We start from the raw sequence: 57,671 nt of genomic DNA, 5'->3' as shown, positions 1-57,671 counted from the left end.
ACTATTTTGGTAAAAGAAATGATCGAATACTTTACTACGACTGCTCTAACTTCTACTTCGAAATTGAGCAAGAAGATGGTAATAAAAAGTATGGCAAAAGCAAGGAACAGCGGCCTAACCCAATCGTTCAGATGGGACTTTTCATTGATGGAGACGGTATTCCTCTTGCATTTTCAATTTTTGGCGGGAATCAGAATGAGCAAAAATCATTAAAGCCTTTAGAATCAAAAATCCTTCAGCAGTTCGGTCATGATAAGTTTATTTACTGTAGCGATGCCGGCCTTGGTTCAACCGATAATCGCAAATTTAACCACCTAGGAGAACGAGCGTTTATCGTCACCCAGTCAATAAAAAAACTTGATGCAGAAAACAAAAAACTCGCACTGAGTAAAGATGGTTTTAAAAGGCTTGCGGATAATAAAAAGGTTTCTGCTGCAGAAATTGAAAGTACTGATTCTGATGAGTTGTACTACAAAGAAATCCCTTATATCAGCGGAAATATCGATCAGCTACTCATAATCACCTATTCGCCCAAATATGCAGCTTATCAAAAGGCAATCAGAGAAGCTCAGGTACAACGTGCCGAGGCTATGATCAACAAAGGAAAGCTAAAAAAGAATCGTAAAAACCCTAATGATCCAGCCCGTTTTATATGGAAGGATGCATGTACTGAAGATGGCGAAGTTGCCGATATCCATTACTATCTTGACGAGACAAAGGTTGCCGAAGAAGCTGGATATGACGGTCTTTACGCTGTCTGTACAGATCTTATAGACGATGATGTTAAGGATATTTTGAAAGTAAGCGAGGGACGATGGCAGATCGAGGAATGCTTCAGAATCATGAAAACAGATTTCGCTGCAAGACCTGTCTATATCAGAAGAGATGACAGAATAGAAGCCCACTTCCTGATATGTTTCCTGTCATTACTTGTTTATCGTTTATTGGAAAAGCAACTTGAAAACAAATACACCTGTGAAGAAATCTTGGATAAATTGAAATCAATGAAATTTGCAGACATTAAAGGACAAGGATACATGCCAACTTACATTCGTGATAAACTTACTGATGCCCTTCATAAAGTATGCGGTTTTAGAACCGATTACGAATTCATTACTAAAGCTGATATGAGAACTATAGAAAAACAAAGCAAGCAAAGGTAATATTACTATATATCAAGAATCACAAAAATAAACGCCAAGAGCCTGATGTATTAAGGCTTTTGGCGTCTTTAGTTGGTATTAAAACTGTCAAAGACAGGATTATAATATGGGCAAAAGTATGACAGTTAGAACTATTAAGTTTAAGTATTGACTTTGAAGTGACTAGGAGTTATATTCGATGCTGTCTTTGATTATCTTAAATAAGCGATTCGCTTAGTGGCACAAGAAGTATTCTTGCCATGAGATTTCAATTGTTGTTAAGAACAGGATGATTTAATAATTCGCTTTACAAGTGAAGGGTGACCTGGTACAGAACTGTATTATCTTATGTATTTACACGCAGGTAATGAATGGCTACAAATATGCGTTATTCAATAACGGATAGCTGCAAAAAAATATAACGCATTCAGCACTTGCTGAAGAAATTGCGTGTAGCTACATAGGTAGGAATACGGAAATAATAACGCATTAGCTTGTATAAGAAAACTTTGCGTGTTACTTAGACAAGAGGGTTATTTTTTTAATCACGCAAGCTGGATAAAAAGAGCCATAGGAGTGATGAGATTACACATATCATAAAAAATTCGTAACGCAGAATTGAGAGAGCATTTTGGCCGTGTAGATTTTGAGGAGTATGCAATTAAGAATTTTCCCAAGTTATATGATTATGAAAAGAGCGACATTATAGCAGGAAAGAACCTCATTTATACGATGGAAACGGAAAGACAGCCGCTTGATTTAAAACTAGTAAATGAAAAGATTGAAATGTATCTTATGTGATAAACTATTATATGTACACTAATACTCGTATAGAGGTTAATTGTACAAACCTGATAAAAGATAATTGATATAAAAAACCAAGCTATTTGCGTATACGAGAAATAGATAGCGCGTATAAGTTGTGAAATGGGGGATTTTATGAATATCTGTTTGCTTAACGACTCTTTTCCACCTGTAATAGATGGCGTGGCCAATGTGGTCATGAACTACGGAAGCATTTTGACAAATGAACTTGAGTCAAATGTTGTGGTTGGTACGCCCAAATATCCTGAAGCAAATTATGATGGATATCCTTATAAAGTGGTGGCATATCCAAGTTTTGATACTACAGATTTTGTAAAGGGATACCGCACAGGATATCCGCTTTCCATCAGGGAAATAGCTCAGATGGCGGAGACTAAGCCTGATATAATCCATACTCATTGTCCTGCGGCATCTGCTATAATGGCCAGAATTCTCAGAAGAGAAACCGGAGCCCCGGTGATTTTCACCTATCACACCAAGTTCGATGTGGATATTGCAAGGGCTGTAGGAGAGGGAATTCTCAAAAAAGAAGCCATTAAAGCCATGGTAAGCAACATTGAGGCTTGCGATGATGTGTGGGTGGTATCTGAAGGCGCCGGAGAAAACCTTCGTTCCCTTGGCTATCAGGGCGAATACAGGGTTATGCCTAACGGCGTAGATTTCCCTCGCGGAAGAGCTTCAGATGGTATGGTAAAAGAACTTAATACGTCCTACGATATTCCTGAGGGAATACCACTATTTCTCTTTGTTGGACGTCTAATGAAATATAAGGGACTACCGATTATTGTTGATGCCATGAACCTTCTCTCCAAGAAGGGGATAGATTACCGTATGGTCTTCGTGGGAGGTGGCGCAGATGCTGAGGAAATGCAGAATCTGGTGAAGTCCTATGGAATATCGATGGATGTATATGATGATAAAGGTGGATTAGCCCATACTGATGCTATGTTCGGGATCACAGGAAAAGTCATATTTACCGGCCCGATCCATGACAGGGAAAAGCTTCGCGCCTGGAATACCAGGGCAGATTTGTTCCTGTTCCCATCAACCTATGATACCAATGGCATCGTAGTCAGAGAGGCAGCAGCCTGCGGACTTGCCAGCGTTCTTATAAAGGATTCCTGCGCCGCAGAGGGGATCACTCATGGAAGAAACGGCTACATGATAGAAGAAAACCCACAGTCCATGGCCGCTCTTCTTGAGCAGATTTCTGGAGATATTCCGCATCTTCATCAGGTCGGACAGAATGCCATGGATGAAATCTATATTTCCTGGGACCAGGCAGTTAGAATAGCCTATGACAGATATAAAGAAATTAACGAAATGGCCAAATCCGGAGAACTTGGAATCCGCAAGCACCAGAGCTTTGAGTATCTCATGAATTCAGCAGCCACAGTTCTCAACGGAACACAGAGAGTATTTGTGGATATGCCAAGGGAATTCCGAGAGGGAATGCTCGAGAACTACCAGGAATTCAGGGATGATCTAAAGGCTAATTATCAGAATTGGAAAAATGGAGTTAAGGACAACTACCAGGAATTCAAAGATAACATTGAAGATTTTCGAAACGATATTCAGGATGGAGTAGAAAACCTTAAGAACGATATAAATGAAGGAATCGACAAGATTAAGGATACATTCTCTGAAGATTATTCAGATGAGAAGTATGATGATAATTGATTGTGCTACGAGAATAGTAGCAATAGTGCTATCGAATAATAACAAATGATCGGAGATTGTTGTTATGGAAGATGATAGAAGTTCAGAAATAGATCTGAACACTGACAATATACAGAGAGTAAACTTACGCGACTGGTATAAGCCCATGAGCTTCTACCAGATATGGGTAAGAAGCTTTGCAGACGGAAACGGAGATGGAATCGGAGACCTATACGGAGTCTACGACAAGCTGGAATATGTCAAATCCATTGGGGTGGATGGAATCTGGTTTTCGCCCATATACCCGTCACCAAACGCTGACTACGGTTATGATATTTCCGATTACAGGGACATTCATCCGGATTTCGGAGATCTGGACCAGTTTAAAAAAGTCCTGAAAAGAGCTCATGCTCTCGGCCTTAAAGTCATAATGGACCTTGTGGTAAACCACACCTCTGATGAACATCCATGGTTTGTTGAGAGCTGCAAGGGAAAGGATAATCCCTACAGCGATTATTACATCTGGCGGGATGAGCCTAACAACTGGGATAGTCTCTTTGAAGGCAAGGCTTGGGAGTACAACAAGGAAAGAGGTCAGTACTACCTTCATATATTCGCCAAGAAGCAGCCTGATCTTAACATGGACAATCCAAAGGTAAGGCAGGAAGTAAAAGATATCATGCGTTTTTGGCTTGATATGGGAGTTGATGGATTCAGAGAAGATGTCATAAACTTCATTTCCAAAAAAGAAGGACTTCCCAATGGACTTCCTTTTTTACCGGCGGTTAATGGTATGCCTTATTACAAGGATGGCCCACATATTCACGAGTACCTGGCGGAGTTTCGCAAGGTTTGTGATGATTATGACTGTTTCCAGCTTGGGGAAGGACCCATGACCACGGTAAAGTCAGCAATGAAGTATCTGACAGGGCCTACCAAGTCTCTGGATATGATGTTTTCTTTTGACCATATGATGGCAGACTGCCTGTACACAGAGTATGTTCACAGGCCATTTTCGCTGATCAAACTCAAAAAAGCTTTTACCAAGTGGCAGTATGCTCTGGCAGGAAAAGGATGGAATGCACTTTACCTTGAAAACCACGACCATCCCCGCATCATCAGTAGGTACGGAAGCGAGCATTTCTGGCGTGAAAGCGGCACAATGCTGGCTGCAAGTTACATCTTTCAGCAGGGAACGCCATTTATTTATCAAGGCCAGGAGATAGGCATGACCAACATCAAACTCATGTCCATTGACCAGTATGTGGATGTTTCATCAATTACCAATTACCACACTTACCATCTCAAGGAGGATCCGGAAAGGCGCCTGCATCGAATACACCTGTCAAGCCGAGACTCTGCCAGAACGCCTATGCAGTGGGATGACACAGAGAATGCCGGATTTTCTAGGTCAACGCCCTGGTTTTATGTTAACCCCAACTATCACAGGGTTAATGTAAAAAAAGAAGATGCAGATGAGAACAGTATTTTGAACTTCTACAGAAAATGCCTTTCCCTTCGTAAGAACTCAAAAACTCTTATATACGGCGATTATACAGAGCATTTTCCTAAGGATAAAAACATATTCATGTATGAGCGAAGCCTTGACTCAGAGAGCTATTTGGTTATATGCTCATTTTCCAGGCTCCCGGTTAAGGCACATAAGCCTGCTAAATTTGCAGGAAAGCGGGGAGAGCTGGTGTTGTGCAACTATCCTGATGAACCTGTATCCTACGGCGGAGTATTTGATCACGTAGAGCAGGAACTTAGTGAGATTGAACTCAAGAAGGGGTATTTTAGGCCATATGAGTGCCGAGTCTATCGGTATTATACCTGAGATTATTAGTTAGAAATTAAGTAACACCAAAGAATAGTAGTAGGCAATAAGAGGAGAAAAGTTATGAAAAAGAAGTTATGGAAGGCTGCCGGTAAATCAGTGGCAGTAGTAATTGCGATGAGCATGATGGCGTCTATGTCCCTTTCTGGCTGTGGACTTTCAGGCCGCTTGGGTGGAAGCGAAGACTCTACTCAGACAGAACAAAATGCTGCGGACAGTAGCAGCACAGATGTTGTTCAGCAGACAGATGCAGACAAAAGTCAGGGAGCCGGAGATGTAAATGGCACCTACGAGTTTAGCACTCCAATGGCAATCGTTACCCACAACGTAACCTGTAAGGTTGACGACAAAGAGTGTGCAACTGGTAAATACCCTGAGATTATTCTTTCAGAGGATACTAAGTCTAAGTATCCCAAGCTTGAAGCAAGAGTAAACGAGATAAATGAAAAATGGAGTGCAAGCGTCCTTGAGACTGTTCCGGAGTTCGCCTATTGGGCATCAACAGACGAATACTACGAGGGTGCAGTTTTCTGCAGCGAGTTAGAGGTTTACGTTAACCGATTTGATGATAGAATTCTAAGTCTTATTGTAAGTACTTATGATGACGGTGGTGGAGCTCATCCAAGTCATTACAACTATTCAATCAATATCGATCCTGTAACCGGAGAGGACCTTAAGCTTTCAAGTGTGCTTGAAAACGAGACTCTTTTACCACCTGCCATAAGGCTGCAGCTTGAAAAGAACTATCCGGGTGTGTTGGAAGAAGTGGACAGCTTTTATTTCCAGTATGAAGGAGATGATCCTGATCAGTTCAAGCAGAAACTTATAGATGATTCTTACACATGGAATGTAGATGAAAAGGGCCTTTACATTGTCTTTTCACCATATGAGATTGCATCATATGCAACAGGTTATTTGGAAGTAATTTTAACCTATGAGGAATATCCGGATCTAATTCAGAAGGTTTATCAATTGGATGCTGCTCCGGAAAAAGACAAGCTTTATACCGCATTTGAGGAAGAAGCATTTGAGGTTGAACCGGCTGATGTTTCAGAGGATGACTATACAGGAGAGGACTATGGTGAGACTAATTTCGTCGCAATCAGCAATCCATCCTGGAAAAAATATGTATCAGACAGTGCCAGCCCGGCATCAAGCAAGCACGTATCTCTTACCAAGACTTTGGAAGATAAGACAGACTGGCTTGATACAGAGGTTTGGGCTAACAAAAATGGATTTTCACTTAAATCTCTTCCATACGGAGATGAGAACTATTGCTACGATGGTGACTGGGCAAAAGAATTTGACTATATGTACAACGAGCTGAAGGTATATAATGCAGCTCACGACACCCTAGTGTACGACTTTGGATTTGAGGAACTGTGCATGGGCCCTGATCAGGAGAATCAGGAGTATTCTTCCGGCAGCAGTTATATAAACTGGGCCAAGATCGAGGGAGATGTTCTCTATGTTTCCATTATGTATGCGGGATATGCGTCAGAAAATCCATGGTCCGGCTACATGGCAGCAATTGATCTTAGTACAAAAGAACTGCTGTGGAAGAGCGAACCACAGGTAAGTAACGCAAGCAACTTTGTTATTGTAGATGACACTTTAATCTGTGGCTACGGATTTACAGCAGAGCCTGATTATATTTACCTTCTGGACAAATATACAGGAGATAAGGTTGAACAGATCAAGGTCAACTCAGCGCCATACCAGTTCGAGGTTCAGGGTGACAAGCTATACGTTGCAACATACAATACAGCCTATGAGTTTGATATAACAAGATAAGAAATACAACCAATAAAAAGGGGTACCACCAATCAGGCGGTACCCCTTATCTTTTATATACACATTTCTATTATGGCTTTTTATTTGAAGAAGCTCATATCCTGATTGAGCTTTTCTGCAATATCTTTAAGATTGTTTGCAGATCCAGCAAGAGTAGTAACGGTAGCGGACAACTCCTGCATTGATGCGCCGGTCTCTTCACTGGATGCAGCATTCTCTTCTGAAATGGCTGAAAGAGCACTCATTGTATCGACAACAGCATTCTTGGAACTTTCGCAGGTATTGGCACCTCTTGAAATTCTCTGAACGCCGCCTACTGTTGATGCAATATCTTCCAGCATACTGTTTACACTCGTGAGAGTCTCACCAAGAGCTGACTGCTGAGTGATATTGCTGTCTTTGATTGCCTCAGCTGCGTTAACTGCTGCCTTAGACTGATCAAGAAGGATATCCATTTCTTTTCTGATATCATCAGCCATGTTCTTGGAATCTTCGGCAAGCTTACCAATCTCTTCAGCAACAACGGAGAAGCCTTTTCCTGCTTCACCAGCTCTTGCAGCCTCAATGCTGGCATTAAGTGACAAGAGGTTAGTCTGAGTAGCGATAGAAGCAATACCTTCAACCTTATCGTTGATATTTGAAACTGCAGTCTGAGTTGCAGAAATTGTAGTAGAGATTTCATCAATCTTACCGGTCATTTCATTGCTGGACTGCTGCAGATTAGAAAGTGATGCAGAGGATGCTTCGGAAGCTTCCTGCATTCTTCCTGCCAGGCCCTCCAGGTCATTGGTTGAAGACTGAACGTCTACAACAGCATCGCCAATGAAACCAACATTTTCAGAGGCACTCTGAATCTCGTCGGCCTGCTGTGTGGCACCGGAAGCAATCTCCTGAACCGCATTGGATACGTCTTCAGCAGTCTGTGAAATCTGATTGGCCATGTCAGAAAGCTCATTAGAAGAACTCTCAACGTTACCTGCAGATTCTTTTATGCTGGAAACGATTTCATCCAGCTTACCGATTACAGAGTTGGTGTTTCCGACCATGGTTCCGAATTCATCTTTTCTATCTGTAAATTTATCAATCTTGGCAAAACGTCCATCAGCCAGCTGAGCAAGAGATTCATTAACAGCTTTAACAGGATCTGTGAAGCTGTTTGCCATAAGAAGTGAAATAACACAGGCAATGATCAGCATTACAACACCAATAATGATTGTAAGCATTGCTGAATTCTTGGCAGCTGCCATGGCCTTGTTGTAATCAGTGGAAACAACCATTGTATACCCGGTCTTGGGATCCTTGTACCAGGACATGATAAGTTTTGATTCAAAAGAATTAGCGTCAATTACAGTTCCCTCATCAGAAAGGGTGTAAGGCGCGCCAGTAAGGTCGTAGACATCGTCAACTCCAAGTTCCATCTTGGCATGGGCTGCCATGACGTTATCTCTGTCCGTAACGAAGGCATCTTCGGTTTCTGAAGCAAGGAAATCATGAAGGGTCTGAAGGTTGTAGTTTCTCTGAACTTCACCAAGGACATTACCGGCATCATCTTTGATAGGCGCGGCCATGGTAATCTGGCGCAGTCCTGAAGAAGCACTGACAATAATATTGGAAATGAAAACATTACCCTTCATTGCTTCTTTGAAGTATTCTCTTTCATGTACATCTACGCATTTACCGGTGGATCTTACAACCTGCATACCCGTAGTGTCAGCGATAGCTGTAGAGTTACCGTCGTTTAAGATAGCATCCCCGGCTGCAAGCATATCAACCATTACCTGATCTTCGATACCTGCTGTACCCTGCATGTAAACTACAGTTGTAGGATTTGAGGCGATTGACTGGATAATTGTAAGGTTCTTATCAATGATATCTACATAATCTGCTGCAAGATATCTTGCCTGCCACTCAAGCGCTGTCTTAGCATCTTCAAGAGCCTTATTCGTAGATGAGATATAGCTGATGATCTGAGATACTACGAGTGGTACTGCTACTAGAAGCAGCATAACAGCAATAAGTCTTGTCTTAATGCTGTTCATTGGGGAGATTTCTCCCTTTTTCCTTGCAACTTTTGTTTCTTTAGCCATAATAAAACCTCCATATTCGATAATAGAAACTACCGTTTTAATTATCTAACATGGAGGTAAAATATTACAGTGTAATATTCTTAATTTACTATTAAAAACTTATGAAATAACGATAACGCAAACAGCTTAACCGCGCGGCTTGGAGGCTGTAAACACATTATTGAAACAAGCGTTAACTAAATTACGACACTAGGTGCAGCATGTTGGTTGCTATGTTGAAATAAACCAGCAGTGACAGTGCATCTACGATGGTTGTGATAAATGGACTGGCCATAACAGCGGGGTCAAAGCCAACCTTACTTGCCAGCATAGGAAGGCAGCAGCCAACCAGCTTGGCTATAAGAACAACAATCAGTAGTGTCAGGCAAATAACTGCAGCTACAGGAAGTGCCAGCTTGTCGAATAACAGGAGCTTGGCAAAGTTAGCAACTGACAGCGTAAGTCCGCACAGTACCGCAACTCGGATTTCTTTCCAGATGATCTTAAGAAGATCCGAAAACTCTATTTCTTTTAACGAAAGAGCACGAATAATTGAAACGCTGGCCTGTCCTCCCGCATTACCGCCTGTATCCATCAGCATTGGAATGTATGCGGTCAGAACAACATATGCTGAAAGGGCATCCTCAAAACCTGTGATGATAGCACCTGTGAAGGTTGCGCTTATCATGAGGAATAACAGCCAGGGTATTCTGTTCTTGTAGGTCTCAAAAATACCAACCTTTGGATAAGGCTTGTCGGATGGCATGATAGCAGCCATCTTCTCGATATCCTCGGTAGCCTCTTCTTCCATGATGTCCACTACGTCATCGATGGTTATGATACCAACCATACGGGTTTCGGCATCAACAACAGGCATAGCGGTGAAGCCGTATTTCTGGAACATTCTTGCAGCTTCTTCCTGGTCAGTCAGGGTGCCAATGCTGATGACATTGGTATTCATGATATCGCCGATGATCTCATCAGGCTTCATGATAAGAAGGTACCTGAGGGCTACAGTACCAACCAGAATTTTCTGTCTGGTAACAACGTAGCAAATGTTGATTGTCTCTGAATCAACACCCTTTTTTCGGATACGCTCAATAGCATCTGCCACAGTCATATCCTCTCTGAGGTCTACGTACTCCACAGTCATGATACTTCCTGCGGAATCCTCAGGATACTGAAGCAAATGGTTAATATCAGCCCTTGTCTCTGGGCTTGCATTGGCCAAAATACGCTTAACTACGTTTGCAGGCATTTCCTCCAAAAGGTCAGTAGCGTCGTCGGCCATCAGATTGTCAATAATGTTGGAAGCTTCTCTGTCGGACAGAGACTTGATGATGTACTGCTGGACATCCAATTCCAGATCTGCAAATACATCTGCAGCCATATCTTTGGGCAGGATTCTGAACATCTTAAGAGAATCCTCGTCCTCCATCTCACTCATCGCAGTAGCGATATCTGTTGTGTTCATATCTGAGATGGTCTGGCGAAGCAGGGTGTATTTCCTGGATTCAAGAAGTTCCTGCAGTATCTCAGCGGTGGTCTTCTCTTCTTCTTGTAATTCCATGATAATAATCTCCTTGTATTGAATTGGTGGTTTTAGGCATGGTACTTCGACCAGGAGCAGAATCGCTACTGCATATATGAGAATCTGACTTCATTAAAACCACCATCCTTTCTTTCGGAGATTTATTCATCCTGGAATTTGCGCAGATGAATACGAATTAAACCGCATATTTATAGAATTTGGTAAAAGAAATACCGGAAACTATTTCCTATGCAATATTACTGTAACATATAATTTCAAGAGATGGTATCAAAATTGTGTGGACATTTTATGTTTTTTTTACAGACGTAATTATGACCTTCACTGTATAATTTGTTTGGTAAAATTGTAGAATTCAGTTTTAGTGGTATCATAAAAGCTAATTGTGCATACGATGATAAATTCACGTACAGAGAGGTTTTAATCATGGAAAAATGGGCAAGAATCAAATACACACCAAACCTTCCTTTGGGAGCAGACGGAGAAAGAGTAACTGCAAGTCAGAAGCACATTGACCTTTCCTGTCAGGCAGCCTGTGAGGGAATGGTACTTCTTAAGAATTATAGAAACGTTCTTCCTATCAGGAAGGGCACCAGGGTAGCTCTTTTCGGAAAGGGAACCTTTGACTATGTTAAGGGAGGCGGCGGAAGCGGCGATGTAACCGTGCCTTATGTCAGAAACCTGTACCAGGGACTTTCTGAGTTTTCAGCAGATGTTTCTATTTATGATAAATCAGCAAAATTCTATGAGCAGTACGTTCAGGATCAGTATAGACAGGGAGTGGTTCCCGGCATGGTAAAAGAGCCGGCTCTTCCTGATGACATTCTGTCTGACGCTGCGGCGTATACAGATACAGCAATTATTTCTATCAGCAGATTCTCTGGTGAGGGCTGGGATAGAAAGGTGGCAGGAGTAGACAGAGAAATTAAATGTGAGGCAAAAGAGCTGGTGGAGCAGGGAAACAAGCTCTTTGATCACGGCGATTTCTATCTGACAAATGCTGAAAAGAAAATGGTTAAACAGGTAAAAGAAAACTTTGCCAACGTTATTGTAGTAATGAATGTAGGCGGAGTTGTGGATACCACCTGGTTTAAGGATGATGAAGCTATATCATCAGTCCTCATGGCTTGGCAGGGCGGAATAGAAGGCGGACTGGCAGCAGCCAGAATCCTTCTTGGAAAAGAAAACCCATCAGGAAAGCTCTCAGATACCTTCGCAGCAAAGCTTGAGGACTACCCTTCAACAGAGGGATTCCATGAAGATGATGAATACGTTGATTATACAGAGGATATCTACGTTGGCTACAGATATTTTGAGACTATTCCGGGGGCAGCAAAGAAGGTTAACTATCCATTTGGATTTGGTCTGTCCTATACCACATTTTTGCTTGAGGACTACAAGGCTGAGGAATTTACTGTTGGGGATGCTACTGATATTGCCGATGCAATTGTAGTTAGTGCAACAGTCACAAATATCGGTAAGATGCCAGGAAAAGAAGTAGTGCAGCTATACTACAGTGCGCCTCAGGGAAAACTGGGAAAGCCTTCCAAAGTCCTGGGCGGCTATTCTAAGACACGCCTTCTTCAGCCGGGAGAGAGCCAGAAGGTCACCATAGCTCTTTATATGGATGATATGGCTTCCTACGATGATCTTGGCAAGGTGAAAAAAGCTGCATGGATACTGGAAAAGGGTGAGTATAAATTCTACCTTGGAACCTCAGTTAGAGATGTAAAAGAGCTTGAGTACACCTATAAGCTATCCAAGAATACAGTTGTAGAGCAGGTTACAAATAAGCTTGTTCCAACATCTCTGAAAAAGAGAATGCTTGCAGACGGCACATACGAGGAGCTTCCTCAGAGTAAGTCTGTTGATACCTATGCAACCATCTTCCCAAGGAAAAAGAACTGGAAGGAAACTATAGAACATGATGTTTTAAAGACTCCATTGGTACGACCTCAGGATAGATTCCAGCTCTTTTTACCACCCAAGGAAGATGATCCTAAGATGTTCATAGAGGTTGCGCAGTGTAAGGTCTCTCTCGAAGATTTTATTAAGCAGCTTAGCAATGAGCAGCTTGCAAACCTTCTGGGAGGACAGCCTAACGTAGGTATGGCAAATACCTTTGGCTACGGAAATCTTCCTGAAGTCGGTGTTCCATCAGCCCAGACCTGTGATGGTCCTGCGGGTGTTAGAATTGCTCCGGAAGTTGGAGTAGTTACTACTGCATTCCCATGTTCAACACTTCTTGCATGTACTTGGAATGAGGATATCTGTTATGAAGTAGGCGTTGCAGGTGGAGAAGAGGCCAAGGAATGCAACTTTGGTGCATGGCTTACTCCTGCGGTAAACATACACAGAAGCCCTCTTTGCGGCAGAAACTTTGAGTATTATTCTGAGGACCCATTCCTTGCAGGTAAACAGGCAGCTGCTATGGTTCGCGGTATCCAGAGTAACAATATTATCGCAACTCCCAAACACTTTGCCCTTAACAACAAGGAATCCAACAGAAAGGCTAGTGATTCAAGGGCTTCAGAGCGTGCAATCAGAGAGATTTACTTAAAAGCTTTTGAAATCATAGTTAAAGAGGCAGAGCCTTGGAGCATCATGTCTTCTTACAACGTGGTTAACGGACAGAGAGCATCAGAGTCCCATGACCTTCTTACCGGAATTCTTAGAGACGAGTGGGGCTTTGACGGAGTTGTTGTCAGCGACTGGTGGGGCTTTGGTGAGCACTACAAGGAAGTTCTTGCCGGAAATGATATAAAGATGGGATGCGGCTATACAGAGCAGCTTCTTGCAGCCATCGACAAGAAGGCTCTTAAGAGAAAAGATCTGGAGACAAGTGCTGAAAGAGTACTAAAAATGCTGCTTAAGCTGGATTGATGAAGCGAAAGCCGCATGATGTCTGATAGGATAAACGTTTAAGTCATAAAAAAGTAATTTAATGTTCATAAAAATGCAACAAATTAGGCCTCTTTTGACGTATAATATATATATAAAGCTGTCGATATATTCTTTGTAGTGGATGATGGCTTTGGAGGTGTCGCTTATGAGTAAAAAGGCTATTGTTGGTATTTTTATGTCCATAATGATGCTGGGACTGGTTGGATGCGCCACAACAGGAGTTGGGGCTAACTCAGTCGGAGGGGATTCAGGTGATCTTAAGCCTGTAATTTACCTGTATCCTTTGGAGGATAATACCGAGATATCAGTAAGCCTTGATTACAATGGCAATCTGGTTGATCTGATTCCTGAGTTCAATGCAGATAAGACCTGGAATGTGACCGCCAATAGAGATGGCAAGATTACCTTTGAAGGTAAGACTTATGATTATCTTTTCTGGGAAGGGGATCCCAACTATTCCTATGACTTTTATTCAGGCTTTTGTGTAAAGGGCGAGGACACCAAGGACTTCCTCGATGAGAAACTTACAACTTTGGGACTTAATGCTTCTGAGAGAGCGGAGTTCATAGAGTTCTGGCTTCCTATGATGGAAAAGAATCCTTATAACCTCGTTAGCTTCCAGGGTGCTACATATACTAATAATGCAAAGCTTACAGTAACCCCGGCACCTGATACAACGATACGAGTATTTATGGCTTGGTATCCTACAGAGAAGTATATCAAGATCAATCCACAATACCTTGAGACACCGTCCAGAGGTGGATTTACAGTAGTTGAGTGGGGTGGCAACAAGGTAAAATAAAATTCAACTTGCAACTAGAATAATGATGCATTAAAATGTTTTGCGTGATATTAGACACTTCGCTAATATCACGCAATTCTTTTTGTTTGTTTTTTATTTTTTATAAAGAAATGGAGTAAATATCATGATGCAATCACGTACACATAACTGTGGTGAGCTGCGCATGGCAAACGTTGGCGAGAGTGTTACTCTTGTAGGCTGGCTTGAGAACATGCGTGAAGTTGGTGCAGGACTTGGATTCGTTGTCCTTCGTGACTTCTATGGCACAACACAGATTGTCCTTGAAACTGAGGAGATGGTCAAGGAAGCTAAGACCATCAATAAAGAGTCTACAATATCTGTTAAGGGTGTTGTAAGAGAGCGTAGTTCCAAGAACCCCAAGCAGGAGACAGGTGATATCGAGGTAGTGCCTGAGTCTATCACAGTTCTTGGCCGTTGCCGTTACAACGAGCTTCCATTTGAGATCAATCACTCAAGAGAAGCTGATGAGACAGCACGTCTTAAGTATCGTTATCTTGATCTTCGTAACCCTGAGGTTAAGAAGAATATTATTCTTAGATGCAATGTAATCGCTGCACTTCGTCAGGCTATGACAGAGCATGGATTTATGGAGATCACAACTCCTATCCTTACAGCTTCATCACCTGAGGGAGCTAGAGACTACCTTGTTCCTGCAAGAAAGCATCCTGGTAAGTTCTATGCACTTCCACAGGCTCCTCAGCAGTTCAAGCAGCTTCTTATGACAGCAGGATTTGACCGTTACTTCCAGATCGCTCCTTGCTTCCGTGATGAGGATGCAAGAGGAGACAGAAGCCCGGGAGAATTCTATCAGCTTGATATGGAGATGGCTTTCGCTACTCAGGAAGATGTATTTGCAGTATGTGAGGACGTTCTTCCTCCAGTATTTGAGAAATTCGGTACATATGATATTGCTTCAAAGGCTCCATTTACAAGAATTCCATATCTTGAGGCTATGGAGAAATATGGCTCAGATAAGCCAGACCTTAGAATTGACCTTACAGTAACTGATGTTACAGAAGCACTTAAGGATTGCGGCTTTGGACCATTTGCTACTAAGGCTGAGGATGGAACAGATACAAATGTTAGAATTAAGGCTGTTGTTGTTTCTGACTTCAAGGAGAGCCGTAAGTTCATCGACAAGACTATCGGTGATGTAGAGGTTCAGTCAGGTAACAAGGCTTATTGGTTCAGAATGGATGAGAACGGAGAACTCGTTGGAGGTATTTCCAAGTTTGTAGCTCCTATTAAGGATGCTGTTGTATCAGCTCTTTCACTTAAGGCAGGAGACCTTGTTGTTCTTTCAGCCGGTAAGCTTTCAGCTGCTCAGAAGACTGCAGGTGTTATTGTTAAGACCTTTGGTGCTGCTGTTCCTGGACATATGGATAAAGAGAGATATGAATTCTGCTGGATCGTTGACTTCCCTATGTATGAGATCGGTGAGGAGTCTGGAGAGCTTGAATTCTGTCATAACCCATTCTCAATGCCAAGCGGTGGTCTTGAGACACTTCTTAAGGCAGAGAGAGGCGAGATCGATCCTCTTTCAATCACAGCAGATCAGTACGATCTTGTTGTAAACGGTATCGAGCTTTCATCAGGTGCTGTACGAAACCATGACCCTGAGATTATGATCAAGGCCTTTGAGATGGTAAGACTTGGTGAGGACGATGTTAAGGCTAAGTTCCCTGCTATGTACAATGCATTCTGCTATGGCGCACCGCCACACGCAGGAATTGCTCCCGGTGTAGACCGTATGGTTATGCTTCTTGCTGGTGAGGATTCAATCCGTGAGATTATTCCTTTCCCTATGAACAAGAATGCGCAGGACATCATGATGGGTGCTCCTGGATATGTTACAGACAAGCAGCTTGAGGAACTTCACATCAAGACTACTGCTGTAGAAGAATAATAACCGAAATTTTGATAAAAGTTTTATTAATAATTGAGCCCTGTGCTGCAAAAACTAGTGTTTATGCGGCACAGGGCTTTTTTGTATATTAAAATGAAAATACCGCGAATTGTCTAACATTGGTTGAGAAAATGGCATAAAAAGTGTATTATTATGTTGTTATACTGTTTTGTTATGCGCAATTATTATGCCCAGTCGAAATAATCAGTACATTCAAGGGCTAATTTATTCGGTATAGCGTTAACGGCTTAAGAAAATGTGACAAGGAAGGAGCGTAACGTAGCCATATGCAAATGAGAGAAATATCCAAGTTATTAGGGCAGTTTGCTATGGTTGGACAGCTGGGATTGTCGCTGCTGATGCCGTTATTGTTATGTTTGCTTGCATGCTATCTTCTATGCACCAAACTGTCTGTTGGTGTGTGGGTTTATATACCGGGGTTTATTTTGGGGCTCGGTGGTTCTATGACGACCGCATATAAGGTCTATCTGTCAGTTGTTCACAGGGAAGAGAAAAAGAAAAAAGATCGGGATCCGGGAGAGGTGTATTTTAACAAACACATCTGATTACTTTTATTGTTGGGAGATTGACTTGATGTTTAAACTACAGGACGCAGTAAAAAAGGAAACTCGTAATATCGCTATAGGGACAGGCATCGGTGTCCTGATCATGTTCGCGATATTTTTTGTATTGCACATGGTGCTTCCGAAGGATTTACCCTTCGGCTATAGTGTGCCATTTGATTACAAAGTGATTTTAGCTGGAATTATCGGCTTTTTTGTGGCTGTCGGGAATTTTTTCTGGATGGCAATTACAGTACAGAAAGTTACATCCATTGAAGATGAGCAGCGAGCAAGACAGGAGATGGGCGTAAGCCTTCGCTATCGCACACTTATGCAGCTTCTTTGGGTGATACTTGCTATAGTAGTTCCAGTTTTTAATCTGGTGGCGGGCATTGTTCCGCTGTTTATACCTAGCATTACCATAAAACTACGCGGGATTATGTCTGCGGGGAAAGGAGGTTGAAGGCGAAAGCATGAATAGTAGTTTCGAAGTTGATTATGCGCAGATATACAAAACCTTCCATACTGGCATACCGGTTTTGGGCGACTTCAAATTGACAGAGACGCTTATAGTAAGCTGGTTTGTCATGGCTATCATCACAGGTTTATGTATATTCCTGACGAGGGACCTAAAGGTCGAGAACATTTCGAAAAGACAGGCTTTTGCGGAGATGCTTGTTGAGACGGGCAATAATTTTGTTCGTAACAACACAGGAGGCAACAAGTTTGATAAGCTGATACCTTTTGTTTCAGCACTTTTTGCTACCAGCGTGGTATCAAACCTGATAAGCCTTATAGGACTGCGAAGTCCAACAGCAGACCTATCAACAGAAGCGGCCTGGGCAGTAGTTGTTTTCATAATGATCACTGCCACCAAGATTAAGACCAACGGATTTGGCGGATATTTGAAAGGATTCACAACACCAATTGCTGTTATGACCCCGTTTAATATTCTGTCCGAGTTGGCGACTCCGGTAAGTATGGCTTGCCGTCATTTCGGAAATATTCTTTCCGGTGTAGTTATTGACGGACTTATTTACTGGGCTTTAGGACTTGCATCAGCAGCAATATTCGGACTGATTCCCGGAGCGGTTGGAAATTTCCTTTCCAAGATTCCGATTCTGGGCATAGGTATTCCGGCAGTAACCGGTGTTTACTTTGACTGGTTCTCAGGCTGTATGCAGGCATTTATCTTCTGTATGCTGACGGTAATGTATATCGCCAACGCGGCAGAGGAAGGGTGATAGAAGGATTGTGGGAATGAAATGGAACAATCCGATAGCACGAAAAATTAAAACTAAATAAATAAAAAACATAATTAAATCATTTAGGAGGCTAAATAATATGGGTGATTTTCAGATGCTAGCAAAAGGTATTGCACTTGCAGGATGTGGTATTGGTGCAGGATGTGCACTTATCGCAGGTATTGGTCCTGGTATTGGTGAAGGAACTGCTGTTTCTAAGGCACTTGAAGCTATCGGACGTCAGCCTGAGTGTAAGGGCGATGTTACAGGTACCATGCTTCTTGGTTGTGCGGTTGCAGAGACAACCGGTATTTACGGTTTCGTTACAGGTCTGCTTCTTATCTTCGTTGCACCTGGTATGTTTATGGGATACCTTCAGTAAACATTTTCCAATAGAAAAAAGGAGAGACCATTATGGATATACAGGCCCTATTGCTGATCACTGCGGACGCTAAAGAGACGCAGGAATTAGTTACATTGGTGCCCTGGACGTTTATCATTCAGATAATCAACCTGTTCATTCAGGTATTTCTGATCAAGAAATTCCTCTTTAAGCCTATCAACGATATCCTTGAAAAGAGAAGAAATCTTGCAGATAAAACGATCCGAGAGGCAAGAGAGGCCCAGGATAAAGCCGATTCTCTCAAAGAACAGTATGAGAGCTCTCTTACAAATGCACATGCTGAAGCAGCTTCAATAGTTTCTGAAGCACAGAAAGAAGCTCAGGTGAAAGCCGACACAATTGTGCAGGAGGCAGAACAGCAGGCTGCTGGAATCAAAGCCAGAGCTGCTGCTGATATTGAACAGGAGAAGAAGAAGGCTATCAACGAGGCCAAAGATGAAATCGGTGGTCTTGCAATGGATATTGCAGGAAAGGTTGTTGAAAAAGAAATCAACGAGGCCGATCACAAAAAGCTTATCGAAGATTTTATTAACAAAGTTGGAGCTTAAGTAAGGAGAATAAATCATGAGTAGTGCTGGAGATCTTTATGGGCAGAGCCTATATGATCTGGCAGCGGAAGAGAACCTTACGGATGAAATACTGGGCGAAATGGAGGCAGTAAAAGAGATTTTCAAAGAAAATCCCGATTACGTGACACTCCTGTCGGAACCTTCAGTCCCTAAGAAAGAGAGGTTGCAACTTGTTGATGAAGCATTCGATGGAAGCTTGCAGCCGTACCTGATGAACTTTATCAAGATTCTCATTGAGAAAGGTCTTCTACGAGAGTTTTCTGCATGTCAGAAGCGCTTTAGAAGAAGCTATAACGAGGCACACGGAATCGCAGATGCACTTGTTACAACAGCTGTAGCGCTCAGCGATGAGCAGCTTTCTAACCTTAAAGAGAAACTGGAAAAGATCAGTGGTAAGAAGATTCTTTTGAAACAGAAGACAGATCCCGGCGTCCTGGGCGGCGTTAGAGTTGATCTGGAGGGACAGCTCTTTGACGGAACAGTCAAAGGAAGGTTATCCGAGCTTCGCAGACGCGTCGATGAGACGGTTATATAAAATACATCGGAGGATGATATGGAACTAAAACCAGAAAAAATATCCGAGGTCATTCGAAGCCAGATAAAGAACTATCAGAATGCAATTATCCAGAACGAGACCGGAACAGTTCTTACCGTTGGTGATGGTATTGCCAGAGTTAGCGGACTTTTGAACTGTATGTCCGGAGAGCTTTTGGAGTTTGAGAATGGTACATTCGGAATGGCTCAAAACCTCGAGGAAACAGTAGTATCCGCGGTATTGTTCGGAGAAGATGTTGGTATCAGCGAAGGACAGACCGTTAAGCGTACAGGAAGAGTTGTATCTGTTCCTGTAGGAGAGCAGATGATTGGACGTGTTGTAAACGCCATTGGACAGCCAATTGACGGACAGGGACCAATCGAAGCTTCAGAATATAGACCGGTTGAATCGCCGGCTCCCGGTATCATTGCAAGACAGCCGGTTAAAGAACCACTTCAGACAGGTATCAAGGCTATCGATTCCATGATCCCTATCGGAAGAGGACAGCGTGAGCTTATTATCGGTGATAGACAGACCGGTAAGACCACAATCGCTGTGGACACAATCCTTAACCAGAAGGGTAAAGATGTTATCTGTATCTACGTTGCTATCGGACAGAAACGTTCAACAGTTACATCCCTTGTTGAGGATCTTAAGAAGGGCGGAGCTATGGACTACACAATCGTTGTAGCAGCTACAGCTTCAGAGCCTTCACCACTTCAGTACATTTCTCCATACACAGGCTGTGCTATGGGTGAGTACTTTATGTTAAAGGGTAAACACGTACTTTGTATCTACGACGACCTATCAAAGCACGCTGTAGCATACAGAGCACTTTCACTTCTTATCAGAAGACCACCGGGACGTGAAGCTTATCCCGGAGACGTTTTCTACCTGCACTCAAGACTCCTTGAGAGAGCAGCTAAGCTCTCAGATGAGAACGGAGGAGGTTCACTTACAGCCCTTCCTATCATCGAGACACAGGCCGGTGACGTATCAGCCTACATCCCTACAAACGTTATCTCTATCACAGACGGACAGATATTCCTTGAGACAGAGCTTTTCCACTCGGGAATTATGCCTGCGGTTAACCCGGGTATTTCCGTATCTCGAGTTGGTGGTAACGCTCAGATCAAGGCTATGAAGAAGGTTGCCGGAACGCTTAAGCTTGTTTATTCACAGTACCGTGAGCTGCAGAGCTTTGCTCAGTTCGGTTCAGACCTTGACGAAGACACAAAGTCTCGTCTTGCACAGGGTGAAAGAATCGTGGAAGTACTTAAGCAGAACAAGAATATGCCTGTTCCTGTAGAAAAACAGGTAGCAATTCTTTATGCGGTAGTAAATAACATCCTTATGAAAATCGAAGCCAGCGACGTTGCTGAATATGAAGCAGGTCTTTATGACTTCCTTGATCAGAATCCTTCCGGAATTGCAGCTATGCGCGATATTCGTGAGACTGGCAAGCTTGAAAAAGAGACTGAGGATAAGTTAAAGGCAGCACTAGACGCTTACACTGATAAATTTGTTAAGAGCAGATAAGGAGGATAAATAATGGCTGGATCAATGAAAGCTGTTAAACTCCGAATCAAGAGCGTCCAGAGCACTATGCAGATTACGAAGGCTATGCAGCTGGTTGCAGCTAGTAAGCTTCGTAAAGCCAAGGAAAGGGCTGATGAATCTAAGCCTTACCTTAAGACGATGCTGGAGACACTTACAGATATAGCCAATGGAAACACTGATTTCCAGTCTATCTTCACCAAGAGCGGAGATAATGATAAGAAATGGCTGTATGTTGTAATCGCCGGAGACAGAGGTCTTGCGGGAGGTTATAACTCGAACCTGTTTAAGTTTGTCGAGGCAGAGCTTAAGGACAAGGAGGATGTGACAGTTCTTCCCATCGGTAAAAAATCTGTGGAGTTCTTTAAACACAGAAATATTCCTATTTTTACTGAGGAATATGCCGAGGTTGCCAAGATAACTATCTCAGACTGTTTCCAGATAGCAAAAATTATCTGCGGATCATACGGCGGTGATGGATTTGGACATGTTTTCCTGTGTTACACAAACTTCGTGTCCATGTTGTCACAGGTTCCAACAGCGACATCCCTTCTTCCACTTTCAGATCTTTCAACAGAGAAAAAAGAAAGTGATGGAAAGCCAAAGGATCTTATCCTGTATGAACCAAACAGTGAGACAGTGTTCGATGCTATTGTTCCGGAATATCTGGCGGGAATTCTTTATACCAGTATCAATATTTCTTATGCCAGTGAGCTTGCTGCCCGTAGAACAGCTATGGAAGCAGCCACAGACAACGCAGAGGAAATGATTGAGACCTTAAGTCTGTACTATAACAGAGCTCGTCAGGCAAGCATTACGCAGGAAATCACAGAGATTGTTGCGGGTGCTGAAAGCTGATCACTATTATACCTATAAAGGAGTTTAACAATGAGTGAAAATCATGTTGGAAAGGTAATACAGGTTACAGGCCCTGTACTTGACATCCGATTTAAAGAGGGTGAGCTTCCTGATCTTCACAATGCCATAGAGATTATGATCGAAGACCGTAAACTTATTGCTGAGGTTGCTCAGCAGGTCGGCGATGATGTTGTTCGTTGCGTAGCTATGAGTTCAACAGATGGTCTTGTCAGAGGTGTTGATGCAATTGATACCGGAAGCCCAATCACTGTGCCGGTTGGAGAACAGTGCCTGGGAAGAATTTTCAACCTGCTTGGTGAACCTGTAGATAATGAGCCTGCCCCAGAGGGAGTAGAGAGATGGCCAATCCATCGTCCGGCTCCTGCTTACGAGGACCAGGTCCCTGCTACAGAAATTTTTGAAACCGGAATTAAGGTCGTTGACCTTATCTGCCCTTACGCTAAGGGTGGTAAGATCGGTTTGTTCGGCGGTGCCGGCGTAGGTAAGACCGTACTTATCATGGAGCTTATCAACAACGTTGCTAAGGCTCATGGCGGACTTTCAGTATTCACCGGTGTTGGTGAGCGTACTCGTGAAGGTAATGACCTTTACGGAGAAATGAAGGAATCAGGAGTTATCAATAAGACCGCACTTGTTTACGGTCAGATGAACGAGCCACCGGGAGCCAGAATGAGAGTTGGTCTTTCCGGACTTACAATGGCTGAGTATTTCCGTGATGTTAAGAATCAGGACGTGCTTCTGTTCATTGATAACATTTTCCGTTTTACACAGGCTGGTTCAGAGGTTTCAGCCCTCCTTGGACGTATGCCTTCAGCCGTAGGTTATCAGCCTACACTGGCTACAGAGATGGGTGCTCTTCAGGAGCGTATCACATCTACCAAGAAGGGATCTATCACATCAGTTCAGGCCGTATACGTACCTGCTGATGACCTTACAGACCCTGCTCCTGCTACAACTTTCACACATCTGGATGCTACCACCGTTCTTTCCAGAGATATCGCTTCAAAGGGTATTTATCCTGCTGTTGATCCTCTTGATTCAACAAGCCGTATCCTTTCACCTGATATCGTAGGAAAAGAGCATTATGAAGTAGCCAAGGGTGTTCAGCAGGTGCTTCAGAGATATCGTGAACTTCAGGATATCATCGCTATCATGGGTATGGACGAACTTTCAGAAGAGGATAAGCTTACCGTTTACAGAGCCCGAAAGGTTCAGAACTTCCTGTCACAGAGCTTCTCAGTAGCTGAGCAGTTCACAGGACTTCCTGGTAAATACGTTCCTCTTAAAGAGACTATCCGTGGCTTCAAGATGATTCTTGACGGCGAATGCGATGATCTTCCGGAGTCAGCATTCCTTCTTGTTGGAACCATTGATGAAGTATTTGAGAAGGCTAAGAAACAGTGATGACGCCTTGTATTCATGGATGATACAAGAGAAATGAGGAAAAAATATGGCCAGTACATATCATTTACAGGTTGTATCCTTAGATGGTCTTGAATACGAGGGCGAAGTTCAAAAGATACTGCTGCGTACGATAGAGGGTGATGTTGAGATACTCGCTCGCCACACCAACTACTGTACCGCCATTGGAATGGGAACCGCCAAGGTTACCATGGAGGATGGCAAGGAGAGAAAAGCAGCCTGTATCGGAGGAATGCTTTCTGTAATGAATGGCGAAGTCAGAGTTCTTCCAACCACTTGGGAGTGGAGTGAGGACATTGATGTTGCCAGAGCTAAGGCAGCCAAGGAAAGAGCTGAAGAAAGGCTCAAAGATAAACTTCTGGATAATGAAGCCAGAGTTCGTGCCGAAGCTAAGCTTTACAGAGCACTTGTAAGACTTGGATCTTCAGGTCATGGTCAGGATCATCTGGACTAAGATATGAAAAAAGAGATAACGCTGGCTCCGGGTAACCAGAGTCAGCGTTTACTTAAGTAGAGCAGCGGCTTTTCGCTGATTATATCGGAGGGAAGACTGTTGAAACAAGGATTAGACATAAAAAAAGGCAGCAATAAATGGCGCATCGTGTTGGTAGTAGTCGGTGTGGTATTTAATGTGCTGCTTTTTTTTATTTCTAATCGCTTTGGACTTCCGTTCTTTTTGGATACCATAGGAACAATAGTAGCAGCAGGGATTGGAGGTCTGTTTCCCGGAATTTTAACTGCAGTTTTGTCAAATACTTTATGCGCGGTAATAGATACTAATTCACTATACTTCATGTTTGTAAATGTGTTGGTAGCTATTTACGCATCCTGGTATGGGATGAACTACTCTTTTAAGAGAATAGATAAAGCTGTCATTTTTGCAGTTACATCAGGCTTGGCATCAGGATTATTGGGGGCCATCATACAGAATATTCTGTTTGGCGCTGGCCAAAATGAGATAGTATCAGAGCTCTCAACTCCTCTTCAGGATTCATTTAAGCTTTCACCTACCGTAGCTTTTTTCGTTGGAAACATACTAATAAACTTATTGGACAAGACTATAACAACAATCATCGCTTTCCTGGTCATAGTTTTTACGCCGGAAAATGAGATAGTAGTGGTAAGAAATTCCGGATGGAAGCAAAAGCCTTTGTCCGGAGACGAGCTAAGGCGAATCAGAAGTTGGGTTAAGGATGTTAAATTATCTGCAAGAACCAGGATGACGGTCACATTGGTAAGTGCCTCTTTGATTCTTGTGTTCATTATGGGATGGATAGGAGTAAGTCTTTATTTCGAGAATGAAAAAAATGCAAGGGTGGAAAATGCATGGAATGCTCTGGAGTTTACCGCAACCATGATGGATCCCTCCCAAATCAGTAATTTTATCAAGGATGGTGGAGATTCTCAGGAGTATTTAATGGTTGGATCATTGCTCTCAACCATAAAAGAGAATGCTTATGGAGTAAGCCGCCTTTATGTGATTATTCCGGAAAATAATGGATTAAGATATGTCTTTGATTTTTCCTCAGATGAAGATGAAGTGACCTATGAGGCCGGGCAATTAGTGCCATATGAGGAAATACATGCTTTTGATGCTGATTTATTTGACGGAGAATTGGCATATCAAGAGATCAGAGGCCTTGGAAACTGGAAGATGTCTTTGTTCTATCCGCTAAAAAATTCCATTGGAAGTACTGTGTGCTATCTCGCTGCAGATGTTTCGCTGGCTTATATGGCAGATTATATGAGGATTTTTGTGTTCAAGGTAGCGATTATCCTGGCAGGATTTTTTGTACTGATTGTGGCATATGCTCTTTGGACGACAGACGTTTTCAGTACTTACCCAATAAGCAGTATGGCTGAGATTCTGGATAGATTCAGTAAAGGAAGCGATTCTCAGGAACAGATGGATGAAAATGTCAGAGAGATAAGAGCGCTTGATATCCACACCGGAGATGAAACGGAAATGCTTTATCAAAGCATTTGCAGCTTGATCTTAAGTCAGGCGGAACAGATGAGAAGTATCAGAAGGCTTTCGGAGTCCACAGCCAAGATGCAGGATGGTCTTATTATGACCATGGCGGATATGGTTGAGAACAGAGACCTTGATATGGGTGCTCATATCCAAAGGACCACGGCGTACGTCAGGATTGTGGCTGAAAGTCTCAAGAAAAAAGGATATTATCCGGAAAAACTTACTCCTAAGTTTATGTCTGATATTGTCAGATCAGCACCACTTTATGACGTGGGTAAGATAAAAGTGCCGGATGAAATTCTGAAAAAGCCCGGAGAACTGACAAAAGAGGAATTCGAGATAATAAAGACTCATGTAACAGAGGGTAAGAAGATTCTGGAAAATGCCATAAGTACATCTAATGGTGATAACTACCTTAAGGAAGCAAGAAACATGGCAGCTTATCACCACGAGAGGTGGGATGGAACAGGCTATCCAGAGGGACTTCATGGTGAGGTAATACCATTATCTGCAAGAATTATGGCAATTGCGGATGTATTTGATGACATTACCTCTGACAGAGTATACAGAAAAGCAATGTCCTTGGACAAAGCACTTGAAGTAATGAATGGATTTTCCGGAACAGTATTTGATCCTAAATGCCTTGAAGCATTCATGGATGCCCTTCCGGAAATAAAAGTAATCATGATGAAATATGGTGATCAAAACGTTTAAATGTGGTAAAAGGGTAAAAACTAAATATCTGACCATATTTACAGCGATAGTTCTTTTGATTATGGCTCTTGTTCCTGTGCTCAAAGCTAATGCTTCGGAGCCAAGTAATCTTTTGCCTTATGAGCAGGTAAAAAGAATTGGCGGCGGCTATGCTGTGACCAACCAGATGGATGGGGCAGGATATGCAGCCTATGTTTATGATGCCACAAATGGCCTTCCTACATCGGATGCCATGTACATTCTTGGAGCAAGCGATGGTTATGTTTGGCTTGGAGGCTATAGCGGTGTTATAAAGTATGACGGTTCAACCTTTGAGAGACTTAGCACTGACAACGGTCTTACCAGTGCCAGAGCTATTTTCGAAGACAGCCAAAAGAGAATCTGGGTCGGAACAAATGATAATGGCGTTGTAGTTATAGATGGAGCAAGCAGGAGACAGTATACGATTTTTGACGGGCTTCCATCTTCTTCAATAAGGCATTTTGCTGAGGATTATAGTGGAAACATTATTATCGGAACTACAGCAGGACTTTGCTATGTCGGCGAAGATATGATGCTTCATGAAATGAATGACCCCAGGCTTAGAAATGAAAGAGTTTTAAAGCTTAGTATCGGACTTGATGGAATTATTTACGGACAAACAGGTAATGGTAAGGTCTTTTCAATAGTAAACTGCAAAGTAGCTAAGGTTTATACCAGCAGAGAGCTTGGCATGGCTAAGATCACCACCATTCTGGCAGATCCGCATAATTCCCAAAAAGTATATATAAGTACAGAAAGAGGATACATATATCACGGAATATTCGGAGACAAAGCCATACGTATGGATGCCCTGTCGTCCAAATCTTTGGGTACAGTGCATTGGATTTCCTATGATTGCGACAGAATATGGGTATCTTCCACTTCTAAATGCGGATATATCGATAAAGAAGGAAAACTAGTTCTGCTGGAAGGACTGCCAATTGACAGTTCAATCGAGATGCAGACTGCAGATTATCAGGGGAATATGTGGATTGCGTCTTCTACACAGGGCGTAATGAAGCTGGTTACAGACGACTTTGTTGATATGACAAGGTCAGATGGGCTTCCTGAGGTAGTTACAAACGCCACCTGCCACCACAATGGTATGTTATATGTTGGAACAGACAGTGGCCTTTATGTATTGAGCGATAACGGACAGCTGATAAATAATAACCTTACAAGATATCTTGAGAATACCAGAATACGCTGTATGATCGAAGACTCCAGAGGGGATTTGTGGGTAGCCACCTATACGAACGGAAAGGGACTTATAAGGCTATCTGCTGCAGGAAGTTTGACAACTTATACTACGGAAAATGGTCTTAAGGATGATTCCATACGATGCATTACTGAGGCAAAGGATGGTTCTATTATTGTGGGCTCCAACGGCGGTGTGACCATAATCAGAAACGGAAGTATAGCAAAGACATATGGCATTGATTCCGGTATGAAGAACTCCGTAGTACTTACCGTGGCTGAAGACGAAAACGGCGAAATCTATGCAGGTACAGATGGAGGCGGCCTCTATGTCTTTGATAAGCTTACCATGAAGAGGCTTGGTCTCGAGGATGGCCTTTCAAGTGAAGTAATAATGAGACTTAAGAAGGATGATGAGAGAAATCTTTTATGGATCATCACTTCAAACTCCATAGGCTATATCAAGGATGGAGTAATTAAAAATATAGAATCCTTCCCGTTTAACAATAACTATGACATTTACTATGGGGACAATGACAGACTGTGGATCCTTTCATCCTATGGAATATACAGGGTCAAGGCCCAGGAAATGCTTGAGGATGATGTTAAGAACTATAAGTTGTACACCATTTCCAATGGTATGCCTTACGCCGTTACTTCTGCTTCCTTTGGATATCAGAAAGATGACGGAAACCTTTATATTCCGGGAAGAAAAGGCGTAATCAGGGTAAATATAAATAAGATTAATGATAGAAGCGAGAAATTAAAGATTGGTGTTCAGTCAGTATACTGTGACGATGAACTGATCACGCCTAATTCCCAGGGAACCTACATTTTGCCGGCATCGGATGGTCGAATAAGGATAACGCCTTCGGTAATGGACTATACAATGCTGAATCCTATGGTTAGGGTATTCCTTGAGGGAAAAGAAAATGTGGGAATGTCGGCTCAAAAGAGCAATCTTTCCACGTTGGAGTATACCTCACTTGATTATGGCAACTACATTCTTCATATACAGGTCTTAAATGACAAAGAAGCTGTGGCCCAGGAAGAGAGATTCCTGATTGTAAAAAAGCCTCATTTCTTTGAGCTGTTTGCGGTTAAGCTTCTGATGATATTTATGGTTGCCTTTTTGGCAGGCTTTATCGTATGGAGAGTTTTAAAGGCTACGGTTGTATCCAAACAGTACGAAGAAATCAGAAAGGCCAAGGAAGAAGCTGAGAAGGCTAACACAGCTAAATCCAGGTTCCTTGCCAATATGTCCCATGAGATCAGAACTCCTATCAATACAATTATGGGTATGGATGAGATGATCTTAAGAGAAGATGCAAGAGATGTGCCTAAGCCTTATTTCCTTTCTATGATGAACTATGCTCTGGATATCAGGAATGCTACAGAGTCACTGCTAGGCCTTATCAATGACCTTCTTGATATGTCCAAGATTGAGTCCGGCAAGATGCATCTTGTTGAGCAGGAATATGATGTTCAGGATCAGCTTCGGTCCATAGTATCTATGATCCGTTCAAGAAGTACAGAAAAAGAGCTGATTTTTGAAGTTGTGATTGATGAAATCCTTCCATCACGAATGTATGGGGATTGTAGTAAAATCAAGCAGATTGTGCTGAATCTTTTGACAAATGCTGTTAAATATACGGAGAGTGGTGGATTTGCTCTTACAGTATCAATGGAAGCCAGAACAGATGATATCTGTGATCTGAGGTTTTCGGTAAAAGATACAGGTATTGGTGTTAAAGAGGAGGATATGGAGAAACTCTTTACCGCCTATGAGAGACTCGATGAGGAAAAGAACAGCGCTATCCAGGGAACCGGACTGGGACTTGATATTTCCAGAAGATTTGCGGAGCTGATGGGTGGTAAGCTTTGGTGCGAAAGTGTTTACGGCGAAGGCTCGGAATTCATTCTTACTGTGAAACAGAGAATTGTAGATTCAACCCCTATCGGAGTATTTATTGAGCATGATACTTCTGCAAACGGTCCGTATGTACCTAAGTTTATTGCGCCTGATGCAGATGTCCTTGTTGTTGACGATACGCCTATGAACCTTAGTGTTATCAAGGGACTTCTCAAGGCTACCAAGATATTCGTAACTACTGCCGACAGTGGAGAAGAAGCGATTGAAAAGATAAAAGAGACAGATTTCAACGTAGTTCTTCTTGATCACATGATGCCGGGAATGGATGGTATTGAGACACTGGAAAAAATTCGTGAGACTCATCCTGATCTGCCGGTTTACGCGCTTACTGCAAATGCTTCAGTGGGAGAAGAATTCTATACTTCTAAGGGCTTTAACGGTTATCTGTCCAAGCCTGTAGACAGCCAGGCTCTGGAAAGTACAATCTTAAAGCACCTGCCGCCTGAAATCGTAATGCAAAGAGAAGACGAGGAGGCAGAAGAGGAACTTAAGGAACTTCCGGAGAACATGCTTTGGATCAGAGATGTAGAGGGCTTATCTGTGGATGATGGAATAACTAATTCCGGAGGTATCTCTAACTACATGTTCTCAATAAGGTTGTTCCTGGATACCATTGATGACAACATCGAAGTCATTGAAAAAGCCTATGAGACAGATGATATTAGGCTATATACCATTAAGGTACATGCCCTTAAGAGCTCTGCAAGAATAGTCGGAGCACTGGAGCTTTCCAAAATGGCTGCAAGTCTTGAGGAAGCAGGCAAGAATGGAAATAAGGAATTAATTGATAAGAATACCAAAGCTCTCTTGACTGATTACAGAGCCTTTAAAGCTAAGCTAAAGAAAATGGATCAGGAATTCGAATCTGAGACTGAAGATGACGGAAAGGAAATGATTTCCGAAGATGATCTTAAGGATGCTTACAGTGCACTTAAGGATGTTATCTCTCAGATGGATTATGATGCTGTGGAAATGATTCTTGAACAGATCAAGAAATTTAGACTTCCTCCTGAGGATGCCAAGAAAATGGATAAGCTTGGTAAACTCCTTAAAACCTTTGATTGGGATGCAATGGAAGCGCTGTTTGAATAAGCTGCCGGAGTGTATTTATGTTTGATCTTATCAGAACTTACCAACTAAATATTATGTTATGTCTAAGCTCTGTCAGCATGGCGATGGCACTTCTGCTGCTCATTACCAAATTTTTGTCAAAGAAGCGTAAATGGGCATTGATCAACATGGAGCTTATAGCAACTTTTCTTTTGGCCTTTGACAGAGCGGCTTATATATACAGCGGTGTTGGAGGCCCAAAAGGCTATATTATGGTAAGAGTCAGTAATTTCATAGTGTTTTTCCTGACTTCTGGCATAGTAATGGGCTTTAATATCTATCTTGCTGATCTTCTAACCAACGAAGGGCAATTGGCGGCTGTGCCAAGGAGACTTCAGATTGTAGGGGCTATTGCGGCTTTGGGAATGGTTCTTTCTGTAGTAGCTGCGTTTACTGGACTGTATTATAGCTTTGATGCCAACAATATATATCACAGGGGACCATATTTCTGGATTAGTTATGTAGCTCCTATTGTAGGACCAATCCTGCAGTTTACGGTTATATGGCAATACAAGAAAAAGTTTAGCCGTATCATCTTTACTGCCTTGTGGTTATATCTGGTGGTTCCTATTGTCTGCGCACTTATTCAGTTTGTGGCCTATGGAATATCTATTGTGAATATGGCCATGGTTCTTGTTTCTATCTTCCTTTATGTCTTTGCCTACCTTGATGTTAATGAGCAGGCACTTAAGGCTCATGAGATTGAAATGGAGCGTTTGCAGGAAGACAAGAAGAGTATGAGGAGGCTTTTTGATCAGACAGCCACTGCCTTTGTTGCTGCCATGGAAAAAAAGGACGCTTTCTCCCAGGGACATTCTGCCAAAGCAGCAGAGATGGCCGGAAGAATAGCCAAGGCCATGGGAAAGACTCAGGATGAAATTGATGAGATATATTTTGCGGCACTTCTTCATAATGTAGGAATCATGGGGGTTCCGGATGGACTTGTTGAAAACTTTGACAAGCTGTCACCGGAGCAGTTTGAAGTTTTCAAACAGACCCCTAATATTAGTGCGGATATTTTGTCAAATATCACTGAATATCCAATCCTCACAGTGGCGGCTAAATATTGCAATGAAAACTATGATGGTACAGGTTTCCCTGAGGGACTTAAAGAAAAAGAAATTCCTGAGGTTGCAAGAATCATGGCTGTAGTAGACAGGTATGATGCCATGACCACCAAGACCAAGTATAGTGAGCCCTTACCGGAGCCTATGGTAAGAGAGGAATTTATTCAGGAATCCGGAAACAGACTGGATCCTGAGCTTACAAATATCATGCTGGATATACTTGATGCGGATTCAAGAGAAGAAGCAGTCAAGAATTCACGGCCGGGAGCAGATGTTGAAAAAGAACTAGTATGCGGTAAATACAGGGATAAGATTTCTGTGGGAGTTCTTTTGGATGAAATGTCCACCAACATCAGCTTTATGTGTGAGCCTCAAAAGAAAAAAGAGGGAGACTACAGCGGGCCTTCTATTATCGTATTTGATTCCTATGACAGGCGTATTCATGATAATTACAAATCTATAGATGCATACAAGTATATGGAATATGCCGAAGTATGGTTTGATGGGCACAGTGTTTCCACAGATGCCAGAAACATGGAAGTGAAAACAGAAACTGTTGAGGATAATTCTGAGTGGCCTGAGGGTAAATATATTATCATTGCTACTAAATATGAGGACCACGTTAAGATCAATATGACAGATGGAAAGAAGGATATGGATGTGATAATTGCGCTTCCTGACAGCTCCAAGTATGCATCCATAGCTCTGACCGGAGAGAATTGTCATATTACGGATATCACGGTTGAAAAAAATGAAGAAGAGACCAAAGAGGGCGACATAAAGAGGATTGCAGAAGTGGTAAGTTATATCGAACGCATGGAATCCGATGTGCCTAACGTACAGATAGACAGACACCGTTCAGCTTATGCGGATGGTATGGAGATTACGGGAGATATGAAACTTTCATTCCATACTATGAGTCTGCCTGCATCCAATCTGGTGTGGCACTGCCCATATATAGTTTTGTATTACTCCGAGGATGGAAAGGTTGGAGGACCGGGCTACAGGGAATATGCCCTGATCAGGATAAACGGAGAGATAGATAAAACCGATCTCTATGCTAGAAACAGCTTCTCAATGAAAAGAGAGAGTTCATTCCCCGGATGGAATGAGTGGAAGGCTATCAATAAAGAGGGAATGGAGTGCGAAGTACTCTTTTCGGTTAAGGGAAATACAATTACAACAAAGACAACAAATATGGGCGTTGCTATACAAAACAGCACCGTAATTACCGATGGCGGTGATAAGGTGTACGCAGCAATAACCGGTGACATGGTGGCGATAACGGATATCAGGATTAAGTAAGGGGTGAAAGAGAGGAGAAGGCGATGGAGTTATCAAGTGAAGAGAAAAAAGTATTGTCGGGAATTACATTTCACTCTGAAGAAGTGGAAAAAGGTGAGCTCTGCGATGAGGATAAGGAGCTTTTAAGCGAACTTAGGGCGGTGAAGGCTTATCTTACAGATAAGTATAAGGATTACAACTTTGAGGTTACCGGCTGTGAGCCCAAGGCAGGAACCGCAAGAGATTACAATGAGTGGTATTACAAGGCAGAAGGAGTGGATAGAGCTTCAGCCTTTATTGCCATGGTTTGGGATAAAGATGGCGCGTTTGATATCCGTGATGATTTTTATGGGGAAACAATTAAGGAAGGTGCATCAGATGCGGTAAAAAAACTTCTTGGTTACGGAGGCTTTCCTGTTGCAGAAGTAAACGTAAGCTTTTGGGAGTATTTCGGAAAAGAGCTGGGACAGGATTTGGACCCTGCGTTGGTTCTTAGAGGAGATGTTCATGCAGGGAATGACATAAAGATCTTTCTTGATGGATCTAGGCTTCCCTCGGGTTCTTATGAAAATGAGATAGGAAAACTTGAGACGAGCCTTAAGGAGGCAGGAATAAAAGGAGACGTGTATGTTGTGGTTCTAAAGAATGCAGAAGGGGATCCGGTAATGGACAGGCTGTATTCTGACAGTTTTGAGCTTTCATAAGCGCGGGGGTGACATATTATGAGCAGTAGTCTTTCGCTTGAGGAAATCGTTCTTATAAACAATCTGTTATACTGCGAAAATCTAGGTGGCCCCAAAGGGACCTTTCTTTCGCCTGTCCAGGAATCCAAGACAATCGGTGATTATGTTAATGGCGTTTTGAGAAAAGCTGCTGAGATCATCGATGATAAAGAGTATAGCTCGGGAGTTACAGGAGCTGAGTATAAAGAAATACTCTGGTCAATTAAACCCAACGAACACTTAAGAAATATCATTATCAGACAGATCCACTATGAAAGTGAGGGGGCAGGTGGCGGAAGAAGTGCGTATCTTTTTGATCCTTCTTCAAATGAGGCTATTATAGCTTTTAAGGGAACCCAGTCTGATGCCGAGTGGATAGACAATGTTTCCGGCTTATATCAGGTTCCGACGGAATTCCAGAACAATGCCCTTAACTGGTTTCAGTCTCTGGACTTCACAGGGTGCGAAACCATCACTGTAACCGGTCATTCCAAGGGCGGCAACAAATCCAAGTTTATAACCATCATGGATGATAGAGTCGATAACTGTTTCTCCTTTGACGGGCAGGGCTTTTCAGATGAATTCATAAAAAGATATGTTGCCAGGATCATCAAGAATAAAGGAAAAATAACCAATATCATTGCAGAAAGTGATTTTGTAAACATTCTTCTTAATGATGTGGGAGCCAGACAGTTCTATCTTGGAACTAATTACGGAAGACTGGGATTTGCAGAAAACCACTGTGCCAACGCGGTTCTTTTCTTTGATAGTATGGGGGCTATGACCTTATGGAGGTCCAAGGGCCAGGATAAAAAGATGATGGATCTTGATATTATGCTTAACAGCTTTATCAGGACATATAAGATGGATGTCAGAGAAAAAGTAGCAAACATGCTGGGAAATATCATTGTTTGTGCTAAATCAGGAGATACAGACAGGATAGCGGATACCTTTATCGATGAAAGATATATGGATAGTGCGGCAGATCTTTTGGCATATATCTTAAGATATAAGACTGAAAAACCGCAGATGATAGCAAATGTCAGAGAAATTCTTAAGCAAAACGGTTTTAATACCAATATGCTTGGAGTTATAGATTTTGTCACAAATCACGATCTTATTATTGAGCTTATTGGTAAGAATAAGAAAGCCATGATAGCGATACTAAAAAAGAAGCATGTCAAAGAGTCGTTAGTTAGTTTTCTGGAAAAGCACATCGGTCTGTTTGATTTCATAGTTCTGGTGGCTCAGAAAATGAGAAAGATAGATCCGCTTAAGTATAGTGGTGCTGATCTTGAAGCTGATGATGCGGAAAAAGATATGGAAATAAAAGGCAGGCACGGGATTTCCAGGCGGAAACTGTCCCTTATAGTGGCAGGGGCTGTGCTGGCAATTGTCATTTTGATTGTTTTGATTTTGGTGATTCTGTAGGGAGATATCAATAATCAAGAAGTAAAAAGCAAGATACGAAATGAAAACGGGGGAGAATACTTGTAAGATATATCCTGTAATCAAATCGATAATACAAGATGGTATTCGATTTGTAATATCAGACAAGTAAATGGAATTATATAAGCGAACAATATATAGGAGGTAGGTATGCTTTATATCGGTGTAGATTTGGGGACATCATCCGTTAAGCTGGTTTTGATGGATGAGACAGGCAAGATTCATGGAACAGTTTCAAGGGAGTATCCTTTATACTTTCCACAGCCGGGATGGTCTGAGCAGAAACCTGAGGATTGGTACTCACAGGCAATCGAGGGACTTAAGGAGCTTCTTAAGGATGCTGACAAGTCACAGGTTGCAGGTATCAGCTTTGGTGGACAGATGCATGGTCTTGTAATTCTTGATGAGAATGATGAGGTAATAAGACCTGCAATTTTATGGAACGACGGAAGAACACAGAAACAGGTTGACTACCTTAACGGTGAGATTGGTAAGGAGACTCTTTCCAAGTACACTGCAAACATCGCATTTGCCGGATTCACAGCTCCTAAGATTCTTTGGGTTAAGGAGAATGAGCCTGAGAACTTCAAGAGAATCAAGAAGATAATGCTTCCTAAGGATTATCTTGCATATAAGCTTTCAGGAAGCTTCTGCACAGATTACTCTGATGCATCAGGAATGCTTCTGTTAGATGTTCAGAATCGTAAGTGGTCCAAAGAGATGTGTGACATCTGCGGAATCACAGAGGATATGCTTCCACAGCTCTTCGAGAGTTTTGAGAAGGTTGGAACACTTAAGGCTGAGCTTGCAAAAGAGCTCGGACTTAACGAGAACGTAGTTATCGCAGCAGGAGCCGGAGACAACGCAGCAGCTGCAGTTGGAACAGGTACAGTTGGCAATAACAGATGTAACATCTCTCTTGGAACAAGTGGAACAATCTTTATGTCAGCTGACAGCTTTGCAGTAGACAGCAACAATGCACTTCATTCATTTGATCATGCTGACGGACATTTCCATCTTATGGGATGCATGCTCAGCGCAGCAAGCTGTAACAAGTGGTGGATGGATGAAATCCTTAAGACCAAGGATTATGCAGATGAGCAGAAGGGCATTGAGAAGCTTGGTGAGAACCACGTATTCTTCCTTCCTTACCTTATGGGTGAGAGATCTCCTTGGAACAATCCTAATGCCCGAGCTACATTTACAGGCATCACAATGGATACAACAAGAGAGGATATGACTCAGGCAGTTCTTGAGGGTGTTGCTTTTGCCACAAGAGATATGTATGAGGTAGCTAAGTCAATTGGAGTTGCTCCTAAGCGCACAATGATCTGCGGTGGTGGTGCTAAGAGCCCTCTTTGGAGAAAGATGATTGCCAACATTCTTAATGTTGAGGTTGATGTGCCTGTTTGTGAGGAAGGCCCTGGAATGGGTGGAGCAATGCTGGCTATGGTTGCCTGCGGAGCATACAAGAGTGTTGAGGATGCTGCAGCAGCTATAGTTAAGGTTGATAAGACAGAGAAGCCTGATCCTGAGCTTGTAGCTAAGTATGAAGCTCGTTATCAGCAGTTCAAGACAATATATCCTGCACTTGCTGATACCTTTGATAAGATCATCTGATAAAAATACTACGGCGCCTGCGAAAGCGGGCGCTGTTTTGGGAAATGAGGAAAGAGGATGTCAGGACTTAGATTACCGCGTTTATTGTCCGATGGAGTTGTGCTCCAGAGGAGAAAGGCGATACATATATGGGGATGGGATGAAGCCGGATCTCAGATTACAGCTTCTCTTGTAGAGGATAATGCAGAAACTGCCAGCAAGGAGAATGTGCTGAGCCTTGGCAGTATTAGCTGCAATAAGGAAGGGCGATTTGATCTTTACCTTCCTGCCAGAGAGAGCGGCGGCCCATATAAGCTTGTAGTATCTGATGATAGTGGAGAGAGTATTACCGTAAATGATGTTATGATAGGACTGGTGTGGTTTTGTTCAGGTCAGTCCAATATGGAGCTTCCCGTTATCAGAGTTAAGGATAAATATCCGGAATTATTGGAAATAGAAGATAACAGCAATATCAGAACCTTCAAGATAACAGAGGATAGCAGCTTCGAAGGCCCTCTTGAGGAGCTTCGCACAGGTAGCTGGACATCTGTTAATAAGGATTCAATCATAAGCTTTTCGGCAACAGGTTATTTTTTTGCCAAACATCTTCAGATGCTCACAGGTCAGACAGTAGGATTTATCAATGCCAGCCTTGGCGGATCAAGAATATCCTCCTGGATGAGCAGACAGATGTTGGAGGGCTACGATGAGCTTTTAGCAGAGGCTGATAAATATTCAGATGCAGATTTTAGAAAACAGGTCATGGAAACCAATATGGTTAACGGCGACACCTGGAGAAGAAATCTGTATGAGTCAGATCTTGGATTTAAAGAGCACTGGGAAAGTTATCAAGTTGATAAGGGATGGGATGAATTCCAGATTCCCGGCTTCTTTAAAGGCACTGTTTTAGATGGCTTTATAGGTAGTGTGTGGTTTAGGAGAAAGTTTGACCTGCCGAGGGAACTTGCAGGGGAAAAGGCCCGTCTTTTCCTGGGCACAATTGTTGATAATGACGTTGTGTTTATAAACGGTCAGAGAGTCGGAGATACACCATACCAGTATCCTCCACGCAAATATGATATTCCGGAAGGCCTCACCAGAGAAAAAGACAATACCATTGTTATAAGAGTGTGTGTTGAGACCGGACTTGGAAGATTTACTCCAGGCAAGGATTACAAGATATTTAATGAGGAAACATCAGTAAGGCTTGACGGAACCTGGGAGTACCGCGTTGGAGCAAGCTGTGATATGATTCCTCCAACAGATTTCATTAACTGGAAGTCAACAGGTCTTTATAATGCCATGACTTATCCATGTCATAACTTCCCGATTGACGGTGTTTGCTGGTATCAGGGAGAATCCAATGTGGAGGACGGTTATGACTATAATGCCCTCACAAAGAGACAGGTAGAGGGATACAGAAAAGCCTGGAACGAAGAAAATCTTCCGTTTATCGGAGTATCTCTTCCAAACTTTACGATTGACTGTCCTGTAGATGATGACTGGGGAAGATTCAGGCTTACCCAGGCTGGACTTTTGAACCTTCCTGCCACTGGACTTGCCATAACAATGGGACTTGGAGAAGACAATGATCTTCATCCTGTCACCAAGGAACCTATAGGAGCAAGGCTTGCACTGTGTGCAGCACATCTTAAATACTGTTATAATGGGGAGTACATGGGACCGGAAGTAACAAGTGTTAAGAGAGTTGTGGATCAGGCTGGTCAAAAAGCTTTTGAAGTAAAGCTATCCCATGCAAAGGGACTGTGCGTTGTCGATGCAGGTAAGGGTACAGAAATTACAGATATTTATGTTAAGAGTAAGAAAGATAAGGTAGCTACAAAAGTGATAATTGATAATGACAACGGGGGATTACTAGTTTACGTAGAGGACGATAAGGCCTATGAGGAGGCCAAAGAAATAATGTGGTGTGTAGATAATACTTACACCGGGGGACTTATTTCAAATGAAACCGGAATTCCGATGGGACCATTTTTAGAGGTCATAGACGGGACCAAGGAAAGCAAAGAAGAGGGCAAACAGTCAGCCTGAATCGATTTCTGTTATTTGACAGTAGAAGGGACTTGAATGAAAAGACTTTTTGTAGATGGATGGAAATTTTGGGAATCTGGATACGGAGTTGGTTTTGAGGAAGCAAAGAGTAATGTCGCGAATTTTAAAGATGTGATTATTCCTCATGACTATATGATCACTGATACCGAAAATCTTTACAGGGACAGCATCGGATGGTATATGAGAAGCTTTGAGTGCTCTGATGCTGACCTTAATAAAGAGCTGTTTATCATTTTTGACGGTATCTATATGGACAGCGTTGTCTATATTAATGGCAGACAGGCTGGTGAATGGAAGTATGGATATTCACAGTTCATATTGAGAATAAGTGAATTTGTAAAGGCAGGTACCAATGAGATAGTGGTTGCTGCAAGATGCAAATTCCCCAATACCAGATGGTATTCCGGAGCAGGAATATATAGAAATGTCTGGATCTGCGATTCTGAGAAAACTTATATTCCTGAGAATGGAGTATATGTTCACTCAGACAAACTTGAAGATGGTTCCGGTTACAAATTGAGTATAAGTACAGAAATTTGCGGCCCGGATAAAGCTAACACCAAGGTCTCTTATAGGCTTTATGATTCTTGTGGCAAGGAGATTTCACTTGAGGGTGATATTGCCAGAGATGTAAAAGAATGGGATGTAACTTCCACTAACCTTTATAAACTGCAAGTAAATCTCTTCTTGGATAAAGATATGGATGGAGAACCTATTCAGACTGAAGAAATTAGTGTGGGCTTTAGGAATGTGAAGATGGATCCTGACAAGGGATTTTTCCTTAATGGCAGAAACATGAAGCTTAACGGAGTGTGTCTGCACCATGATCTGGGAGCTCTAGGCTCGGCCTTTAATAAGTCTGCTATGAGAAGAAGGCTCATTCAGCTCAAAGAGATGGGAGTCAATGCCATCAGAATGACTCACAATATGTATGATCCCCAGGTGCTGGAGCTTGCTGATGAGATGGGATTTCTCCTTATATCAGAGGCTTTTGACATGTGGGAAGGTGCCAAGACAGAGTTTGACTATGCAAGATTTTTCCCAAAGTGGCATGAGAAGGATGTGGCAAGCTGGGTTAGAAGAGATCGAAATCATCCTTCGGTAATCATGTGGAGCATAGGTAATGAAATCTATGACACACATGCAAGTGAAAGAGGTCAGGAAGTAACAAGAGATTTAAAGAGTCTTGTTGAGCAACACGATCCTCATAAGAACGCAAGAGCGACAATTGGCTCTAACTATATGCCATGGGAAATGGCCCAGAAGTGCGCAGACATCCTAAAGGTTGCCGGATACAACTACGCTGAGAATTATTACGAGAAGCATCATAAAGAGCATCCCGACTGGATCATTTATGGAAGTGAGACATATTCCATTGTTCAGAGCAGAGGCGTTTATCATTTTCCTCTTTCTGTGCCTACTCTTTCAGATTCGGATGAGCAGTGTTCATCTCTGGGAAACAGTACAACAAGCTGGGGCGCTGATAGTATTGAGAATTGTATCTGCAAGGACAGAGATATGGAGTTCTCCATGGGCCAATTTATTTGGACGGGCTATGATTATATTGGAGAACCAACTCCCTATCAGACCAAGAACTCATACTTTGGACTAATTGATACAGCCGGATTTTATAAGGATGCATTCTATGCCTGGAAGTCTGCGTGGGTGAGTGTGGAACAAGACCCATTTGTTCACGTTTTCCCTTACTGGGATTTCAATGAGGGACAGACAATAGATATAAGGGTTTGCAGCAATGCTCCGGTGGTTGAGCTGTTTGTAAACGGAAAGAGTCTTGGTAAGCAAAACCTTACTCATGCACCTCATAGCGGTAATAAGATTTTCGCCGACTATCAGGTAGCATATGAAAAGGGAGAAATAACCGCAGTCGCTTATGGTGATAGTGGTAAAGAAATTGCCAGAGAGACCCATAAATCCTTTGGGGATACTGACAAGTTTGTCATTAGCATAGATCATCGATTGGATGAGTATACCGATGACCGAGATAATCTTGTGTTTGCCGAGATTAGTGCTATTGATAAGTATGGAAATCCTGTTGAAAATGCTTCCGACTACGTAAATGTACATGTGTCAGGCGGAACACTCATGGGACTGGATAATGGCGACAGTACAGACTATGACAGCTATCAGTCGGATTGCAGAAAGCTGTTTAACGGTAAGCTTCTTGTTATCGTACAGCCTGAGGGGAATCCGTCAGAAGTAATAATTGATGTTACTAAGGCAGATTTTGTTCCTGTCAGGAAGGTTGAGCTTGTAGTATCTGAAGGCAGCAGGTCTTTAAACTCCGACAAGAAGTCGGCAGTTGTTACAGCCAGAATTTACCCGGAGGATGCAACAGATAAGACCCTTGTGTTCAAGGCTCTTAACAAAAACGGAACTCCGACCAATGTGGCTAAACTGGAAGCAAATGGAAATACCTGCGTTGTTACGGGGATTGGAGATGGTTCTTTTACCTTAAGATGCGAAGCCTACAATGGAAGAGATGTTGCTGCAGTCATGTCTTGTATTGATTTTGAAATATCAGGACTTGGAGCTGCATTCCTTGATCCCTACGGATTTATTCCTGGAAGTCTTTATACTTCCTACATCGGAGTTGTTGGTAACGGTAATGAACATGGTGTTGCTTCTGCCAGAGGAGAAGAGACGGTTATTACCTATGGCGGAATTGATTTTGGAATAGAGGGCTCAGATGAAATCACAGTACCTATATTTACGCTTAATGATGATGCCTATGATATCGAGATTTGGAAAGGAATTCCTGGTGAGGATGGTGCAAGACTCCTCAAACGTGCAGTATACCAAAAGAAATCCATTTGGAATGTATATCAGGAAGCTACTTGGAAATTAAGCGAGAGGCTGACGGGGGTTCAGACCATAAGCCTTAAGGTTTTCCAGAAGTTCCATATAAAAGGTTTCTCTTTTACCAGACAGCTTCGTGCCTTTACTGATCTGAGAGCCTTGGATGCAGATTCAATTTATGGCGATACCTTCACCAAAGCGGTGGACGCTGTAGAAGGCATCGGAAATAATGTCACTTTGGAATTTGATAGAATAGATTTTGGAGAAAAGGGAGCGGGTAGCGTATCTATCTGTGGAAGAACCAGAAATGCCGCCAACACTGTGCATCTTCGTATGGTAAAAGTTTCAGAGAATGAAAATGGTCAGGAATCTGATACAGGAGAAATACAGAACCTTGATGCAGTTGGAACAGAGATAAAAGAAATACTGGAATTCCCACAGTCTTCAGAATATAAAGAAGTCACTTTCGAGATAGAAAGAAGGAAAGGCAAATGGGATATTACCTTTGTGTTCCTACCGGGAAGTGACTTTGATTTCAAATATTTCAGATTTGACTAATTATTTAGCTTTATCAGGGCTGGAGTCAGCTCCGGTCCTGTAGAGCTTACGATATTCAGTAGGTGAGCATTTGTTGATGTCCTTGAATACGCGATTAAAGGTGGACAAACTAAAGAAACCTGATTGAAGCGCAATATCCATAACAGACAGATCGGTATCACCTAAAAGCTCCTGAGCCATCAGAACGCGGCGCTTTGTAATGTACTGGTAGCAGGAGATTCCCATATAAGACTTAAAAAGTCTTTCGAAATGGAATTTGGAAAAACCTGCAAGATCAGCTAGCTGCTCAACAGTAAGATCGTCGGATCTGTGAGAGTCGATATAGTTGGTGACTTCTACCAGCTTATCAATGTTCTTGCGTGGTGAATCTGAGGTATCCCTTCCGGGAACTGCATTATTAAGATGCATGCTGCCGATTTGGGCAAGGATCAGGGACACCAGAGAATATACTGAAATCTGAAGGAACTCATCCTGCTGACCGTAGAGTCTGTCAATCTCCCAGAAGTAGTTCTGGAGGCGGGCAACTTCCACCGGATAAAGATTCTGGCTGATATGAGTATAGGGCGGAAGAGTCTTGATAAGCGGAACCAGGGAAGATACCTGTGAATAGGTGGCAAGATCAAATAAAAGAATAAGCTTCTCGCCGCCGGGAGCATTTGAAATATACTCATGAAGAGTACCGGGAGCAATCATCATGATATCGCCAGGCATACAATTCACAACAGCGGATGAGTCGTTATGGAACTTAACCTTAAGGGACCCTGACAGCACCAAAATAAGCTCCACTTCATTGTGCCAGTGGAGAGGGTAATTGGCCAGGTCGTTATGATAGAGAAGAACGCCTTTTAAGGTATCATAAAAGATGTGTTCTCTTGATTGTGCATTAATATCGTGAATCATCTCGTGCTCCAAAAAACATTGCGTAATAATGTGTAAATATATTAGCATAGCCGTAAGGTTTTTGCGAGAATATAAATTTAGCAGAATTTTTTATAAAAGAGAGGGTAATTTATGTCAGAGAAGGGATGGTCACAGTTGTGGCTTGATTATGCTTCAAAGGCCGGTAAGGATTCAGTAAACGGAATTCGAATGGGGAATGTAAATGTTGATATAAAGGATTTCGATGTTGATAACCGCGTTATTGAAAGTGCTGTTAAAGAGCTGAACAGAGCATTTTGCGGTGATAACGATAAAGTTAAGGTTACACTTGTAAGGAACAAAGAAGTGGCCAAAGAGGGCTATAGAATCGGAAATATTATCGGAGGAAGTAATGAAAACGTTGCAAAATCCGATGCGCCGGAATATGTTATAGAGGCATCTGATGAGAATGGCGCTCTTTATGGTGTTTTCCATCTCATAAGAGAAAAGCTTATGGGAAAAGAGTACCCGAATATCTGTGCAGACTGTGCTCCTTCCAATCCGCTTAGAATGATGAATCACTGGGATAATATGGATGGCAGTATTGAGAGAGGCTATTCAGGAAGATCATTTTTCTTTGTGGGCGACGAGATAGTAGTTAATGAGAGAACAGTGGATTATGCAAGATTCATGGCAAGTGTAGGAATCAACGGCGTTGTTATTAACAACGTTAATGTTAAGTGGGCAGCAACTGACCTTATTACCACCAGATTTTTTGACAAGGTAAAAGAGCTTTCTGATATATTTGGGGACTATGGAATAAAGCTCTATCTTTCTCTTAACTTTGCATCACCTATAGAATTGGGAGGACTTCCTATCTGCGATCCTCTTGATAAGGATGTTATTAATTGGTGGAAAGATAAGATAAAAGAAGTGTATGACCATCTTCCTGACCTTGGAGGATTCCTTGTAAAGGCAGACTCTGAGGGAAGACCGGGACCATTTACCTATGGAAGAACTCAGGCAGACGGTGCAAATATGCTTGGGGATATAATTGCTCAGTACGGCGGAATTATTATCTGGAGATGCTTTGTTTACAACTGTACTCAGGACTGGCGTGATACCAAGACAGACAGAGCAAGAGCCGGATATGACTATTTCAAGGGCCTGGATGGAGAGTATCATGACAACGTAATTCTTCAGATCAAGAACGGTCCCATGGATTTCCAGATCAGAGAGCCTATTTCTCCCCTTCTTGGAGGTCTCACCAAGACTAACCAGATGCTGGAGGTTCAGATTGCCCAGGAATACACCGGACATCAGATTGATGTTTGCTACCTGATTCCTATGTTTAAGGAGATACTTGGATTCAAGACTTATTGCAGGGATGACCTTGATACAGTTGCCGATGTTATAAGCGGAAGAACCATGGGCAATAAGTATGCCGGAATGGCGGCAGTTATTAATACAGGAAATGATTATAACTGGACAGGTAACGATCTGGCAGCAGCTAATCTTTACGGATTTGGAAGACTTGCATTTAATACAGAACTTAGCTCAGAAGAAATAGCAAGGGAGTGGGTAAGACTTACCTTTGACCTTGAGCAGGACCTTGAGGATAAACTTGTGGATATGCTTCTTAGATCAAGAGAGATTTATGAGAAGTACACCAGTCCTCTTGGAATTGGCTGGATGGTAACTCCTTCTGATCACTATGGCCCAAGTGTAGATGGATATGAGTATTCAAGATGGGGAACTTACCACAGAGCAGATCACCTTGGACTTGGTGTAGACAGAACTGACAAGGGTACAGGATATGCTCAGCAGTATTATTCACCAAATGCTGAAATGTACAATGATCCCAAGACCTGTCCTGAAAACCTGCTTCTCTTTTTCCATCACATTCCGTACACATGGAAGCTTGCAAGCGGACAGAGCCTTATTCAGTACATCTACGACAGTCACTTTGAAGGATGCGCAGAAGCTGAGGAGCTTGCAGAGACTTGGAAAGAATTTGAAGGAAAAGTTTCTGACAGAACATATGCATGCGTTTCCGAACGCTTTGGTCGTCAGGTATACAATGCAAGGGAGTGGCGCGATCAGGTTAACTCATATTTCTATCGCAAGAGCGGTATTTCCGATGAAAAAGGACGTACAATATACTGATTAAGTTTCGTACGATTTTGTGGTATACTTTAAGTGAGACCATTAACAGCTTAATAGCCATTTCAATGACATCAAGTACATGGGTGAATCATGGTGGCGGAAATGGAGTTCTATGACACCATTACCTAATTTACAGGAGCTGGAAAAAGTTGTTGAGTTAAATGCTCTTGAATATGCCAAGAGCAATGGGGTTCCAATTGAGTATTGCCTTGCAAATCGTACTGTGGAGATGTGGTGCCAGGTATGGCCTGATTCGTCTGCAGGTACAGCCCATGAAGAGGCGGACAAAGGATTTCCGGGGCTTACAGAAGGTTATGTGACCATGTTTACATACAAATTCCTTGATTCCAGGAATCAGGATGTATATGAGTTGTACAGCTGTACCTATGGAACAAATCCTTCCGATGGCTTCCTTGCAATGAAGGAAGAAATGGATGAGCATTTCTATGAAGATTGGAAGAACCATAATGTGATTGCATTGTGGGAAGTAATAGCTAAATATCAATAATATTAAAGACCAGGGTTACCTGGTCTTTTTGTTTGAACTATTTTCTTGTTCATCATCCCTGTGGCACAGCTGAAACTGTTTTGGTGACATGCCAATCTGCTTTGAAAAGCGTCTTGAGAAGCTTGAGTAGTTGTTGTAGCCCACCATAAAGCAGACATCGTAGGGTGAATGGTTCTGGAGAAGAAGTCTTTGTGCCAGAACTATTTTTTTTGCATTGATGTAGTGCTTGAGTGAATCTCCCGTAGCTTCACTGAAAACCCGGCTAAGGTGGTCGCTGCTATAATGAAGATCATTTGCCATGCTGTTAATTGTGATATCTTCGTCTATATTGTCGTCTATATACTCAAATATCCTGGATACAACCTGCGGAACAAGACTGTTCTTTTTCTGAGCGGCACTGCCTCCGGAGTATTCAAGGGCTTTGAGCATGAATTCAACAAGGAGAGCCTTGGCAAGAGCAGCGTGCCCAAAGGTAGTGCTGTCCATGCATTCGTGGAGACGCTCTGCCATGTCGATAAAATCAGGAAGAGCTTCTTCAGGAATTACCAGATGATTCATGTTTGGAGATTCTTCACTTCTGAAAAGTGAAGAAAAGTCTGTTTCCTCATCCCCCAGTTCTCTAAGATATTCAAACTGTATGTTTATAACAATTCGCTCATAGCTGCTTATATCTTCAAGATCCAGACCGTGGAACACAAGCGGACTTGTAAAAAACATGTCTCCTCGTTTCATTTTGTAAATATCAGGTTCGATCATGATATTTACATCCCCTCTGAGGAAAAGAACTATTTCATAGCCATCATGGTTGTGAACGGTTTTGATGTCAGTAGGCGTTACCCTGGCTGTTTTGTGCTCGCAGATATATTCCCTGTCTATAAGACTATAGGGACAATTCAGATCTTTTTTCATACATCTCTCCACAATGTGCAAAATTTATAAAGAAAATTTCGAGAATGCATATCTTATTGTGCAACATTATATCGGAAAATGCAAAAAAATTCTATCTTTTTGTGTATTTAGATAGAAATCCTATACTTTATAGTGTTTTGTATAGGAGAGATTAATATTCTGACGTTTGGGGGACGTAAAGTGGCGAAGGTAAGCTTTGATAACAGAATAATGTTTACTTATGAAGCCAAGTCTTTTCCAGGTGTTAACAAAGTAGCTGAGCTGGTCAGAGAGGATGTGTATCTGGTAACCGGCTTTAGAGCAGGAGAATATGCAAGGGGCAGCAAGTGCAAGAACCTTATAATATTCGGAACTGCGGATAGAAGCGACTATTTAGAAGAACTTGATAAAAGAGGTCTTATCAGACTAGGCGATATCAGAGGAAAGTGGGAGACCTACAGCTTTCAGGTTGTTGATAATCCTTTTGAAGGCGTCGACCATGCTCTGGTTATAGCAGGTAGTGACAAGAGGGGCACAATTTACGGCCTGTTCCATCTGTCGGAGGTTCTTGGAGTTTCTCCTTTTGTTAACTGGAATCATTGCTTTCCTCATAAAAGGAAAAATGTTGTCCTTACAGATGAAGTAAATGTGGTGTCAAAAGAGCCTTCTGTTAAATACAGAGGATTCTTTATAAATGATGAATGGCCTGCCTTCGGAAACTGGGCCACAGAGCACTTTGGAGGAATAAATGCCAAGTGCTATGAGAAAATTTTTGAATTGCTTTTGAGGCTAAAGGGAAACTACCTGTGGCCAGCCATGTGGAGATCCAATTTCAGCATGGATGGACCAGGGCTTGAAAGCGCGAGGCTTGCGGATGAGTATGGTGTTGTTATGAGTACATCCCACCACGAGCCCTGCATGAGAAGTGGAGAGGAATACAGTCTTCTTCGAGGTAAGGATTCCATTTATGGCGATGATTGGAGCTTTTTATCCAACAGAGATGGTATTACAAGATTCTGGCGAGACGGACTTGTAAGGAATAAGCCCTTTGAAAATGTGATAACCCTAGGAATGAGAGGGGAGAGAGATTCCAGATTATTAGGAAATGAGGTAGGTCTTAAAGAAAATATAGATTTACTTAGGGATGTTCTTAAAACACAGAATTCTCTGATAAAAGAGATTATAGATAAGGACATCGAAAAGGTTCCGAGACAGATGGTTCTTTTCACGGAAGTCGAGGAATTCTTTTACGGAGATGACAATACAAAAGGTCTCATGGGAGATCCGGAGCTGGACGGCGTTACGCTGATGCTAAGTGATAACAACTGTGGTTATACCAGAACTCTTCCCAGTGAAAAAATGAGAGACCACAAGGGCGGCTTCGGCATGTACTACCACATGGATATGCATGGAGGGCCCTACTCCTATCAGTGGATCGGAGGAGCCTATCTTCCGAGAGTCTGGGAACAGATGACCACAGCCTACGAATACGGCGTAAGGCAGATATGGGTTGTAAATGTCGGAGATGTAGGAACTCAGGAGCTGGGATTATCATTTTTCCTGGATCTCGCCTACGATATTGACAGATGGGGCGGAATGGAATGCTCTGTTACACAGGATTATGTGGATATGTGGGCGGAGAGACAGTTTGGCGGAATGTTCCCCCTTTCGGGGCGCAACAAAGCCAAGAAGATTATCTGGGATTATACAGAGCTTCTTGAAAAAAGACGTCATGAAATAATGAATGCCAATGTTTATCATCCGCTGCATTTTGGAGAAGCCGACAGGATTTTGGAGGTTTCTGAGGAAATTCTTAAGGAAGCCTTGGGACTTAGAAAGCGAATAGAGGAAAAAGATTTATCGGCCTTTATATCTCTTTTGTATTATCCCGCCTGCGGCACGGCAAATCTCATGAAGATGTGGATATTGGCGGGAAGAAATGAGCTTTACGCAAGGCAAAACCGCATAGAAGCCAATGAACTTGCCAAAGCTGTTGATGAATGTGTTGTAGAAGATGAAAGACTCATTGATGAGTATGAAGCTGTAGATAACGGCTATTACAAAGGTTTCGGAAGATCAGAACACATAGGTTTTGTGAATTGGAATGATGAAGATAACAAGTATCCGGTTAGGCATCTTGTGTATGGTGCCAATGAACCGAGAATGCTTGTAGCCAGAAAAGATGATGAGCATTATATGACAGGTCTTTTTTGGTGTGACAGGCCTCAGACCTGGTGTGAATGCTTAAGGCCGGATGTGAATGTTATTGAGTTCGATCTTATAAACGGAAGTGATAAGCCCTATAAGTTCAGAATAGAAACTGATTGTAAGTGGCTTAGCTTCAGTAAAGCGGAAGGTGAGGTCAAGGTCAGTGAGAGGATAAGTCTTATTGCAGATAAAGCTCTTTTGACCGGAAAGGCTGTCGGAAAGTTCTCTGTAGAGTGCATCGGATACAGCAAAGCAGAGATTACGGTAGAAGCAGCGCCTTATGCAAAGATATGTTCCCAGGGAACTTTCGTTGAAAGCGATGGCTATGTCTGCATGGAAGCAGAGCACTTTGCAAAAGTAGTTGATGAGGCTGATTCCGGATTTAAGGTGCTTAAACCCTATGGCAGAAGCGGAAGTGCCATTAAGGTATTTCCTGTGATCAAGGATTTTTATAGGACAGAAAAAAGACCCTATGTTGAGTATCATTTTTACGCCGGTGAGGATGGCGAGTACTACATAAGCTTTATGCTTGCGCCAACAACGCCGGTTACCTTTAGGACAGAGCAATACCTTGGATATTCAGTTAATGAAGAGGATATTCAGATTATTAACACCGTTAGAAGGCCTGAGATACCATTCTTCCAGAGCCCGCAGTGGGAGCAGGAAGCAAAGGATAGTGTTAAAAAGGTTGAGGATAAGGTGCTCTGCAAAAAGGGCGTAAATATACTTAAGTTCTACGGGATGAGCCCAGGGATAATTTTGGAAAGAGTAATACTTGTAAGGAGCGGAGTTAGACTTCCCCAGTCCTACTTAGGACCAGTGGAGAGCTACCTGCAGGAAGATTAGTTTAGGAGGAAAAGATGGCTAAGAATTCGGGGAAAAAGTCAAAGGGCAGCTTTGGCGTTTACATGAAAAGATATTGGCAGTTGTATGCCATGTTGTTTCTGCCTTTGACCTACTTACTTATCTTTAAGTATGCACCAATGATCTATGTACAGATCGCATTTAAAAAGTACAGTCTGGTAAAGAGCGTGTGGGAGCTCCCACTTGCCAAGAACCATGGCTTTGAGTATTTCATTCAGGCATTTAAGAATAATGACTTTAAGTATGCACTGAGGAATACATTGACACTAAATCTCTTGGATCTTGTCTTTGGATTCCCTGCACCGATTATTTTCGCACTTATTCTTAATGAACTTTGCTTTGTACGTTTCAAGAAGGTTGTTCAGACCATAGCTTATATGCCACATTTCCTTTCATGGGTCATCATTTACAGCTTGGCACTTCAGCTTCTTGCTCCAAACGATGGTCTGGTAAATATGGTAATCAAGGACCTGGGCGCAGAGGCAATACCATTTTTGAATGACGAAGCTCATTGGATTGGAAGCTATATTGGCTTTGGTATCTGGCAGAACTTTGGATGGGGATCAATCATCTACCTGGCAGCCATAGCAGGTATTAACCCTGAGTTATATGAAGCTGCTGCAGTAGACGGCGCCGGAAGATTCCGTAAGATATGGCATATTACACTTCCGGGAATCAAGCCTACCATCGTAGTACTTCTTATCATGAGCCTTGGTAATATTCTTGGCGGCGGATTCGACAGACCATTCGCTTTCCAGAACAACCTGGTAATGAGAGTTGCAGACGTTATCGCAACATTCGTATATCGAGTAGGTATTAAGGGCTTGCAGTTCTCTTTGACAACTGCTGTAGGCCTTTTCCAGTCGGTAGTTGGTGTATTCTTCCTGCTGATGGCTAACTTTATCTCCCGCAAGCTTGGCGAGAGAGGAATATGGTAAGGGGGAAGAAACGCTATGAAAATCAAATCTAATGCTGATAAAGCCTGGGATGTTGTGTTTGTAATCGTATGTCTGATTGTAAGCGCAATGTGTATTATCCCAATGTTAAACCTGCTTGCCAAGTCACTTAGTGGAACAGATTATCTTGTAAGAAACCAGGTTTATATCCTTCCAAAGGGTCTTAACTTTAATGCTTATACAACAGTACTTAAGGATCCTAAGTATATAAGAGCTTTTGTGTGGACAGTATTTCTGACAGCGGTTTGCACAATCCTGTCTCTTACAATGACAACACTTTGCGCATTCCCTCTTATATTTGAGAACCTCAAGGGAAGACATGCAATAAACGTGTTTATCACAATTACAATGTTCTTCAACGCAGGAACCATACCAAACTATTTGCTGATGCAAAGGCTTCATCTTCTCAGTAACCCGCTGGTACTTATCATTCCGGGTGTAATGAGTGTTTACAACATGATCATCATGAGAAGCTTTTTCTATGGCATTCCTGATAGTTTGAGGGAATCTGCTGAGATTGACGGTGCTACATTCTTTAAGATACTGGTTCTTATCTATCTGCCGCTATCCAAGCCTGTTATGGCAACTCTGGCTCTTTTCTATGCGGTAGGCAGATGGAATGGATATTCAGATGCCCTGATGTACATGAGAGATGATAAGTTCTATACACTGCAGCTTCTTTTGTACAACATCATTAATAACATTAACCAGGTAGAAGTAGCTACACAGGAAGGCTTCTCTGCTCCGGGACTTTCAGCTTCCCTTAAGGCAGCGATCGTTATGTTCTCAACAGTGCCGATCCTGTGCATCTATCCGTTCCTTCAGAAGTACTTCATCCACGGAGTAACTCTCGGAGCGGTCAAAGAGTGATTCTGAATCACTAACCGACTAATAGTGTGGTGATAAGAGAAGGAATCGACCACAAGTACATGCATAAGGAACGATTTTAGTTCTATGGAGATAAGACAAAACCATTGTTTTGGCTTATCGGAATGTATAGAACTATGAGAGACGATGCAGGTATTGTGGGAGATGATATATATGGTACCAACCCAGTAGTGGGATAATTATTTATAAAACGGAGGTATAGTTATGAAGAAAAAGGTATTATCCATGTTTCTTGCATCTGCAATGGCTCTTTCAATAGTAGCCTGCGGATCATCAAACGGGGGCGCTGAGACTCAGCCTGCATCAAGTGATACTCCTGCACAGGAGACACAGACAGAGGCAGCACCTGCAGAGACAGCTGCTGAACCAGAAGTAGCGTCTGAGCTTACAGATGGTAAGTTCGCTGACACAAGAAAGATCACAGTAGAAATCTACGACAGAGGAAATGATGGCGGATCAGATCCTGAGAACAACATCTACACAGAGTACATCAAGAAGGGAATGCTTGAGGAGCACAACGTAGAAGTTACCTTCAAGAAGGTTCCAAGATGGACAGAGGTTGATGATATTAACAACCTTCTTGCAGCAGGAGAGGCTCCTGATATCTGCGTAACATATTCATATCCTACAGTTCTTACATACGCTCAGATGGGTGGTGTAATCGACCTAAGCGAGATGATCGAGACTTACAAGGCAGAGCTTCCAAACCTTTGGGGATGGCTCGGCGAGACAAACATGCTTTGGGACAAGGATCCTAAGACCGGAACAGTATGGGCTCTTGAAGGAAAGAGAGCAGAGCAGCAGAGAATTGTTACATTCGTTCGTCAGGACTGGCTTGATAAGCTGGGACTTGCAGCTCCTACAACAACTCAGGAATTCGAAGATATGCTTGTAGCATTCAGAGACAATGCTGACACACTTCTTGGATCAGATGCATCTAAGATGGTTCCTTTCTCAACAAGCTATGATATCGGTTGGAGAGCTTCTAACATTATCACATCTTTCATGGATCCTAACATCTCTGACAAAGAGTATTACATCAACGGATTCGATGACAGAATGGTTACACAGGCTTCAACTAAGGATGCTGTAAAGCTTCTTAACAAGTGGTACAACGATGGTCTTATGTGGAAAGATTTCGCTCTTTATGGAAGCGGAGACACAACAGAAGACGACATGATCAAGGCTGGTTATGTTGGTGCATTCCAGCACAACTGGGATTATGTATTCAGAAACGGTGAAGATTCAATCAACGCTAACCTTAAGAGAAACGTTGGCGAAGATGCTAAGTTTGTTCCTGTAGATTGCTTCCAGAACTCAGCTAACAAGTATTCTAAGTGGCTTTACAGCTCAGCTGGTGACAGAAAGCTCTTCTTCCCTTCAACAAACACAGAGCCTCTTGCATCACTTCTTTACCTTGACTTCATTTCAAAGCCAGAGACAATCAAGTATCTCCAGGCTGGTGATGAGGGTGTTACACACGAAGTCCTTGATTCCGGTGCTATTCAGATCATTGCTGCTACAGGCGATGCTATCCAGAACTCTGGTAAGAACATCGACTACACAATCACATGTAACGGAACATACTTTGGTGATGAGAAGCTCGCAGCTCTTTCCCTGGCATATGGTTATGCTGAAGCAGATCCTGAACTTGTAGATCAGGCTAACAAGATTGCTATGGCAGATGGTCTTGAGCCAAAGAACGTTAACGTTGGTGAAGTAACAGCAGAAGCAGGTGTTGGTGATACTCTTTCATCTAAGAGAGATCAGGTCTATGACAACGCAGTAGTTGCTTCTGAGGCTGACTTCGAGTCAACATGGGATAGCTTCCTTGCAGATTACCTTTCAGCTGGTGGACAGGCTATCATCGACGAGAGAACAGAGAAGTGGGCAGAGTATTTCGGCGATGCTGATATGCTCCCATAATCAAAATTAAAGAGAAATAAATAAAGAAATTATGCAGGGCGCAGCTCCAATAGGGGGCTGTGCCCTTTTTCGCAAGTATTAAGATGATGAAGGCAAAATATGGTAAGAAGTGAATTCCCTCATATGTGAAAATATTAGATGCATAACGTTGAAATAATATGATATTGATACATATTTTGCGTATTAGATAACAGAAGGGAAGAATTATGAACAGAGAAGAGGCAAAAAAGCGTGCGATTGAGCTTGTAGGCAAGATGACTGTAGAAGAGAAGGCATCTCAGCTTCGTTATGATGCTCCTGCCATCGACAGACTGGGAATTCCTGCTTACAACTGGTGGAATGAGGCACTTCACGGTGTTGCCAGAGCCGGCACAGCTACTATGTTCCCACAGGCAATTGGTCTGGCTGCAGCCTTTGACGAAGAGCTTATGGGTGAAGTGGGCGAGATAATCGCTGAGGAAGGCCGTGCTAAATACAACGAGCAGGCCAAGAGAGAGGACAGAGATATCTATAAGGGCCTGACATTCTGGGCTCCTAACGTAAATATTTTCCGTGACCCACGTTGGGGAAGAGGACATGAGACCTATGGTGAGGATCCATTCCTTACAAGCCGTCTGGCAGTTCCTTTTGTAAAGGGAGTACAGGGCGATGGCGAATACATGAAGGCAGCAGCTTGTGCCAAGCATTTTGCTGTTCATTCAGGCCCTGAGGGAGAGAGACACTTCTTTGATGCCAAGGCTTCCAAGAAGGATCTTGAGGAAACATATCTTCCTGCATTTGAGGCTCTTGTAACAGAGGCAGATGTTGAGGCTGTTATGGGTGCTTACAACAGAACAAACGGCGAACCATGCTGTGCTAACAAGCCACTTATGGTTGATACACTTCGCGGCAAGTGGGGCTTTAAGGGACATTTTGTTTCTGACTGCTGGGCTATCAAGGATTTCCATGAGAATCACAAGGTTACATCAAGTCCTGAGGAGTCAGCTAAGCTTGCTCTTGAGATGGGATGCGATCTTAACTGTGGATGTACATATCAGTCTATTATGAACGGTGTCAGAGCGGGACTTATTGATGAGAAACTTCTTACAGAGTCTTGTGTAAGACTCTTTACTACAAGATATCTTCTTGGAATGTTTGACAAGACTGAGTTTGACGAGATTCCTTATGAGAAGGTTGAATGCAAGGAGCACCTTGCTGTTGCTAAGAGAGCTGCAAGAGAGTCAGTAGTTCTTCTCAAGAACGATGGACTTCTTCCTCTTAACAAAGACAAAATTAAGACAATCGGTGTAGTTGGACCAAATGCCAACTCAAGACTTTCACTTATCGGTAATTACCATGGAACTGCTTCAAGATACATAACTGTTCTTGAGGGAATTCAGGATAAGGTTGGTGAAGACGTACGCGTTCTCTATTCAGAGGGCTGCGATATCTTCAAGAATAACATCAGTAACCTTGCTGATCCTAACCTTCCTGACAGACTTTCAGAGGCTCAGGCTGTTGCTGATCATTCTGATGTAGTGGTTGTAGTAGTTGGTCTTGATGAGAACCTTGAGGGTGAAGAGGGTGATGCAGGTAACCAGTTTGCGTCAGGAGATAAGATCAATCTTAATCTTCCTCTTTCTCAGAGACAGCTCCTCAATGCTGTACTTGATTGCAAGAAGCCTACTATTGTTATTGATATGGCCGGAAGTGCTATAGATCTTTCCAAGGCTCAGGACGAGGCAAATGCTGTTCTTCAGGCATTCTATCCTGGAGCTAGAGGTGGTGCTGATGTGGCAGATATCCTCTTTGGTGATGTATCGCCTTCAGGAAAGCTCCCTGTAACCTTCTACAAGTCAGCTGATGATCTTCCTGACTTCAAGGACTATTCAATGAAGAACAGGACTTACAAGTACTTTACCGGAACACCTCTTTATCCATTTGGATACGGACTTACATACGGTGACTGCCATGTAGCAGAGAATCCTGAGTTTACTCTTGTTTATGGAGATGACAAGAAGCTTAAGGGCGCTGAGCTTACAGTGACTGTTGTCAATGAAGGAAAGGTTGATACCGACGAAGTTGTACAGGTTTACATCAAGGATAAGGACAGCGAGTTTGCAACTCTTCATCCAAGTCTTTGCGGCTTCAAGAGAGTAAATGTACCTGCAGGCAGCAAGGCTGAGGTTAAGGTTGTACTTGATGCAAGAGCTTTCACTTCTGTTAATGAAGATGGAGTAAGAGATATCTTCGGCAAGAACTTCACTATCTTTGCAGGAACTCAGCAGCCTGATGCTAGATCTGAGGAATTAACAGGTCACAAGTGCGTATCTGTTGATGTTACACTTTGATAAAATAAACATGTACTTGTTTTGCTAAACAATCAATACAACTTACAAGCAAATTGAATAATTTTACAGACCATTTTTCTACGTTTTGCTTGCTTGTATTTTGGCTGGCTATGGATGATAATTATTTACGTCAAAAAGAATACAAGTAATAAGTTGTACTTTTTTGATAAATGAGTTTGGCTAAACTCAGAAAAAGATCGATGAGAGCAAAGAGCTCTTGGGATAAGGAAAAGTTTTAATGCGCACATGCGCAGAAAGGGGATTTTTATGATTAACATTCCAGAAGTTAAAATTGGACTTGTTGCAGTAAGCCGTGACTGCTTCCCAGCATCACTTGCTGTCAACAGAAGAAAAGCTTTAGTTGAGGCTTATAAGAAGAACTACAACGACAAGGACGTTTATGAGTGCCCTGTATGTATCATCGAGAGCGAGACTCAGACACTTGAGGCTCTTGAGGATGTTAAGAAGGCTGGATGTAACGCTCTTTGCGTATACCTTGGAAACTTTGGACCTGAAATTTCTGAGACACTTCTTGCTCAGAAGTTCGATGGACCTGTAATGTTCTGCGCAGCTGCTGAGGAGTCACAGGGCGACCTTATCGATGGCAGAGGAGATGCTTACTGCGGTATGCTTAACGCAAGCTACAACCTCCACCTTCGCGGAGTAAAGGCTTATATTCCTGAGTATCCTGTAGGAACAGCTGAAGAGTGCGCTAAGATGATCAACGAGTTCGTTCCTATCGCAAGAGCTCTTGATGGACTTGCTAACCTTAAGGTTATTTCATTCGGACCTCGTCCTATGAACTTCCTTGCTTGTAACGCTCCTATCCAGCAGATCTACAACCTTGGTGCTGAGATCGAAGAGAACTCAGAGCTTGATCTTTTCGAGTCATTCAACAAGCATGCTGGTGATCCTAGAATCGCAGAGATTAAGGCTGATATGGAGAAGGATCTTGGCGCTGGTAACAAGAAACCTGAAATCCTTGAGAAGCTTGCTCAGTACGAGCTTACACTTCTTGACTGGATCGAGGGACACAGAGGTGGCAAGAAGTATGTTGCTATCGCTGGTAAGTGCTGGCCTGCATTCCAGACACAGTTCGGATTCGTTCCTTGCTATGTTAACTCAAGACTTACAGGAAGAGGAATTCCTGTATCTTGCGAAGTAGATATATACGGTGCAATCAGTGAGTTCATCGGAACATGCATATCTGATGACGCTGTTACACTTCTTGATATCAACAACTCTGTTCCTGCTGATATGTACGAGCAGTCCATTAAGGGCAAGTTCGACTACAAGCACACAGATACATTCATGGGCTTCCACTGCGGAAACACATGCACAAGCAAGCTTTCAAGCTGCGAGATGAAGTTCCAGAGAATTATGGCTAGAAACCTTCCTGAGGAAGTTACACAGGGAACACTTGAGGGAGATATCATTCCTGGTGATATCACATTCTTCAGACTTCAGAGCACATCTGACAATCATCTTAAGGCTTATGTTGCACAGGGTGAAGTTCTTCCTGTTGCTACACAGTCCTTCGGTGGTATCGGTGTATTCGCTATTCCTGAGATGGGAAGATTCTACAGACACATTCTCATCCAGCATAACTTCCCTCACCACGGAGCAGTTGCATTTGGTCACTTCGGAAAGGCTCTTTACGAAGTATTTAAGTATGCCGGAGCAGAGGTTATTGGTTACAACCAGCCTGCATCTCTTCCATACCCTACAGAGAACCCATTTGCATAAAGAATTAAGTTCAAATAAAAATGAGGATACGAGATCATCATTTTGATCTGGGGTCTGTCAAGTAGACAGGCAAAACAAACAAAATAACATCAAACGAAAAGGTGGTCACATAAACAGTGATCACCTTTTTACTTTGT

At 42.5% G+C, this 57,671-nt stretch carries 37 protein-coding genes (1 of these 37 running past the window's edge); 33 read left to right on the top strand and 4 right to left on the bottom strand.

Annotation, left to right across the window (positions count from 1 at the left end):
* The 4 genes from G613_RS0113215 to G613_RS0113195 form a co-directional block, all read left to right on the top strand.
* On the top strand, positions 1-1,163 hold the 3' portion of the coding sequence (locus G613_RS0113215; protein WP_029233069.1) for an IS1634 family transposase. Its footprint begins 565 nt before the window's first position; 1,163 of the gene's 1,728 nt are visible here — the last part of the coding sequence; the start codon falls outside the window, past its left edge; it ends in the stop codon at positions 1,161-1,163.
* 918 nt (positions 1,164-2,081) lie between these two features.
* On the top strand, positions 2,082-3,647 hold the full coding sequence (locus tag G613_RS0113205) for a glycosyltransferase (RefSeq protein WP_029233067.1): 1,566 nt from the start codon (positions 2,082-2,084) through the stop codon (positions 3,645-3,647).
* Between the two features lie 64 nt (positions 3,648-3,711).
* A complete protein-coding gene (locus tag G613_RS0113200; protein WP_081647896.1) occupies positions 3,712-5,463 on the top strand; it encodes an alpha-glucosidase in 1,752 nt (583 codons plus the stop codon).
* Between the two features lie 63 nt (positions 5,464-5,526).
* Complete coding sequence (locus tag G613_RS0113195; protein ID WP_029233065.1) at positions 5,527-7,257, top strand: DUF3298 and DUF4163 domain-containing protein; 1,731 nt, start codon at positions 5,527-5,529, stop codon at positions 7,255-7,257.
* An 80-nt stretch (positions 7,258-7,337) separates the two neighbouring features.
* Here the strand turns inward: G613_RS0113195 and G613_RS0113190 are convergent, their stop codons facing one another.
* Both G613_RS0113190 and mgtE read right to left on the bottom strand, forming a co-directional pair.
* Complete coding sequence (locus G613_RS0113190; RefSeq protein ID WP_029233064.1) at positions 7,338-9,344, bottom strand: methyl-accepting chemotaxis protein; 2,007 nt, start codon at positions 9,342-9,344, stop codon at positions 7,338-7,340.
* 181 nt (positions 9,345-9,525) lie between these two features.
* On the bottom strand, positions 9,526-10,893 hold the full coding sequence (gene mgtE, locus G613_RS0113185; protein ID WP_029233063.1) for a magnesium transporter: 1,368 nt from the start codon (positions 10,891-10,893) through the stop codon (positions 9,526-9,528).
* A gap of 405 nt (positions 10,894-11,298) precedes the next feature.
* On the opposite strand from mgtE, the gene G613_RS0113180 reads away from it, so the two are divergent.
* The 21 genes from G613_RS0113180 (at position 11,299) to G613_RS0113080 (ending at position 42,196) form a co-directional block, all read left to right on the top strand.
* Positions 11,299-13,755, top strand: a complete 2,457-nt coding sequence (locus G613_RS0113180) for a glycoside hydrolase family 3 protein (RefSeq protein ID WP_029233062.1) — start codon at positions 11,299-11,301, stop codon at positions 13,753-13,755.
* 166 nt (positions 13,756-13,921) lie between these two features.
* Positions 13,922-14,578: a hypothetical protein gene (locus G613_RS19930; RefSeq protein ID WP_029674941.1), complete on the top strand. Its 657-nt coding sequence runs from the start codon at positions 13,922-13,924 to the stop codon at positions 14,576-14,578.
* 124 nt (positions 14,579-14,702) lie between these two features.
* A complete protein-coding gene (aspS, locus tag G613_RS0113170) occupies positions 14,703-16,505 on the top strand; it encodes an aspartate--tRNA ligase (RefSeq protein ID WP_029233060.1) in 1,803 nt (600 codons plus the stop codon).
* Between the two features lie 287 nt (positions 16,506-16,792).
* Positions 16,793-17,071 carry an AtpZ/AtpI family protein gene (locus G613_RS0113165; protein ID WP_196805064.1) on the top strand — a complete coding sequence of 93 codons (279 nt, stop codon included), beginning with the start codon at positions 16,793-16,795 and terminating at the stop codon, positions 17,069-17,071.
* 28 nt (positions 17,072-17,099) lie between these two features.
* On the top strand, positions 17,100-17,531 hold the full coding sequence (locus tag G613_RS0113160; protein ID WP_029674940.1) for an ATP synthase subunit I: 432 nt from the start codon (positions 17,100-17,102) through the stop codon (positions 17,529-17,531).
* A 10-nt stretch (positions 17,532-17,541) separates the two neighbouring features.
* Positions 17,542-18,312, top strand: coding sequence for a F0F1 ATP synthase subunit A (locus G613_RS0113155; RefSeq protein WP_029233057.1), 771 nt, complete (start codon positions 17,542-17,544; stop codon positions 18,310-18,312).
* A gap of 100 nt (positions 18,313-18,412) precedes the next feature.
* Entirely contained in the window at positions 18,413-18,694 is a 282-nt protein-coding gene (atpE, locus tag G613_RS0113150) for an ATP synthase F0 subunit C (protein ID WP_026662145.1), read from the top strand.
* 32 nt (positions 18,695-18,726) lie between these two features.
* Positions 18,727-19,263: a F0F1 ATP synthase subunit B gene (atpF, locus tag G613_RS0113145; protein ID WP_029233056.1), complete on the top strand. Its 537-nt coding sequence runs from the start codon at positions 18,727-18,729 to the stop codon at positions 19,261-19,263.
* 16 nt (positions 19,264-19,279) lie between these two features.
* Positions 19,280-19,819, top strand: a complete 540-nt coding sequence (gene atpH / locus G613_RS0113140; protein ID WP_029233055.1) for an ATP synthase F1 subunit delta — start codon at positions 19,280-19,282, stop codon at positions 19,817-19,819.
* An 18-nt stretch (positions 19,820-19,837) separates the two neighbouring features.
* Positions 19,838-21,358 (top strand): F0F1 ATP synthase subunit alpha, encoded by a 1,521-nt coding sequence (atpA, locus tag G613_RS0113135; RefSeq protein ID WP_029233054.1) that lies wholly within the window; start codon positions 19,838-19,840, stop codon positions 21,356-21,358.
* Positions 21,359-21,370: 12 nt separating this feature from the next.
* Positions 21,371-22,234, top strand: coding sequence for an ATP synthase F1 subunit gamma (gene atpG / locus G613_RS0113130; protein WP_029233053.1), 864 nt, complete (start codon positions 21,371-21,373; stop codon positions 22,232-22,234).
* Positions 22,235-22,264: 30 nt separating this feature from the next.
* Entirely contained in the window at positions 22,265-23,659 is a 1,395-nt protein-coding gene (atpD, locus tag G613_RS0113125) for a F0F1 ATP synthase subunit beta (protein WP_029233052.1), read from the top strand.
* A gap of 46 nt (positions 23,660-23,705) precedes the next feature.
* Entirely contained in the window at positions 23,706-24,131 is a 426-nt protein-coding gene (gene atpC, locus G613_RS0113120) for an ATP synthase F1 subunit epsilon (protein ID WP_029233051.1), read from the top strand.
* Between the two features lie 99 nt (positions 24,132-24,230).
* The gene (locus G613_RS18105; protein ID WP_029233050.1) at positions 24,231-26,366 is read left to right on the top strand and encodes an HD domain-containing phosphohydrolase; all 2,136 of its coding nucleotides are present in this window, start codon (positions 24,231-24,233) and stop codon (positions 26,364-26,366) included.
* A complete protein-coding gene (locus tag G613_RS0113110) occupies positions 26,347-30,609 on the top strand; it encodes a hybrid sensor histidine kinase/response regulator (RefSeq protein WP_029233049.1) in 4,263 nt (1,420 codons plus the stop codon). The genes G613_RS18105 and G613_RS0113110 overlap by 20 nt, the downstream gene beginning before the upstream one ends.
* A gap of 17 nt (positions 30,610-30,626) precedes the next feature.
* The gene (locus G613_RS0113105) at positions 30,627-32,999 is read left to right on the top strand and encodes an HD domain-containing phosphohydrolase (protein ID WP_029233048.1); all 2,373 of its coding nucleotides are present in this window, start codon (positions 30,627-30,629) and stop codon (positions 32,997-32,999) included.
* 23 nt (positions 33,000-33,022) lie between these two features.
* Positions 33,023-33,682, top strand: a complete 660-nt coding sequence (locus G613_RS0113100) for a hypothetical protein (RefSeq protein WP_029233047.1) — start codon at positions 33,023-33,025, stop codon at positions 33,680-33,682.
* Positions 33,683-33,700: 18 nt separating this feature from the next.
* Positions 33,701-35,131, top strand: a complete 1,431-nt coding sequence (locus G613_RS0113095) for an Mbeg1-like protein (protein ID WP_029233046.1) — start codon at positions 33,701-33,703, stop codon at positions 35,129-35,131.
* Between the two features lie 168 nt (positions 35,132-35,299).
* Positions 35,300-36,769, top strand: coding sequence for a xylulokinase (gene xylB, locus G613_RS0113090; protein ID WP_029233045.1), 1,470 nt, complete (start codon positions 35,300-35,302; stop codon positions 36,767-36,769).
* A 57-nt stretch (positions 36,770-36,826) separates the two neighbouring features.
* Positions 36,827-38,800: a sialate O-acetylesterase gene (locus G613_RS0113085; protein ID WP_029233044.1), complete on the top strand. Its 1,974-nt coding sequence runs from the start codon at positions 36,827-36,829 to the stop codon at positions 38,798-38,800.
* A 36-nt stretch (positions 38,801-38,836) separates the two neighbouring features.
* Positions 38,837-42,196, top strand: a complete 3,360-nt coding sequence (locus tag G613_RS0113080) for a glycoside hydrolase family 2 TIM barrel-domain containing protein (protein WP_029233043.1) — start codon at positions 38,837-38,839, stop codon at positions 42,194-42,196.
* Here G613_RS0113080 and G613_RS18775 read toward each other — a convergent pair whose 3' ends face one another.
* Complete coding sequence (locus G613_RS18775; protein WP_029233042.1) at positions 42,197-43,096, bottom strand: AraC family transcriptional regulator; 900 nt, start codon at positions 43,094-43,096, stop codon at positions 42,197-42,199.
* 111 nt (positions 43,097-43,207) lie between these two features.
* On the opposite strand from G613_RS18775, the gene G613_RS0113070 reads away from it, so the two are divergent.
* Together G613_RS0113070 and G613_RS0113065 are read left to right on the top strand one after the other, a co-directional pair.
* On the top strand, positions 43,208-45,220 hold the full coding sequence (locus G613_RS0113070) for an alpha-glucuronidase (RefSeq protein WP_029233041.1): 2,013 nt from the start codon (positions 43,208-43,210) through the stop codon (positions 45,218-45,220).
* A gap of 112 nt (positions 45,221-45,332) precedes the next feature.
* Positions 45,333-45,728, top strand: a complete 396-nt coding sequence (locus G613_RS0113065) for a hypothetical protein (RefSeq protein WP_029233040.1) — start codon at positions 45,333-45,335, stop codon at positions 45,726-45,728.
* Positions 45,729-45,743: 15 nt separating this feature from the next.
* Here G613_RS0113065 and G613_RS0113060 read toward each other — a convergent pair whose 3' ends face one another.
* Positions 45,744-46,637, bottom strand: a complete 894-nt coding sequence (locus tag G613_RS0113060) for a helix-turn-helix transcriptional regulator (protein ID WP_029233039.1) — start codon at positions 46,635-46,637, stop codon at positions 45,744-45,746.
* A 180-nt stretch (positions 46,638-46,817) separates the two neighbouring features.
* On the opposite strand from G613_RS0113060, the gene G613_RS0113055 reads away from it, so the two are divergent.
* From G613_RS0113055 to G613_RS0113025, 6 genes are all read left to right on the top strand, one after another.
* A complete protein-coding gene (locus G613_RS0113055) occupies positions 46,818-49,670 on the top strand; it encodes a glycosyl hydrolase 115 family protein (protein WP_029233038.1) in 2,853 nt (950 codons plus the stop codon).
* A gap of 14 nt (positions 49,671-49,684) precedes the next feature.
* Entirely contained in the window at positions 49,685-50,626 is a 942-nt protein-coding gene (locus G613_RS0113050) for an ABC transporter permease (RefSeq protein WP_029233037.1), read from the top strand.
* A 15-nt stretch (positions 50,627-50,641) separates the two neighbouring features.
* Complete coding sequence (locus G613_RS0113045) at positions 50,642-51,514, top strand: carbohydrate ABC transporter permease (RefSeq protein ID WP_029233036.1); 873 nt, start codon at positions 50,642-50,644, stop codon at positions 51,512-51,514.
* 222 nt (positions 51,515-51,736) lie between these two features.
* Positions 51,737-53,458, top strand: coding sequence for an extracellular solute-binding protein (locus G613_RS0113035; RefSeq protein WP_029233035.1), 1,722 nt, complete (start codon positions 51,737-51,739; stop codon positions 53,456-53,458).
* 206 nt (positions 53,459-53,664) lie between these two features.
* Positions 53,665-55,788 (top strand): glycoside hydrolase family 3 C-terminal domain-containing protein, encoded by a 2,124-nt coding sequence (locus G613_RS0113030; protein ID WP_029233034.1) that lies wholly within the window; start codon positions 53,665-53,667, stop codon positions 55,786-55,788.
* 267 nt (positions 55,789-56,055) lie between these two features.
* Positions 56,056-57,534: an L-fucose/L-arabinose isomerase family protein gene (locus G613_RS0113025; protein WP_029233033.1), complete on the top strand. Its 1,479-nt coding sequence runs from the start codon at positions 56,056-56,058 to the stop codon at positions 57,532-57,534.
* Positions 57,535-57,671 lie beyond the last annotated feature (137 nt).

The sequence above is a fragment of the Butyrivibrio sp. VCB2006 genome, from assembly GCF_000420945.1.
Taxonomy (GTDB): Bacteria; Bacillota; Clostridia; order Lachnospirales; family Lachnospiraceae; genus Butyrivibrio.
Note: the sequence above shows the minus strand (reverse complement) of the source record. Positions and strands in the feature narration are given on the sequence as shown.

Excerpts from the sequence above, each read along its gene's own strand:
- G613_RS0113205 (WP_029233067.1), top strand. The coding sequence starts at position 2,082 with ATGAATATCTGTTTGCTTAACGACTCTTTTCCACCTGTAATAGATGGC.
- G613_RS0113200 (WP_081647896.1), top strand. The coding sequence starts at position 3,712 with ATGGAAGATGATAGAAGTTCAGAAATAGATCTGAACACTGACAATATA.
- G613_RS0113195 (WP_029233065.1), top strand. The coding sequence starts at position 5,527 with ATGAAAAAGAAGTTATGGAAGGCTGCCGGTAAATCAGTGGCAGTAGTA.
- G613_RS0113190 (WP_029233064.1), bottom strand. The coding sequence starts at position 9,344 with ATGGCTAAAGAAACAAAAGTTGCAAGGAAAAAGGGAGAAATCTCCCCA.
- mgtE (WP_029233063.1), bottom strand. The coding sequence starts at position 10,893 with ATGGAATTACAAGAAGAAGAGAAGACCACCGCTGAGATACTGCAGGAA.
- G613_RS0113180 (WP_029233062.1), top strand. The coding sequence starts at position 11,299 with ATGGAAAAATGGGCAAGAATCAAATACACACCAAACCTTCCTTTGGGA.
- G613_RS19930 (WP_029674941.1), top strand. The coding sequence starts at position 13,922 with ATGAGTAAAAAGGCTATTGTTGGTATTTTTATGTCCATAATGATGCTG.
- aspS (WP_029233060.1), top strand. The coding sequence starts at position 14,703 with ATGATGCAATCACGTACACATAACTGTGGTGAGCTGCGCATGGCAAAC.
- G613_RS0113165 (WP_196805064.1), top strand. The coding sequence starts at position 16,793 with ATGCAAATGAGAGAAATATCCAAGTTATTAGGGCAGTTTGCTATGGTT.
- G613_RS0113160 (WP_029674940.1), top strand. The coding sequence starts at position 17,100 with ATGTTTAAACTACAGGACGCAGTAAAAAAGGAAACTCGTAATATCGCT.
- G613_RS0113155 (WP_029233057.1), top strand. The coding sequence starts at position 17,542 with ATGAATAGTAGTTTCGAAGTTGATTATGCGCAGATATACAAAACCTTC.
- atpE (WP_026662145.1), top strand. The coding sequence starts at position 18,413 with ATGGGTGATTTTCAGATGCTAGCAAAAGGTATTGCACTTGCAGGATGT.
- atpF (WP_029233056.1), top strand. The coding sequence starts at position 18,727 with ATGGATATACAGGCCCTATTGCTGATCACTGCGGACGCTAAAGAGACG.
- atpH (WP_029233055.1), top strand. The coding sequence starts at position 19,280 with ATGAGTAGTGCTGGAGATCTTTATGGGCAGAGCCTATATGATCTGGCA.
- atpA (WP_029233054.1), top strand. The coding sequence starts at position 19,838 with ATGGAACTAAAACCAGAAAAAATATCCGAGGTCATTCGAAGCCAGATA.
- atpG (WP_029233053.1), top strand. The coding sequence starts at position 21,371 with ATGGCTGGATCAATGAAAGCTGTTAAACTCCGAATCAAGAGCGTCCAG.
- atpD (WP_029233052.1), top strand. The coding sequence starts at position 22,265 with ATGAGTGAAAATCATGTTGGAAAGGTAATACAGGTTACAGGCCCTGTA.
- atpC (WP_029233051.1), top strand. The coding sequence starts at position 23,706 with ATGGCCAGTACATATCATTTACAGGTTGTATCCTTAGATGGTCTTGAA.
- G613_RS0113110 (WP_029233049.1), top strand. The coding sequence starts at position 26,347 with ATGGTGATCAAAACGTTTAAATGTGGTAAAAGGGTAAAAACTAAATAT.
- G613_RS0113105 (WP_029233048.1), top strand. The coding sequence starts at position 30,627 with ATGTTTGATCTTATCAGAACTTACCAACTAAATATTATGTTATGTCTA.
- G613_RS0113100 (WP_029233047.1), top strand. The coding sequence starts at position 33,023 with ATGGAGTTATCAAGTGAAGAGAAAAAAGTATTGTCGGGAATTACATTT.
- G613_RS0113095 (WP_029233046.1), top strand. The coding sequence starts at position 33,701 with ATGAGCAGTAGTCTTTCGCTTGAGGAAATCGTTCTTATAAACAATCTG.
- xylB (WP_029233045.1), top strand. The coding sequence starts at position 35,300 with ATGCTTTATATCGGTGTAGATTTGGGGACATCATCCGTTAAGCTGGTT.
- G613_RS0113085 (WP_029233044.1), top strand. The coding sequence starts at position 36,827 with ATGTCAGGACTTAGATTACCGCGTTTATTGTCCGATGGAGTTGTGCTC.
- G613_RS0113080 (WP_029233043.1), top strand. The coding sequence starts at position 38,837 with ATGAAAAGACTTTTTGTAGATGGATGGAAATTTTGGGAATCTGGATAC.
- G613_RS18775 (WP_029233042.1), bottom strand. The coding sequence starts at position 43,096 with ATGATTCACGATATTAATGCACAATCAAGAGAACACATCTTTTATGAT.
- G613_RS0113070 (WP_029233041.1), top strand. The coding sequence starts at position 43,208 with ATGTCAGAGAAGGGATGGTCACAGTTGTGGCTTGATTATGCTTCAAAG.
- G613_RS0113065 (WP_029233040.1), top strand. The coding sequence starts at position 45,333 with ATGACACCATTACCTAATTTACAGGAGCTGGAAAAAGTTGTTGAGTTA.
- G613_RS0113060 (WP_029233039.1), bottom strand. The coding sequence starts at position 46,637 with ATGAAAAAAGATCTGAATTGTCCCTATAGTCTTATAGACAGGGAATAT.
- G613_RS0113050 (WP_029233037.1), top strand. The coding sequence starts at position 49,685 with ATGGCTAAGAATTCGGGGAAAAAGTCAAAGGGCAGCTTTGGCGTTTAC.
- G613_RS0113045 (WP_029233036.1), top strand. The coding sequence starts at position 50,642 with ATGAAAATCAAATCTAATGCTGATAAAGCCTGGGATGTTGTGTTTGTA.
- G613_RS0113035 (WP_029233035.1), top strand. The coding sequence starts at position 51,737 with ATGAAGAAAAAGGTATTATCCATGTTTCTTGCATCTGCAATGGCTCTT.
- G613_RS0113030 (WP_029233034.1), top strand. The coding sequence starts at position 53,665 with ATGAACAGAGAAGAGGCAAAAAAGCGTGCGATTGAGCTTGTAGGCAAG.
- G613_RS0113025 (WP_029233033.1), top strand. The coding sequence starts at position 56,056 with ATGATTAACATTCCAGAAGTTAAAATTGGACTTGTTGCAGTAAGCCGT.